This window comes from Rhizobium sp. WCS2018Hpa-16 (assembly GCF_031843705.1).
Classification (GTDB): domain Bacteria; phylum Pseudomonadota; class Alphaproteobacteria; order Rhizobiales; family Rhizobiaceae; genus Agrobacterium; species Agrobacterium tumefaciens_C.
Map to the genome: position 1 here is coordinate 1 of NZ_JAVTIX010000005.1, position 55,776 is coordinate 55,776.

The following is a 55,776-nucleotide window of genomic DNA, read 5'->3' on the forward strand; positions in this document are numbered from 1 at the left end:
TCGTCAGGCTCATAACCTGAAGGCCGCAGGTTCAAATCCTGCCCCCGCAACCAAATTTATTGGTAACCGCTTTCATTCAGAATATTTGCTCTTACGCTCCTCACCATACTGGTCGAGGAGCTTTCTGCGTTTGGCATCCGTGTCGATCTCGCCAGACGCAATCCGCAAAATCAGATCGTTCTGGGCAGCGGCCACGAACTGCCGCTGCATGACGTCTGTTACATCCATCGACGACATGATGTTGGCGATGTGCGTGGAATTGCAAAGATGCCGGCTTATTGTTAGGTGCTTGGTCGATGATGCCCGTCTGGGTGAGGTCGCGCAAGATTGGCATCAGACGCTGTTTGATGTGCTCATCGCTATTGTTGCTGGCGAGGTAGAAGAACTCGCGGTTAGCAATCTCGGTCTTGGCGGTGACCTTCGACCCACATTTTCCTTCTGATTAGGTAGAGAGACAGAAAGGTGGCGACACTCTCACATCTGATCTGAGTGTGTGACGTTCAACAGCCTTCAAGACCTAGGCTTTGTGGAGTTCCTTCTGGGGATAAGCGTCGCGTTGAGACGTAGGTGGCGGTTCGCCGTGGGTATTCTGCTTTGCAGAGTGTATCGTGAACGCACCAAGCAAGAACGATAGGCAAAGTGTCCTTGATGGGCTAGCGGCTCGTGATCCTCGTTGTGACGATAGAACAGTTGGAATTTGTCCGCGATGATGGTCTGCTTTTGAAACAGGTATTATTAGGTCAGTGTAATATTTGCTAATAGCTCTCACGGCTGCACTCACGCCGAACGTCATTGGCGATATGTCAACTGTTGAGGGCGGGTTCAAATCAGTGCCACGCCCTGCTGCTGGGAGGCTTGGTGTGGACCGGATCGGCTGCTGGAAACGGGACGCATGACCGACGTCTCCTATAGCTGCGCGATGGCGTAGAAGGAGAGATCGAGCGGCGTGGAGAGCTTTGTTCGGATCCGTCACGAGCTTTCGTTGGAGATGACACGCAGAAATCAGCCATTACCCGAGTGCTGAACAGCGTCGCTGACATATCACCCCGCCGGACGAAGCCGGAGGGGTGTACACCGCTTCAAGACAACTCGACAGTGAAACTTGCCGCAGTCTTCGACGTGATCTCGTCGAGCGATACTCCGTCGGCCAATTCAATCAGCATCAGTTTTGGTGTGCCATGGCGCGCGACGGAGAAGACACCCAGGTCGGTGATGACCAAATCGGCAACGCGGCGGCCTGTGAGTGGGAGGCTGCATTCCTTCATCAGTTTGGATTCACCCTTGGCCTCGTGCTCCATGACAACGACCACCCGCTTGACGCCGGCGACAAGATCCATCGCGCCACCCATCCCCTTCACCATCTTTCCGGGTATCATCCAGTTGGCGAGGTCGCCGCTCTCAGAAACCTGCATGGCGCCGAGGATGGAGAGGTCGATATGGCCTCCGCGAATCATCGCAAAGCTGTCTGCCGAGGAGAAATAACTCGTCTTCGGTAGCTGGGTGATCGTCTGTTTGCCGGCATTGATGAGATCGGCATCTTCTTCTCCCTCAAACGGGAATGCTCCCATTCCGAGCATGCCGTTTTCGCTCTGCAAGGTGACTTCCATGGTATCGGGAATGTAATTGGCAACAAGTGTCGGGATGCCGATACCCAGGTTGACATAGGAACCGTCCTGCAGTTCGCGCGCAGCCCGGGCTGCCATTTGTTCGCGTGTCCAAGCCATATCAGCCTACCTCTCCCGTCGTTCTCGTCCTGACCGTACGCTGCTCGATCCGCTTTTCATGATTGGGGACGTGCACGATCTTCGTCACAAAAATTCCAGGTGTGTGGACCATGTCCGGATCGATATCACCGACAGGCACAAGGTGCTCGACCTCGGCCACCGTCAGGCGTGCTGCGGTCGCCATCATCGGATTGAAGTTGCGCGCAGTCTTCCGGTAGACCAGATTGCCTTCCGTATCGCCTTTGAAGGCGTGGACGAGCGCAACATCGGCAAACAGGCCTGTCTCCATGACGTAGTCATCGTCTCCGAAGCGGCGGACTTCCTTGCCTCCGGCGATGATCGTCCCGACACCGGTTTTGGTGTAAAACGCTGGAATGCCTGCACCGCCAGCCCGGATGCGCTCGGCCAGCGTGCCCTGCGGATTGAATTCGATTTCGATGCTGCCGGACAGATACTGGGCCGCGAAAAGCTTGTTTTCACCCACATAGGACGAAATCATTTTTCGGACCTGCCGGGTTTCCAGCAATACGCCAAGGCCATAGCCGTCGACGCCCGCATTGTTCGAAATCACAGTCAGATCCTTAGCGCCAGACAGTCGAACGGCTTCGATCAGGCTTGTCGGAATTCCACAAAGGCCGAAGCCGCCTGACATGATGGTCATCCCATCGGTCAGTTCACCGGCCAGCGCCTCCGCTGCGGTTGACGTTATCTTTCTCATTCTGTCCTCCCTCATCTCGTCTCTGACGGTGCCAGAGGCGAAGCTGATGAAGAGATTATGCCTTGAAATGGGGGTTGAGTTAGCCGTATTTATACGGCATTTGGTCGCGAGGTTCTCATGAGGGCTAAACCTGCTACTCCACAGTTTGCACTGACGGAGATTCCCGTGCCTATGGTCTATGCTACGCATCGTATTATTCGGGATTGTAACGAGGAATTCGCTCGCCTGTTCGGCTATTCACGTTCCGAACTGATCGACGAGAGCTTTGCGCGTCTTTATCCCAAGCACGCGGATTTTGTCAGGGCAGGGCGAATGTGGAAGGCTCATCTGTCCGGTGAGAACGTCTATAACGACGAGCGAATCATGACGGCAAGCAATGGTCGGCGCTTCTGGTGCCGTGTTGATGGCCGCTCCCGCCATCCATCGGACCCGTTTGCGCAAGCCCTCTATTGTTTTCAACCTATTGCCCGTCCTGTGGCAAAGGAGCGGCTAAGCCTGACGGACCGCCAGAGGCAGATCATCGCGCTTGTGGCCCAAGGCAAGACAAATAAGATCATCGCTGACGAACTCGGTCTCTCGGCCAGAACTGTCGAGTCGCATCGCGCCCGTCTGATGAAAGCGACAGGACTGAGAAATGGAGCCGAACTGGCGGCCCGGTTTGTGAGCAGCTGAGCAGGAAGGTTGCTTCGCCAGCGCTCCGGTCGGAGAGACCCATTCGGCGTCGGACGCTCCTCGTACCGACGCCACTCAGGCGTGTCGCCTTGGGTATCGGCGTGGCATTGATGACATGCCACGCCTTTATGTTCCAACGTAACAGCGGCAGTCGGTACTTTCAGAGCATGGCGATCGCGCGACACCAGCCGGCCGAGCCGCCCTTGATCTTGACGGGCAGGCAGGAGACGGTGAAGCCATGGGTCGGAAGCTCGTCCAGACGTGTCAGCTTCTCCATATGCATGAAGATCCCTTCGCGTCCCGCCTTGTGGCCTTCCCAGATCAGCGCAGCATCGCCGGTTTCTGCGAAGCGCTTCGCCGTGACCGGGAACGGTGCGTCCCAGGACCATGCGTCGGTGCCGGCAATGTGCACGCCCTGGTCCATCAACCAATGGGTCGCGACACGGCCAATGCCACAACCACGACCGAGATAGTCCGGTCTGCCATAGGCCGCACCGGCTGCCGTGTTGATGAGGACGATATCGAAAGGCTGCAAAGTGTGCCCCGTTGCCTTGACCGCAGCCTTGATGTCCGCCTCGGTTGCGACATGACCATCCGGAAGATCGCGAAGGTCGAGCTTCACGCCCGGGCGGATGCACCAGTCCAGCGGGACTTCATCGATGGTCCAGGCCGGTTTCCCATTGTTCATGGTGGATGCAAAGTGCCATGGGGCATCGAGATGCGTACCGGCATGAGCTGTGAGCGCCAATTGCTCGACAGCCCAGCCTTCGCCACCTGGGACATCGGCGATATCAAGTCCGGGGAAAAAACGCAGGACTTCTTGCGAGCCTTCAGCATGATTGGTGTAGCTGATCTTCGGACCCAGACCGGGCGGATCGGCGGGGACATCATTCTCGATGGCAACCGATAGATCGATGATCTTCATATCTCATTCTCCTGAAAGTGCGGCTGCCGCCAGCTGTTCGAGAGTAGCATCCGCCCGAAAACCGAGGGCCTGGGCTGCCCCGGCATCAAGCGGCGGCATCGCGCCGAAGATGCGTTGCAGCTTCTCGTCATCGCCCCAACCAATGCGCGCCGGCTTTCCGACTGTCCGGGCAATGGCCTCCGACACGGCCTCAAGGCTTGCATGGAGAACGGGAGGTTGGACGACCATCGGAAAGGGGCCTTGCATCTGTGCGGCATGCAGCAGTGCAGTCGTTGCAGCCCGCCGCGACATCCACCAGCATGTGCTGGTCGATGGCACGGGGCAGTCATAGGCATCTCCGGCTGCAATGCGATGGAAAATCTGGCTCATGAAAGCCGATCCGTGTCCGCTCTCGCTTGGCGGTCTTGCAACGATGCCCGGAAAGCGCAAGCTCATGGCAGAAAGCGCACCGCGCCGTGTCATGTCCGAAAGCAGGATTTCCATCATCAGCTTGTGGGCGCCGTAGGTCAGGAGCGGCGCCGGGCGTGTCTCAGTCGTGACGACGCCATTACCTAGATCGCCGTAGACCGCAATGGACGATGCAAAAATGAAGCGTGCACCTGGACACTGCGCTGCTAGGCCACGCGCCAGTGCAACGGGGGCCAGAAGGTTGGCGCTGTGGCCCAAATCCTGCTCAGTCTCGGCCAGACTTCCTGGGACGCTTGCCAGGTGAAAGACGAGATCGAAACCCGGCGCCAGGAGGTCGGCAACGAAGTCCAGGTCGCAGAGGTCGCCGGCTATCGTCTCCGAGCCAACCGGCCCCGAACCGGAAAAGCTGCGATCTGTCAGAACCAGCCGCCGAGCCTGCGAAAATGATGTCGTCAGTTGGGCGAGCAGGCCTCGCCCGAGAAATCCATCGGCTCCCGTGACCAGAATACGCATCAGACCTGAACCACGCGCTGATCGATCACGCCAAAGGGGACGGATCCATCCGGCAGACGTGCCTCCATCCTCACCCGATCACCCCAGGTCAGGAAGGGGGTGCGTGCCGCGCCTTCGTCCAAGAGTTCGATCGTGCGAATTTCGGAAATGCAGGACGATCCGGCGGCCCGATCGGCATTCGACACTGTGCCGGAGCCGATCATCGTTCCGGCAGACAGGCGCCTTGTGCGTGCGCAATATGCGATCAGCTCACCAAACGAGAAATGCATCTCGCTGCCGTCTGCGCGGCCGACTTCGCGATCATTGATCGAGACATACAGAGGAAGCCCGACGCGACCATTAGCCCAGTGGGAGCCGAGTTCATCGGGTGTGACGGCCACGGGAGCGAAAGCCGTCGAGGGTTTCGCCTGCACAAATCCGAATCCTGCACGCATTTCACGCGGTCCGAAGGCACGCAGGGACCAGTCGTTGATCTGTACGATGAGGCGCACATGGTGTGCAGCGATCTCTGCCGTCGTCCCTATGGGCACGTCAGACAGCACCACACCAAACTCACCTTCAATATCGATGAGCATTGCCTCGTCCGGAAATTCGACATCGGCGAGTGGACCCCGAAAGTCATCGCTGGCCCCCTGATAGATCAGCGGGATCTGTTCGAAATCCGGATTGATTGGATTGTTGAACGCCTTGTCCATCAACCGTCCATGATTGAGGAAAGCCGAAGCATCGAGCCACTGCGGCGCGCGCGGAAGGGGGGCGAGGCAACGTTGTGGCTCAAAGCGGGTCGCAAATGACTCTTCGCCTGCATTCAGTCGCTGATAGAGCGCGTCGAGCCTTGGGGATACGATATCCCATTGCTCGATTGCCGAGAGCAATGATGTCGCGATGCCCGTTGCAGGCACGGCCGCTGTCAGGTCGCGGGAGACGACCCAGAGCTGCCCGTCGCGGCTGCCGTCATGATAGGTTGCAAATTTCATTTTGACCTCATACCAACCGTTGCCGGCCTCATGTTTTCTTGTTTGTCCTCACCGTCCAGAAAGGCTTGTTGCGATCTCCGGATCGTACGTCCCGGAGACGAGCACGAAGAGCATACGGCACATCTTGCCGGACCGGTTTGCCCAGGCATGGTTTGTCCCACGCTGGATGACCACGGAACCGGGCTTCAGGCAGACCTCGCCATCATCCACGACAAGGGTCATTTCGCCTTCGATGACAATGCCGTAGTCGATCGATTCCGTCCGGTGCATCAGAGGATGCGGGGAGTTTAGTTTGACCGTCGATGCGGCCTTGTCGCCGATCTGTTCGAAGGCTGCATCCATGCTCCCGGCGCCAGTTCTCAGGAAATCCTCCGTGTCCGGGGGAATGTCGACAAAGCGGATCCGTGTGCCACCGACAGGAGGAGGCAGCATCAATGGACCGAGCGTCGGATCGTCACCGTTTGCCACCCTCGCGGGGCTTTCGGCGGTTGACCAGACTTCATGGAAGACGGTTCCGGGTATCGCCGTCACTTCCACGACCTTGGGAAGCGGTCCGACCTCGCTGAGTATGGAGCGGCCGTCTTGGGCATGTCCTGTGACGATACGGGTGATGTTGGGAAAATTTGTCATGCGGTTTTTGCCTTGGTGAAGAAGCCTATGGAAATCACGCCCACGACGATGGCGGCGATGCCAAGCGCCGAATAACCGAAGTTCTGGCCAAGCGCTCCGCCGACAATCGGCCCAAAGGCTGCGCCGACCATCAACATTGCCGGCGTGGCGGCGACGGCACGGCCAGTCGGATCGAGTTTGGCCAATCGCCCGAACGCGAAGTTGTGGGTGAAAATCTGGATGGAAACGAAGACTGCGGCCGCCGGCGCCCAGACAGGGAGAGCTGTGGCCGAAGTGACGATGATAGCGAGAATGACCTGTACGGCAGGTCCGATTTGCGTGACCAGAGTTGCAGAAATACGAGCCTGAAGGAAGGCAGCGGATGGCGACGGGAAAATGAAATTGACGAAACCCAGTGCGATGAGAACCGCAAGCACGTTATCTGCAGAGAAGCCGCGGGACTTGCCTATGACCTCGACGAAGGAAAACACCATCGCCTGATTGAAGGTCATGAGACTGATGCCAAATATGGTGAACCATGTTGCCCGGTTGAAAGGCTGTCTCTGGTAGTTGAGATTTCTGTCCGGATTGCAAAACAACAATGCCGAGCTGACGGCAGCGACCGTCATGATCCCGCTAAAGACCTGGAAAAGGACTGGGCCGCCAAAGGAAACCAACAATTGTGGAATGACAGCCAGGAGAACGATGGCCAGCAGGCCGAGCGCAATGCCGGCCATGGCAAAAAGCCGATGGGGATTTGCGCTGAGGCCCATCGTGCCATGAACCATTGAAAGCGCGACGCCAATCGAAAGGCCCGCGACGAAATGCAGGATGGCGAGCGGAATGAAACCGCTTTGTGTCGAAGCCAGCAAGAACGCCACGGCAGCGACTCCAAAGCCGAGAGCCGCTGACAGCCTCTGGTTCATGTCGTTGAAGCGCGGAGCAACAATGGCGCTGGCTGCGACCGCCCCAATCAGGAAGAGGGTTGCCAGCGCGCCTGCCTGCTGCGGACTGAAGCCGAAACGCTCGACCAGTGCGCCCACCCAAACCGGCAATGCTATCAAATCGAGCATCCCCGAGAAGTGGCCGATGACAAGGGCTGCCACCCCGGCCGCTCCGAATTTCTGTCCCGACATGCATGTTCCTCCTGTGTTTTTTTAACCGCGGAGTCCGGTGTGCGATCTCCCAAACCGCATCACCACCGCGCCCTGTCTCAAATGGCTTCAGCCAGTGTTTTCATGGATGCCTGCATGATCGAGGCATGCTCTTGACGACTGCCACCATGGATCTCGATATCGGCCAATTTGCCGGAATTCTCGACCACCATCCGGCAGCGCTCCCAGCGTCTGGCTTCAAATGCGGCAAGTGCTGTGTCGACCTGATCGTTAGCCCCCATTTCGTCGGCCAGGACCATGGCATCCTCGATGCCGATGCAGGCACCAGCAGCCAGATGCGGCGTCGTCGCATGGACGGCATCGCCGATAAGGACCACACGGCCTTTGAACCACGGCCGTTGCAGCAACATCTGCTCGAGCGGGCGATAGATGATGTGGTTTTCGGCCGAGAGTTCGGTAGCAATCTTGCGGATGATGGGTGAGGAAAACCGCTCAAGCAATCCGCGCAGGCTCTCGACGAGGACCTCCGGCGCGACGAAATCGTTCGTGGGGCGATCTTCCGTCAGGAATAAATAGGCCTGGTCCTTGTTCACCCCGTTCATGCCGACTTTCAGCTTCGGCCCCATCCACATGGCGACGGTATCAATGCCTTTGGGCCGGGGCAGCACGGCACGCCAGACCGATTGGCCTATGAAACGAGGCTTGGGAGCGTCGGGAAAAACGCTGGCTCGGACGGAGGAATACAGTCCATCTGCTCCGACAACCAGATCATACGTGTCCGAACAGCCGTCGCTGAAGGTCACCTCAACGCCCGTCTGATGCTGAACGATCTGGGTGAATGTTACACCCAGCCGCACCTTTGTCGTCGACGCCCGCACAGCTTCCGACAGGATCTTTGCAAGTGCAGGGCGCATGATACCGCCGCCGCCGGGAATGCCGGGACCGGCAACGCGAGGCGTGGGCAGCGTCACAAACACGGAATCGTCTGGTCCCCGCATCTCAACGCCGTCACTGACAAACCCCTCTTCGAGAAATCGCCCGATGAGGCCGAGTTGTTCCAACACGCGCAGGGTCGAGCCATGCAGGCTGATCCCGGCACCATAGGACCGCCAGTTCGCATCGATCTCGACGAGATCCACCTCGAAGCCCTGGCGCGACATCTGCAACGCTGCGGTCATGCCCGCAAAGCCGCCGCCGACGATTAGCACCTTCTTGATGCCAGAATTCATGGTTTTTCCTCCTCTGCAGGTGATGCGATGAAAATCTCCCCTCCATCGCTCACGGTAAATTCGACAGGTGTTAGTCTTTGTCCAAGGCACGGGCCCAGGACGCATTCACCCGTTTCGATGTCGAAAAGGGCGCCATGCGAGTGGCAGGCAAGATGACTTTTGTCACCATTGAAATAGGCATCGGTCTTCCAGGACATTGGTGTGCCCGTGGAATAGTGCGGGCAGGCGTCGAGCCAGGCATGTAAAACGCCGTTGCGCTTGATCAGTATGATCTTGCGTTTCAATCCTCCCAAGGGCCCGAACCCCTTGGCATCTCCCTCCTTCACCTCATCGATATGGCAAACAAGGGTGTTTTGCGGACGAGGCGTTTCTGGGTTCCAGTGCCTAGACATGAGGGTTCTCGGTCCTGCTCAGCCCTTGGCACCTGGGGGTGGGCCGCCGGAAGGAGCCCACTTCTCGCGCATCTCGAACAACACAATCTGGGAGGATTCGGCACCCATCGGGGCTTCCCGGGCCACCCACGCGTCGTCGTGCTTGTCCATGTCGGCGTCGTATTCGAAGTGACAGCCGAGCGGGCTGTTGAAGTACCAGAACCAGTTCGATCCGAATTTGTGACGGCCCGGGCCCCAGAAGCTCTGATAGCCCTTCTTGACGAAACGGGTCCCTGCGACCATCAACTCGGTTGGGCCGCCCATGTGGAAGGCGAGATGCTCGCATCCTTTCATGTATTCGGGTGTGCGAATGAAGAAGAGCGTGTGATGGTCGTCATTTGCTTTTGGCCGCAGGAACGGACCGGCTCCCGACAGAATGTCCGTGATGACGAAGCCGAGGCGGTCGCAGTAGAAGCCTGTTGCAATGTCAATGTCTGGAACAAACAGCACGATATGGCTCAGCGAACGCGGCAGTGCTGGCATGTCTTCCCAGACGCCAATTTCGTTCGGTCCACGCTGCGCGGGTGCACCAGGAGCATTGATCTTTTCCGCCGGCATGCTCAGTTCGCGGCGGATTGTCACCTGGAACTTCAGCTCGAAACCGTGATCGTCCTTCAATTCGATGGACCCGTCGGACAGGCGCGTTACACGACGGTCGCTGGACAATTCCGCTTCTATGGCATCCAGGTCCTCCGCAGCGCGAACGCCGTAAACCTGCTGGCGCAACATGTTGGAGGTCGGAAGCGGAGGCGGTAGCGACGGATCCGCTTTGTGGCGAATGACAATGCCCGTGCCGTCAAGCGTTTCGAAGAGACCGCCTTTGTCCGTCACGTCGACCGGCTTGAGGCCGAATGCGGTAAGATATTCACTGCAGGCTGCGATGTCGTCAACGCCGAAGACGAGATAATCGGGACCGATGATATTCATGGGCAATCCTTTCTTGGGTCGGTTTCGCTCATCCGGCATGGAGAACAAATTCGCGGGCAATGGTCAGTGTGAAATTGGCGTGCTCGTTCGGTAGGCGTGCGTGGATCGCGTCGCGGCACGCCTCTGCGAATGCGATGCCCTCGGCTTCGCCCGGCCACCAGAATTCGTCGATCGCCTCGATCTGTGCGGGAACCGCGGGTGTATTGCGGCATTGCCCAAGAACGCCGTCGAGCGACGCACTGAGCGCGTCGGCCAAGGCCGCAACGGTGGGTTTGGTGCCATGCCAGGTCAGGAACACCTTGATGAGATGATCGCGTGAAGCGGGAGCTACAATGATCTCTTCCATAACCGGGAGACCGATCACAGTCGCCGTATCCACCATACGTGGCTCGTCGGGCTGCAGGCGCTCCAGATAAAACTGCGTTTCTCGTGAGGCTTTTAGCGTCGGCATATCGGGAAACCAGACTTCCGTCACGAAGTCCAAACCGAGGGCGAAGACTTTGACCTGTCCTTCGCCACCCGCATAAATGCCGTCAAATGCGTGATTCTGCACGTAGCGACGCGGCGCGTTGTCGGCGTCAGCTGCCATGTAGTCGAGTACGAGGCGGCCGTGGACATCTTTCATGTGGCTACGGTTTTCAGCCAGTGTCTGTCCTGGCCGCCTGCGGCCGAGCATCATTACCTTGATAGTCATGCAGCCGTCCTCCCGTTTGTATTTCCGCCCAGCACCTCTGCCACCCAATCCGCGATATAAGCGCCAGCATTGGCGGAATTGTCGAAGCTGGAATGCTGGACGCCGCCTGTGCGGGCATCAAATATCTTCAGCTCGCGCTTCGGACTGTTGAGCAACTGGTCATAGGTCGCTTGCGCCCAGCGCAGCGGGATCTGGCTGTCCTTCTCGCCGTGGGTCACGAGGAAGGGAACACGGATGCGGTCGAGGATGCCGTCCAGATGAACTTTCTCGGCAATGTCCATGAATTCATCCATGTCCTTGGCACCCCACACCCACATGACATGGCTCCAGTAGTGAGGAACAGGCAGATTGCCTTCGCGGGCGAGACGCTTCTTCTGGACGTCACGCCAATCATGATTGGCACCCCAGACCACGCCACAGGCGAAGCGAGGCTCGAAGGCAACGGCGCGCGGACAATAATAGCCACCAAGGGACACACCCTCCATGCCGATACGCGAGGGGTCGATCTCTGATTGTCCCTCCAGCCAATCGACCACGCGGCTTGCCCAATGTTCGCTATCAAAGCGCGCCGTCAGCCCCTGCAGGCGAAGCGCTTCGCCCGTACCTGGCTGGTCGACCAGCAGCGATGCGACGCCGCGCTTGGCAAGCCAGGCCGGGAGACCAACCAGAAATTTCATTTCCTTGGTGCTGTCGAGACCATTGACCTGGACGAGCAGGGGGGCCGGGCCGACAACGCCTTCCGCCGGAACATAGAGCGCAGAAAGATGCGTTCCCTCATAGGGAATCTCAACGCGACGGCAGGAGGAACCGGTGAGGGACAGCCCTTCTTCAAAGGCGGTGAGAAAGCGCCGGTAGAGAGCGACACGACCTTCCGAGCCATGGGCAAGCAAGCGCTCGGCTGTCAGCATATAATTGGCAGCACGGATCAGCTTGTCACCCGCAGAAATCCGCCGGTCCTTTTCCTTGTCCTCGTCGGCAAGAGATATAAGCTTGTCCGCCATCCGGATCCAGGTTTCACGGAAGGCTTGTGTGCCGGCCGCATCCGGCGCATTGGCTGCCTCCTGCAAAGGGGCACACATTTCCTCGATTTCCCCCATCCGAGCCCCCATCTCGATCGACAGATCGACGGACAGGTTCCAGACATAATTGGTCGGAAAGTACTTAAACATTTGAGCTCCTCGTCGCCGCCTCCAGCGATCTCCACAACGGCAGGCTCGTCACCGCGCGGCATTTGGCACGCGGTGACATCTCCTCCCAGATGAAGATTTAACGACAATCAGACCGTTTACAAAATTGCTTCGATGAATGATTTGTATTTACAGTATCAATATCTAGGAGGAGTTTGCGATGCGCTTCAAGAATCTCGATCTCAATCTGCTTGTCGCGCTGGACACCTTGATCCGGGTCCGCAATGTCAGCCGAGCGGCGGATGAAATGTTCATCACACAGTCTGCGATGAGCAACGCGCTAGGGCGGCTGAGGGACTACTTCAACGATCCCCTTCTGATCCAGGTCGGGCGATCGATGGAGTTGTCACCCTTGGCAGCATCAATTGAACTGCCGTTGCGTGATATCATTGTGCGTATCGAGGCTACTGTCGTGTCGACGCCATCGTTTGCTCCCGAGGATGCGTCCCGGAGTTTCAGCTTCATCGTGTCGGACTATACGGTTCTCACCATCATGCCCAACTTTTTGCAAAGGCTGGCGATCCGGGCACCCGGCATTCATATCCATCTCAAACCCCAGCAAAATCAGCCGCATCTTCTTCTGGAGCGTGGAGAGGCAGACTTCTTGATCGCGCCAACCATATTCTGTTCCACCAGTCACCCGACCGAGGTGCTGCTGGAGGATAAGATCTGTTGTATCGTCGACGCACAGGGACCCTTCGGCGAGGGCGAGATCTCGCAGGCGGATTTTCTGGCGGCGGGGCATATTGTCATGCAGCCGCCCAATGGCGGGGAGAGCTTCGCACAGCGCGCCTTCGATCAGGCCGGGATCAAGATCCGGGTGGAGGCAACAACCTATTTCTTTTCCTCGTTGCCACTGCTTGTTCGAGGAAGTCGAAGAATTGCGCTGGTTCAGCGAAGTCTGGCGGATGTCTTGTTGAACGTTGGTGGTATTCGGGTGGTCGAGCCGCCCTTTGCCTTCCCGACGTTGTGCCAATCGCTTCAATGGCACAGTTATCGAACACGTGACCCCGCGTTGGCGTGGATTCGCGAGCAGCTCCTCGAGTCGGTTCGACTTGCACGCAAAGATCAACCGGGCGAAACGATAGTTCAGACCGTCTGATCAATATTATCGGCCTGCGTATTCATTCAACGAATACGTCGTATTGCGATTGACCATTTTACATCCGTCAAGTGTCACCATAATTGCTGCTTCAGGCGACTTCCAGTTCCTTCGAATAGGACTTGAGGCGCTCGGGGCGAGGTGGACGCCAAGGGGGCGGGCTGCAGACAATTGTACGGCCAAACTCGCATGACGCGGGAATGATGTCGTGCGCCGATTTGTATCCGACTAGCCGCTCGCGCGGAGACCATCGTCATTGTTCATGTGAGGAGGGATGAATAATGAAATTGAAGACATGTTGGCTCGCTGCGGTCGTATCCGCGACGGCACTTTCTGCGCAGGCGGCCGAGAACGGAAACACACAGTATTCGCCGGGTTCGGCACAGTTCTTTGCCGGTGGGATGCCGCCATTTCCCGGCTTTTATTTCGTGTCGCAGATCAGCTACTACAGCGCTGACCGGACGAACGATTCAAACGGTGACAGGATACCGATCGACTTCAAGGTGAAGGCGTTGGCGGAGACCTCGCGCTTTCTCTATATCAGCGACATCAACATCGCCGGTGCCGACGTCTGGGGACAGCTTGTCGTGCCTGTCGTCCATCTCGACATGTCCTTGCCGTTTGGGCACGACAAATCCACTGCGCTGGCCGATATCATTGTTTCCGGTGGCCTTGCCTGGCATCCGGATCGCTACAACACGTTTGTCGCGGGTCTCGACATTGCTATGCCCACCGGCAGTTACGATGTATCGGAACTCGTCAATATCGGCACCAATCACTGGTCGGTTCAACCCACCGTCGCATATCATTACACCGACCCTGAGGGCTTCGAGTTTGGCGGTGTCGCCCGTGTGATCTTTAACACCGAGAACACGGATACAGATTATACTTCCGGCAACGAACTGGTCATCGATTATGCTCTCGGCTGGAATTTCGACAAGCTGCGCGTGGGCGCCGTCGGCTACTATTTGCAGCAGCTCACCGATGATAGCGGACCGACGGCCCCTGCCGATGGCAAAAGAGGCAAGGGCTTCGCGGTTGGTCCGTCCCTGACATACAGCTTCAATCCCGGCATGCAGCTCGGTGTCTCCTGGCAGCATGACGTGGTGGCGGAAAACCGGTCGCAGGGCGATATCTTCTGGGTCAATTTCGCCACGAAGTTCTGAACAGCGCGTCCATGCCCTTGGGGGGGACATTTTCGCAAAAGCCCGTCTGGTGTCATCGTCCGGCACCAGACGGATCGGAGCGATCATCGGACAAGGCCACGACTGCTAAAGACTGGGCAAAGCGGTCTAGTTCTCTTGGCAGCCGGGTGGGTCGTTTGATCCCTCAATCGGTTCATCGAAGGGCGCGGAAAGCCGGATACAATTCGGGCGGATAATGGGCTCTAGTACATCAGCGGCACACTTTTGGCATTAGCCAAGAAGCGGAACATCGCCATCGCCCATATCCAGCCGGGAAAGTCGGCGCAAAACGCCTACATCGAGCGCTTTGACAGCACGGTCAGGCATGAATGCCTGGGATGCTTCAAGTTTGATACTGTCAAGCAGGCGCAGGACTACGCCACACGATCGCGCTGGACATACAACCCTGATTTGCCCGATATGGCCACGGGCGTTATCACTCCGAGGCAAAAGCTGAAAATGGCAGCATGAATTCTACTGCCGATCCCGATTAAAAACGGGTAGATTACCAGATGAACAGGTGTGTGAATATAGGTGCTGTGATGACCACCATTGCTCTTCCGCTGTCCCGGATCAACATATCCATCAGGTATGCGTGGCCTGGCGGTGCGGCTGAGTTCACTTGCCATGGCTCTCTTTCTAATTCCATTGATGTCTCGATCTCCCCACTGATATTCCGCTACCGCTTCGGCATTTGAATCAACACTGCGATGTTGTCCGTGCTGAACGCGCCGCGGGCGTGGGTTGCCAGCAAGGTTGGGGTGATGCGCTTACCAAGACTTTGCACCCGGTTAAGATATCCCCCATTGCCGTATCGGAGATAGCTCAGCGCAAGTCTGCGTAACAATGTATTCGGGTCGTCAAGTCGGCCGAGTTCAGCAAACGCAATGTCACCCCGAACTCGATTGACATCCGCATTCAACGCTAACTCCGGCATCGTCTTGAGCACACCGATAGCGGCGTCCGCCAGTTTACTGGCTGTTTCAGGTGCACATTCGAATGACAGATTGCCGATGATCCGGTTTGAGTCAGGATCAAGTTCAAGGTCGAACTGCACGGAATAAACGCCGCCCAGTTCCAGCCTCAGTTTGTTCTTCAGCGCTTGCTGGGCTAATGGCGTCAGCGTCGAGACGATAAATGCACCCTCTGGTGTCCAGTTCATCGGTGAAAAAAACGACATTTTCACACGTGCCTTATCGGTATCAAATGTTTCGATGTTGGCCGTATGAACTCCATTGCGTTGAAGCGCTGGCATCTTGGATAGTGGCTTTGCGCGCGAAACCGCGCCAATCATCTCGGCAAAGGCCGTCTTGATGGTATCGTCCGGAGCGGCTCCGACTACAAACCATGTAACTGGTGCAGATAGGAAACCCTGAGCGGTAGTCGCCAGGCTCTCTGTCGTCACGGTGTTGATGTCGATGGCGGACAGCTCCTTAGCAGCGGTACCATACAATAGCTGCGTGTAGTCGTCGGGGTGCGCAAGGGGTGCTGACTGTTTAAGAAAAGTGTCCAATGCTTCGTCTCGAACCGTGCCGAACGCCACACTCGAAGCATATTGTTCGAGAAGAAAAGGCAATTGGTCCGTCTGAGCCGCAACTGCGATATCGAGCGATCCCTTTTTGAGAACCCAACTCCAGCTTTGCTTTTGTGATTGTTGCCAGCGATCAAATTCACTTTGTGACCAAAAGTGAAAGCCACTCTGCTGCCGTAACTGGATGGCGGTTTGTGAGAGGATGCTGCCGAATTCGGCGTTCATGTAACCTGGATGGGACTGCCCCGACACGTAGATCTTGCCATCTGGAGTTTGTCGCTCCAGCCATACGACTTTATCGCCATTTGAAAGGTGCCATTCAATGATAGATGGATCCTTGTTGTGGGTTTCAGAGGTAATTTTGCCGTTCCGTGGCAGTTGAGCCTCCTGTGGCCATTTTGGCGGCTCATCCGCTTTTGCCGCGTTCGGTGTCTCTACGATGGCTGGCAAATCTGGAAGTGAATCGAGTGTTCTCAACCGTGTGTTTGCGTCTGTGATCTCGTCAACGGTGGGCAGTACCCGCGTGACGTTACCTTGAACCTGATAAAATAGGACCTTATCAGGCGAAGACAGCATGTCCTGCATCCTTCGATTAAGGCCTTCAAGTGTTATGCGCTTTAACAAGGCGTTCGTTTTCGCGGTGCGCGCTTGCGGCTCTTCAAGGACGGAGCCGGTAAGTACAGCGGAGGCGATTTTATCCTCCCATTCGGCGAAAGTTCTTTTTCGCGCGGCATCAACATTGTTTGTGTTGATACGCCGCGCATTCGTCATCAATGAATTGAAGCCATCACCGGAAACCCCGTTTCGGCGCAACCGCTCGACCGTCTCTAGCAGGATTGGCCACGCTGTTTCGTGATCGTGCGTGCGGGCATTGAAAGCCAATATCAACCGTTCTTCGGTCGTCTCCTGCGCGACAAATGCTAGACCATCGACTGCATGACGGAAGTGAAGGCCTTGGCTTTGAACGGCGTCTCGGATGAGGCGTATCAGGAAATAGTTTTGTAGATACGCGAACTGGCCATCTTCACTTTTACGATCTGGCATGGGTATGCGCAGCGCATAGGTCACCTGGGACGAGGAGCCCTCTTCATCCTGGACCAGTCCCGTCGTTATACCATTCTTAAGCGGAAGCTTGACATAGGCGCGATCCGGGCGTGGCTGCTTTGGCGCGGAACCGAAAAGCCGCTTGATGGCGTTCACAGCAATCTGCCTGTCGATGCGACCGGACAGAATGAGCGTCATGTTGGCGGCTACGTAAAATCGCTTGTGAAATGCACGGATGTCGGCAATGGAAACCTTCTCTATGCCGTCACGCGTGCCGATTGTCGGGCGGTCGACATAACGTGATCCGGCGCGCAAGAGGGCTTTCTTCTGGCGACTTATGCGGTCAGCAACGCTATTTCCCTGGCGCAGCTCCTCGAGGATGACGGATCGTTCCTTTTCCCAGTCTGCTTCTAGCAATTTCGAGCCAAATGCGAGGTCAGACACAAGCGCTAGAGAGCCCTCGAGGTCGAGCGCATCGTTTGGGCGTGTGCGCAGCATGAATTGGGTTTCGGTCTCTCGGGTAACGGCATTGACCTGAACGCCTGTTCGCCAGCCGAGATGCTGGAAGTAACGGTGCAATGTTTCAGGATGCGCCACGCTCGACTGAAAAACCATGTGTTCTAGTATGTGCGCAACGCCGCTTGGCGTTTCCTCATCGACGGAACCCGCATGCACGATCAGCCGGATGTTGAAGGGATCTTCCGACTTTTCGCTATCATAGATGATGTAGGATAGTCCGTTTTCGAGCGTTCCCCGTGTCAGGCGGAGATCCCATGTTGGTTCATCTGCAAAAGTGGTCTGCGAAAAAATAAGAGTGAGGCTGATCGCTGTGATAACGAGACTAACAATTTTCATCATCAGAACGTCGCCTTGGCGCCGACCCAGACCGTACGACCGATTATCCAGGGCTTCGATTTCGAGCTAGTGGCGTTGCCTGTTTCATCGAACAGATTGTTGACTTTGACATTGAAGACGAGGCTGGCATCGTCCTTCTTATAGACGGTGTAGTCGGCTGACAGATCAACCGTTAATGCTGCGTCAAACTCGAAGTCTTCGTAAATGTCGTGAGACATTCCATCGACGATAATGGTTTTGTCGGTATTTTTGGCGCCGGTATAACGAAGATTGTAATTGCCAGAAACGTCTATGTGAAGGCTGTCATCCAACCAAGTGCTGGAAAGCCCGGTCTGGAGGCGGAGCGGAATATCCATGTTGCCGGTTACGACACTGAAACCGGCTTGGGTGTAAGACTTGCCTTTGTACCAGATATGATCGTCTTCGAAATCGTCTTCGAAGTAGCTGTCATTGGAAACCTCGCTCTTGGACCAGGTTACCGATGCGTTGAAGCGGAGTTGCTCGAGACTGTTAATAGAGCTGACTTCAATATCCTTGGAGTATTCGGCCGTCGCAGACTGATACGCGTCGTGGGCGTTGTTGGTCAGAATGCGGCCTAGCCCGCTGGTCTCTGAAGCGAATTGGTCCTTGGCTCGGCGATCAAGGAAACGCAGCCGCCAATCGCCATCAAAAATTGGATCCTTGCCGGATAGACCAAAAGTGATCTCGTCCGTGTATGGCGTTTTTAGATCGGAAGCGCTGTTGCTATAATTTCCGGTGATCGCAGTAGATGTCCAGCTATCGCCGACAACTCCGCCCGTATGAACACGTCTGTATGACTGTGCTCGTGGCTGCTGATCGCGAATTGCGAAAGCGAGGCTTTGCGCATTGTAGTACCGGTTGACACCTGCGGAGACCGAAAAGTCATCCCAGGGCGTCACGGTTGCGACCAGACGAGGTGAAATGTCGAGATTTTTCATATAATCGTCGTATGAAAGTCTTGCTCCAGCCCGTACGTTCAGCCAATCCCAGGTTTGCTCAATCTCTGCATAACTGTTGAACGCGTTCAGTTCGGCTCTGATATCAAATGCCTTATAAATCGTTTTATTGCTCGCAAATTGCTCGCTGCTGCACTCTTCGGTCGTGTTGCAAGTAAACCCGGGGATCGTGCTAGAAACGTCGCCAAGTGAGGTGTATACGCCATAGTATAGAGCGTCCTCTGGGCGCCTGCGATAAGCTTTCGTATGGGTGTATTCGGTGCCAACGGAAAACGTACCATTCCAGATATCACCCGTCAGGTTTTCGGACCATCCGAGTTGCTCCTGGCCTTGCTCTTTGTCTCCGATTGCGCCGTCGTAGCAGCGGGTAGTCGTTTTGGTGGGATCTGTCTGGCACCAGTCGGATAGCTCAGATGAGGTGAAAATACCGCCACCAAGTTTGGAGTCTCGCGTAGTCTGTTGTACAAAGGCTCTGGCAACATTGCCGTTCATATCGTTTAGTGTGTTTGACTTTCCATATGTTAGCTTTGAGGCCAGCTTGACATTGGAGAAAGGAATACCGCCAGGGTTGACGTCCCCGAATTCGTATTGATGTTCTAACTTGCTTGTGAGGCTGCGGGTCTCGGTATTCAAAATCAGGTTGCGCCATGTCGCGCTTTCCCAAGCTTGATCATAATCCGTATAGGCACCCTCCAGAGTGAAATCTCCGAAGTCCGTGTCGGCCTTTATTTGCGCTCTGTAAAAATCATTCTGAGAGTCTTCATCGACGCGGTCAGTCTCTTTGTATCGATATTCCTTGTCCTTGTGTGTGGAGGCGCTCGATCTACTGTACTGGCCCAGGATGGCAATATTGTCTGTCACCGGACCACTGGCCGAAATCGATGATCGCCGCTTGATAAATTCATTGCGGGCGACGCTGTTTGGATTCAGGCCGTCCTTAGTCGCAAGGTTGAAACTCGTCCAATCACTTGAGGTGTAATCGATGCTCGCACTCCGTATCCAACGGTCCTTCTGCGCATCCATTAACTTGTACGAAACAACACCGCCCTGGAAATTCCCGTATTTGGCAGACGCATTGCTATCGATGACGGTTGCCTCTTCGATAAAGTCTGTTGGTACAAATATTGTCTGAGAATGCAGTCCATAAATACGGTCTGCATTTGGCGGCGATTCAGTTGTTGCAAATTCCTCACTGCCATAGCGCTCCTGACTACCCGTGACGTCGTTGATCTCCATACCGTTTATGATGAAGTTGTTCTCATAAACACGTGCGCCCGAGATCGATACCTCACGAGGTTTCAAGTCTATGACGCTCTGGTCTGTAATGCCGGCGTCGTCGTCAACATCGTTCTGGTACTGGACGTTTGGAAGGTTGCGAAGGATACCATTGGCATCGTTGCCTTCCGCGCGCGCAGTAATCTGGCCGCCGTAAAGCGTGCTGGTACCTGTGTCAGCAACGCTCCCGGTACCAAGGCCCACGCCACTGCGCGCGCCTTTGACCACAATCGTTTCAAGTACAGTCGAACCTTCAGAAGCCTGCTCGGTAGTTGATGCCCCAGCAAGCATTACCGCGTTGGGGCCGGTCAAACGGATCGTGACGTTTGAGCCTGATAACATTGCCTCAAGAGCTTTGAGTGGCGCCATCCTGCCCGAAATTGGGCTTGATCGCTTGCCGCTGATAACAGCTGCCGCATAACCAACCTGCCAGCCGCTCTGCCGGATGAATGTGTTGAGGGCTGCGTTCAGTGGCTGCGCCTCTATGGCGAACACCACTGTATTTTCTGTAATGATGTCCTGGGCATGAGAGTTTGTGGGGATCAGTTGGGTAGATATAACCGCTGTCGTAACCAGTAACGCCGCGAAACTCTTTCCGCGCTTTAAACCTCTATTCACTGTCGTCCCCATGTCCAGGGCGCTAGGCACGCGCCCTTATAAATCCACATGCGCGCCGCTGATCACGACGCCTCAATGGGATTGACGAAAGAGGAGAATGAATCTCACAAAAAAAGTTGAGTATTTAACGAATGATTGTGATGCCGCCTGGCAGGAAGGTGACTTTACCACCGACAGCACTGACAATGCCGTTGAGAGCATCCTTCGCGCTTTCAACCCTGTAGTTCCCACTAACAGGTATATCCAGGATTGATCTGTTCAAAACGAAGACCTGCGAATTCCAGTAGCGGGAGATTTCGTCCAAGGCCTCACGAAGAGGCTTTTCAGTGAAGACGATTCTGCCTTCGCGCCATGCCATCGTCTCATCATCGCCGGTGGGCAGTGCGGCCGATATACCTTGCTCCGTTGCCCGTGCCGTTTGCCCGGGTAAAAGATGGACGGGGCGGATCTCTTCGCGGTTATGGGTTAGATATACCGAGCCACGTTCGAGTTTGACGGTATCGTTATTCGTGCCGACCCGCACATCAAATGCCGTGCCGGTAACCGTTGTCGTGGAGAATTGTCCGTTCACGCGAAATGGCGCAGTTTCGTTGTGGACGACATCGAACCAAGCTTCGCCCTGAATGATCCGGACGCCACGCTTTGTCGCGGAAAAGTCCAGCGCAACGGCACTGTCTGAATTGAGTTGCATGGTCGTTCCATCGGGAAGCTGGACGGTGCTGATTTCCCCGACTTGTGTCGTGAAGTCGGCTGTCGGCAACCGGAGAAACGCCAGCATCATCTGGCTTGTCCCAGCGATCAGCAGGATCGAAGCTGCAGCGGCAAATGCATGCCGACGTCGAACGCCTGCATGATTGGTCGGCTCTTTAGGGCTGCCAGTCGTTGATCCAACCGTGTCGTACTCGTCCTGAAGTCTTTTTGAAGCAACAAGTGTTTCAGGACAGCTCCAAAGATTTTTCACCCGTTCGAAACTATCTGCATGGCTGGGGCAGGCCGCCAACCAAACCTGGAACGTCTCCAGCTCGGCAGCCGTCGGCTCACCGCCGACTTTGATGGTGATAAACCACTCCAACGCCTGATCCGTGACGGGGTCGGCATGTCTGTAGTCACCGTGATCCGAGAGGTTGTCATTCATCGAAACCATCTATGCCTTCCGAACCGGATGTTCCCACATCTACCTAGACGTTTCATAACTGGCGATCTCACAAAAAACACACGGAAAGGTTTGGTGCCGACTTCAAGGAGGATCGATCCGTGATTTGAGATCAAGTAACACGCCCATCGCCAATTTGATGTCGTTGAATACAGTGTTCTGTGAAACGCCAAGCTGCTTTGCGATTTCCGGATAGGAAATGCCATCGACCCGACTTAATATCCAGACCTGCTGGGTGCGCTGCGGAAGTTTCAGCAGGGCCTTGGAAAATGCGCTGAGCAAATCTCGTTGAATGACAATAGCTTCGGGAGACGGCTCTGTGGAAGCAACACTGTGTAGCGCATTTTCATCAAGATTCCGGGCTTCGTAAATCGACCTGACCTTGGCCTTACGCCAATGATCAATGGCCAGGTTTTTCGCTGTCTGCCACAAAAATGCTTCTGCGTTTTCCAGCGGGTGTAGGACTGAGGCGGTCCGAGCGCGCAGGTAGGCGTTCTGAACGATCTCTTCAGCCAGAGCGTGCTCGTGGACGATGCGAAGGATGCGATGACGAAGTATGTCTTGAATTCTGAGGAATGCCGTATCGAGCTGATTGGTGTTATTGCCCATTCTAGTTCGATCTTTCGGCCCTGCAAGTTTATGAAGGAATAACAATCTATACAAAATTTGTCATGTTATTAATTGGAGCCGAAAGAGATTTCAAGAATAATGTGCGAACCGGTGAAAGCAGTCCGATGCGGGCTCGCATTCATTTAGGCACAGATAAGGATCAACACAGAGTGGTCACTCGGCGTCTGAAGACGCTAGGCCGCCGCACTTCGTGAGACAAAGAGAATATTAGCTTTCAAAATCGGCTCGATGCCCATCGCCATTGGCTATCATCAGGTCAGATTGTGGAGATCGGTGGTTATTGCCGGACCGATCGAAAACTCCGAGAAGCTTATAGACAGGCCGCTCCGTTCCGGCGTGCAGGCGGTCGGCCCAACTTGATAGCGTTCCGCGATCGGGAATGGCGCCAGCCGCAGCAGGGGCCAGAATTTGCCGTCTCTGGAGGCCTGAATACGCATTGCACCGTTGTTGACGGTGACGCGGATGTAGAAATCCTCAATTTCCTTGAATGGCTGCGAAATCGACCAGTCCGACTTGCCATTGGTTACGACTGTTGAGAGGAAAAGCTCGCCATCCGTAAACTCAACCCCGGTCTTTACCCACTTCGTGTCATCGATGCGAACCATCAGGCCAGCCTGATCGTAAAGAGTGCAAAACTCGCCGCGAATACGGATAACGGCGGTAAAGCTGCTGCCAGTGTCAAAGCCTAGAAAATGGCCGCTGTCGCGGGTGAAGCCGTAATAGGTTTCGCGCCAGAAATCAGTCTTGGCGTCCGTCACGATGGTCAAGCCATCGTCGTCCGCCTTCCAGCTCTGTGGCTCGTTTAGCCACATACCGTTGTTGAAATCGATGCTCATGAAAATCTCCCCGTTCCATATTCCGCGGCGGCGTTGAGGTGGCAAAATTGCTCTACAATGCTGGCGGTCAGTTTAAGCTATTGAGACGAAATCCATGAGCTATCTCTTCGATAGTGCTCGTTACCGGTTAGTCATCCTCGGAGCAAATAAAGACAGACACTACGCCTGGAAATCAAGAACCTTTGACGAATTCGCCGCCCTTTAAGATGAATGGCATATGCTGGCCTTGTCCGGTCAACAAAGAAAGGTCTTCAAGCGGGTTGCCATCGACAACGATAAGGTCTGCAAATGCGCCAGCCGCGACGGTTCCAAGCTTGCCCTCGTAACCCAGGGCCTTTGCGGCATCGAGTGTAGCTGAGCGAATGACATCTGCAGCGGGAAGGTGCTGACCCCGCAGGACAAATTCCTCTGACTGATGTTCATGCATCTCTCCCAGAAGGTCGGTGCCATAAACCATCGTTACACCTGCTTCATGCAGAACCTTGAGTGCGTTGAAGCCCGCGCTTCGCACGTCTTCAATCTTTGCGACAGAAACGGGTGGAAGCCCCAGTGAGGCGCCATCCTTGGCAAGCCGATCATAAACGATGTTGGTCGGCACGACGAATGCTCCACGTTCGCGCGCCAGTTCCGCCGTTTCAGGCGTAATCAGATTGCCATGCTCGATGGATTTGACACCGCATTCGATAGCACGGCGAATGGCAGCATCTGTGTAGAGGTGAGCGGCGACGTAGGTCTGGGCATTCTCCGCCTCTTCGACAGCAGCAAGCATTTCATCTCGCGAAAAGCCTAGGTTGGCGATAGGATCGGTCGGGGATGAGACGCCACCATTTGCCATGAGCTTGATGAACTGCGCCCCCCCTTTGATTTCCTCACGACAGGCTAGACGAACCGCATCGACACCATCGCAAATACGCCCCAAAGCTCCCAGTTGATCTGGATAGTGCTCAACCGAACGACGATTGAACCGGCCTCTGTAGTCGGTATGACCACCAGTCTGGGACAGTGCCTTGCCGCAAATGATCAATCGTGGACCGACGATTGTTTTTTCTTCCAGTGCTTCGACCAGACCATGATCGGCACCACCAAGGTCACGGACCGTGGTAAAGCCACGCATCAACATGTCCTTCATGATTTTGGCCGATCGCAATGCGACCAATGAATTGGGCAAATCTGCGTTCGCACCCAGATCAAGCTTCGTAGCAATGACATGGACATGCCCATCGATCAGGCCTGGCATGACGGTCTTGCCTGCAAGATCGATTATCCTGTCTGCTGGCTCTGTTATAGTGTTGCCTACGTCAACGATGAGATCGTTCCGGATAAAGATATCGACCGGAGCAGTTGGCTTGCTCTGTGAGCCGTCAACGATGCAGGCATTTTTTAGAAGAATCGTCGTCATCAGTCTTTGCTTTCATTCGAGCCGCTGTAAATACGGCATGTTTTTTTAAAATTACCGCGCGGCTTGCAGAAAATAGGGGACGAGCCAAGGCGCGAAGGCTTCTGCACGAGCAAGATGGCTCTCGTTGTAGTGACCTGCCCTGTGGGTAAGATTGATGGTCCCGACGCATTTGCCATTGAACACGACGGGTACGTTGATCTGTGTGCCACCGCCGAGGCTCGCGATCAGTTCGTGATCGAAAAAAGCCCATTTCAAGTCATCCATGTCTTTGGCGAGAAAGCTCTTCTGTTCGCCAATCACATGACGCCCCCATGGCGTATCGGTCATGGGTTTGCGCCCGGATACGGGATAATGGTCAACATCGGACGAATAGATGCGCACAACTTCACCGCCATCCACCGCCAGAAGCGTGAAGAGAATATGCCCTACCTGCTGCTGCAGAAGCGCGTCCAGCGCCTGAAAGAAGGGCTGAGGCTGATTGCTCTTTCTCATTGCCTCGTACAGCGAGATGTCATTTTCCATGTCTGTTCCTTTCCCAAGCTGGGAGCGACATCCGTCGCTCCCGATGACACGGCGTGTTATTTGGAGCTTCCACTGAACTCTTCAGCTTCAATTTCTTCCAGCGAGCGGTCTTTCGTCGGAATTCCCAGGATCAAAACTGACGCAGCGCCGATCACCAGGATGACTGTCGTCATGCCGAACACGCCCACAAAACCACCGATAGGGTAAACTGCGCCCACGAGGATTGGTGCTGCGATGCCGCCAATTCGCCCAATTGCCGATGCGGTACCAACACCCGTCGCGCGGATACGGGTCGGAAACACTTCCGGTGTGTAGGCATATTCCCCAGCCGCAACGCCGTTGATAAAGAAGGAAAGCGTCATCGCGAGCGCGATAACCTGAGTGTCACCGTTGGCGAAAGCAAGCGATAGAGCAGATACAGCGGCCAACGCCATGTAAAGAACGATGGTGTAGGGGCGACCGATCTTTTCGCAAAACCATGCTGCGGAAAAATAGCCTGGAATTTGCGCCGCATAAATGAGGATCGAAAAGGAGAAGCTCTTCGTCATCGTCATGCCACGTTCCACCAACAGGCTCGGAATCCACGTCATGAACGCATAGATGCTGAAGGTGACCGATACCCACAAAAGCCAGGTCATGATGGTGATCCGTAAGAAACGCGGTGACAGAAGTGTCTTGAAATTGGCGAAGAGGGACGTATTCGGTGTTGCTGCAACCTGTGGCACGGAAGCGGCTGCGGGCAGGGAGACACCCCGTTTGCGGTAGTCATCTTCAATCGCTGTAACGATTTCGTTGGCTTCGTCATGCCGGCCCTGGCTTTCAAGCCAGCGTGGCGATTCTGTCAGACTGCGGCGCCACCATAAAACGATGATGACTGGCATGGCCGTGACAATCAGGGCATACCGCCATCCATCTTCGGACGTCGGTACCAGCAAATAGCCGAGCACCGCCGAAATGACGAAGCCGAATGAGAAGAAGGCTGCGAGCGAAGCGGTAAACCTGCCGCGATATTTGGCGCCAACGAATTCCGAAAGGAACGGCGCTATGATCGCGGCTTCCGCACCCATGCCGATACCGCCGATGACACGAATTGCGAAAAACTGATGCCAATCGTTAACCGCAGCACCTGCAAGACTAGCAAGGCAAAACAGCACCAGAGCCCAGAGCATGACATTTTTGCGGCCATACCGATCACCAATCGCTCCGGCGATCAAAGCACCGATGAGAAATCCGACATAGGTACTGCTCGCCAGATAACCGACCTGAAGGCTCGTCAACTGCCACTGCGCACGCAACGCAGGAAGCAGGAACGCGATAATACCCGCGTCCCATGCCTCGAACATGTAGCCAAGGCCGCCCATCATCAACAGTTTGTATTGGAAGCGGCCAACAGGCAGCCTCTCCAGTCTTGCAGCAGTGTTATACATTTCCAGTTCCCATTATATAGTGCGATTGCTTGCCGCGCTTATGCAGATTGCGTGCGCAATGTTTTGCCACGCAATATTTTTTGCACAGGATAGTTTAAAAATGCAATATGCAAAAAACGCTGCAGACGAATTTGTGCAGTCACTGGAAGACTGGCTTCGCAACCTCGATGAAAAGCATGAGCTTACGCCAGCCGCGCACCAAGTTGTTCAAGCGGTGATCAACGATCCCAGACATGCGTCTTTTGCATCTGCAGCAGAGCTTGCACTAAAAGCCAACGTCAACGTAGCGACCATTACGCGAACAGCTCAAAGCCTTGGTTTCTCTGGATGGCCGGACTTGAGACAGGAAATCCGTGTCCGCTTTATGAGCAAGCTGTCGGCCCCAGAAGTGAGTGTTGTGCATCAACAGGAAACCGGTTCCGAGCGGCCCTTCGATGCTGCATTGAACCGTCAGATCGAGCAATTGACAGCCTTGCGCAGGCGCACGGACAGACAGTCTGTTCGCGATGTTGCAAAAACTGTTGCAGACGCCAAGAGACGCATTGTGGTTGGGTCCGGCAGCTTTGCATCCATAGCCAACATCCTCGCTCACCACGCCACGCTTTGCGGTTATCGTATGGAATTGGCCACGGATGGCGTGATGATCGCTAACGCACTGGGCGATGTGAAAGAAGGTGATGTCGTTGTTATCATCACCTTCTGGAGGCTTTATAACTCCGCCATTCGGGCAGCTCGAAAAGCTAAAGAGCGCGGTGCGACGACGTGTATAATCACGGATGCTGCCGTCGATGCCCTGAGGGAAAATGCTGACTATCTCCTTCTAGCCCCAGCAGAAAGCACTTCGTTCTATACCACGATTTTACCCGGTATCAGCCTTGTGGAGGCGATCTCAGCAGAGCTCGGTGCCCTTGATCCAGAGATGAGCGCTAGGTCTATCGCAAATTTCGAGGAGCAGTGGCAAAGTCAGGATTTGCTCTTCACAAAGACAGCGCCCATGGCGGGAAAACCCTTTGATAAATTATGAACATCCGTGCCTACTTGCGGGTCTCATACTTGAACAGCGATTGCAACGAAACGACTGGCCCTAATGTCGGCCAGTTGCGGATCTTGAGAGTTCACGAGCGAGTTCCAGAAACGCTCTCACGCCCGCCGACAGGTTTCGGCGGCCGGGATAGTAAAGGCAGAGCCCCGGGTACGGTGGCGTCCAATCTTCCAGAACACGGATGACGCGTCCCGCTTCGATATCTGGAAGAACATCCTGCTCGAAAAGGTAGCCCAGACCGGCACCTTCGATGACAGCGGTTCGCGTAAGGCTGGCTTCATCGAGCGAAATCGCGCCCCGCACATCGATCTGCACCTGCTCGCCGTCTTTTTCAAAACGCCATCTAAACAACGAGCCGTCCGGCAACCGAACACGAATGCATTTGTGACCCAGAAGATCAGGAGGAACGATGGGCTTGCCATGCTGATCGAAATATTCAGGAGAACCGACCACGGCGTGTCGTTGAGGGTGGCCGAGCGAAACGGCAATCATGTCGCTGGGAACGAGACCTGCAACCCTGACGCCCAGATCAAAACCGTCTCTGACGATATCGACCATTTTTCCTTCGGTGACGATATCGATGTTCATATCGGGATAGCGTCGCAGGAACTCAAGAACGAGTGGTGAGATGATGGCGCGTGCCGCAAAGGGTGCAGCATTGATCCTGATCGTTCCGGAGGGTGTCTCTCGTTGCGAGCGAACCAGATCCAATGCGGCATGGAGATCCTGAAGCGATGGCGCGACCTGCTGCACAAACAGCCTGCCGGCATCCGTTAGCGACACGCTGCGTGTGGTGCGGTTGAACAGTCGCACACCCAGCCCTGCCTCGAGCCTGCCGATTGTGTGGCTCAGTGCGGTCGTCGATATGCCCAGATCAATGGCTGCTGCGCGGAATGTTCCGCGACGGGCAATCGCAATGGCTGCTTCAAGTTCCTTCAGACTGGCGTGATCCATTGTCCCGATCCGTTCAATACCGCATGCCGCTTTATCCCACTTATCCAAATACTGGTCGAGGGCTAAGTTAGGGGTCGTTGAGCAGGAGAAAAACGATGGATATGCCCCAAATTGTGAAGAACTATTTCGGCGCCGACAGCCGCAGCGATATCGATGCACTCCTCAAAACTTTTGTGGTCGACGCGGTGGTCGAGGACGAGAATGCGCGCCACCAGGGAGATGTGGCAATCCGCCAGTGGTGGCTGGCCGCCAAGAAAGCGACCCAATACCTTGCAGAGCCAGTGGAATCCAAGGTTGAGGGCGACAAGGCACTGGTTCGGGCCAGGGTGAGTGGTCAATTTGCGGGCAGCCCGGTGATGCTCACCCACGCTTTCACGGTAAGGGATGACAAGATCGTCAGACTGGAGATTCACTCATGACCGACTTTCTCGATCTGAGAGGCAAGCGCGCGCTCATCACCGCCGGAACCAAAGGCACAGGTGCTGCAACCGTCAGCCTTTTTCGCGAACTTGGTGCGCGGGTTCTGACGACAGCGCGGGCGCATCCTGAATACCTGCCGGAAGAGCTGTTCGTTGAAGCGGACCTGACCACCGAAGCGGGATGTGCAATGGTCGCGGATGCTACGCGCAAGCGCCTTGGCGGCGTCGATGTCATTGTTCATATGTTGGGTGGATCTTCAGCGGCCGGTGGTGGCTTTTCGGCCCTGTCGGATGATGACTGGCACAAGGAGCTGTCGCTTAATCTCTTTCCGGCTGTTCGACTGGATCGGCTGCTCGTTCCGGACATGGTCGCGCAAGGAAGTGGCGTCGTCGTGCATGTCACATCGATCCAAAGGGTATTGCCGCTTCCGGAATCGACAACCGCCTATGCTGCGGCCAAGGCAGCACTTTCAACCTATAGCAAAGCCATTTCCAAGGAGGTGGCGCCAAAGGGTGTGCGGGTCGTTCGGGTGTCGCCGGGCTGGATCGAAACGGAAGCCTCGGTCCACCTGGCAGAGCGCCTGGCGAAACAGGCCGGGACAGATATTGAGGGTGGCAAGAAGATCATCATGGACGGGCTAGGCGGTATTCCGCTGGGGCGTCCGGCAAAACCGGAAGAGGTCGCGAACCTGATCGCCTTCCTCGCCTCAGACCGCGCGGCCTCTATCACCGGGACCGAGTACACAATCGATGGAGGAACGGTGCCGACGGCATGAAGGCGATTAGCACCTGGATCAGGCGGGTGCGCTCCATCCGCCTGACTAAGCTCCGTCACACCTTGGCGCTCGATAAACCTCACCGTGGATGAGAGCGCCTTCACATCCGTTTCAGCTTGAATGCTAATATGCTTATGCGATACGTGGCGGGTCGAAATGGCTAGGGTAAGGTGCTTGGACAGGAATAACAGCAAGTCAACTGAGGTTGGCGATAACCGAGGCCGTATGGCGGCAACGCCTGGTGAAATCACATCTCTCGGTTATCGGGACGTGTTCTGGCGCGTCTTCGCAGGATTTACGGAAGATCGCGTTACGTTGGTTGCAGCTGGCGCCACCTATTACCTTTTGCTGGCTCTGTTTCCTGCTTTGGCTGCACTGGTTTCGCTCTACGGGGTCTTTTCCGACCCTTTGACCATCGCGAAGCATATTGCATTTCTATCCACGACGCTGCCTCCAGGTGGCTTTGACATCATCGTTTCCCAGCTCGATGCATTGTCACAACAGAAGAACTCCACTCTGAGCTTTGGTGTGATTACCGGCTTCATGGTTGCTCTATGGAGTGCGAATAACGGCATCAAGGCACTCTTTGAAGCCATGAATGTTGCCTATGGTGAGAAAGAGAAGCGCGGGATCATCCGGCTCAATCTGAATTCGTTGGGCTTTACCTTTGGCGCTTTGCTCGTTGCCATAGCGTTGATTATAGCCGTTGGTGTCGTGCCAGCCGTTCTCGGTTACCTTTGGCTGGACCAGTGGACCGAATTTCTAGCTAAGATAGCCCGTTGGCCTTTTCTGCTTCTGATTGTCGGCTGTGGCATTACAATGATGTACCGCTACGGGCCGAGCCGGGAAGCTGCCAAGCTTCGCTGGATCACATGGGGTGCGACCTTTTCGACCTTTCTCTGGCTGGCGGCCTCGGTCCTTTTTTCACTCTATCTTGAAAACTTTGCCGACTACAACGCGACCTATGGGACGCTTGGTGCTCTGATCGGTTTAATGGTCTGGACCTGGATATCGGTGATCATCCTGATCTTGGGCGCAGAGCTCAATGCCGAACTCGAACATCAGACAACCATCGATTCTACCACTGGCAAGCCAGTGCCAATGGGGGAACGGGGAGCCCATGTCGCGGACACCATTGGTGAGCAGTCTAACTAACCTGCCTCTCATGATGTCCTTCAGCCCGGATTAAAGCCCGGCCATCTTGGATTGTCGCGCCATCATTGACCGGCTGGTATTGAGAGATGGGCAACGGGGCCATGTTCATCGAACACTCGGGTCAACCCGTTTTGATGGCGAATGATGTTGACCAGGGATCGCAGGCCCGGGTGGCCGTGGCGGCGACTGTCGTAATAGACATGGAATGGTTCGCCCGGAGAGGCATGGTCAGCCAAAACAACCTTCAACGCGCCGTCCCTGATCTCATCTGCAATTCGCGCCTCCAACAAATATGCCAATCCGAGGCCAGCCTTTGCTGCCTTTATTGTCGTGGCCGTGTCATTGATGGTTATCGAACCTGGTACTCGCAGCCTTAAATTCCTGGTGCCCTCAGACAGCTCCCACTTATATGCAGAGTTATCTCCAAGGAGCAGTTGGAGGCAATTATGTTGGGCCAGGTCGTTGATAGAACTTGGCGTCCCGTTGGCCTCTAGATATGCCGGTGATCCCGCGACCACCCAGCGTTGTGGGCCTGATAGGGCCAAGGCAACCATGTCCTCTGGTACGTTATGGCCATAGCGAAAGCCCGCATCATAACCCTCAGCGACAATATCGATCGGACGATCCTCCACAACGACTGTAATCCTGACATCGGGGCATATGCGTGCGAACTCTGGTAGTGCAGGAGCGATCAGCAAATGGGCGGCATCAGCGAAGGCGTTGATGCGAAGCTCGCCAAACCGCGCAGCACCGGGCACGCGGAGCGAGTGCAGTGCTGCGCCGATGACATCAAATCCTTCAGTAAGCCTGGAAGCCAGTTCCACGCCCAGATCCGTCGGGGCCACGGCCCGGCTTGTTCTGTTGAGAAGTTTTGCGCCAAGACGACTTTCCAACCGCCGCATCGCATGGCTAGCGGCCGAAGGGGTTATCCCAAGCTCGATGGCTGCGGATTTGAAGCTCTGCCGGCGCACGATGGTCGTGAAAAGTCTCAAATCCGCAAGATCGACGCGCTCGAAGAAATCCATGATGCTTCTCTTTCATCGTAAGAGTGAACCAAGTTCATCATAAAGCATGAGGCTTTGAAGCGGGCAATTGCTATGACAATGCCTGAGGACTTTGAGGAGGAAGTAGAATGTTCGACGGGTTTGTTTTTAGCGACCTCAAGGGCAAGCGTGTCCTTGTAACGGGAGGCTCGACGGGAATTGGCGCTGCGGTGGTATCGGCATTCGCGAAGCAAGGTGCTCGGGTTGCCATTCACTTTAACGAAAGCCACGATGCCGCCGCCGCGCTTCAGGGCAAGCATTCCGAAAACACGGTGCTGGTTCATGGGGACCTTGGCGCGCCGGGTGTCGGCGCACGGGTGGTGGACGAAGCATCACGTCTTCTCGGGGGACTCGACGGCATCATCAACAATGCAGGTGGCATGTTGGGCAGAGTACCGACCACGGAAGTCAGCGCCGAACATTTCGACCGTGTTTTGGACCTCAATGCGAAGTCACTCTGGGAAGCAAGCGTCGCAGCTCATCGCCATCTCGTGGCGTCCGGGGGTGGGTTCATTATCAACACGACGTCAATCGCGGCCAGAAATGGTGGCGGTGGTGGCGCCGTCCTCTATGCAGCTGCAAAGGCTTTCGTCAGCAGTCTGACCCGAGGCCAGGCCAAGGAATTCGTCAAGGACAGAATACGCGTGAATGCGGTGGCCCCCGGCCTGATCCAGACACCATTTCACGATCGGTATACGTCGGCGGAGATCATGGCCGCCCAGCGAATGACCATTCCCATGGGACGGGAGGGGACGCCGGAGGAGTGCGTTGGAGCATTCCTCTTCCTCGCCTCGGAGGCTATGTCCGGATACATCACCGGGCAGGTCATTGAGGTCAACGGCGGACAATTGATGCCATAAGGAGATGATGCATGAACTATAGAGAGTTTGGTAGAACGGGACGGTCTGTCTCGGAAATCGGATTTGGTGCCTGGGCGATTGGCGGCTCCTGGGGCGATGTGTCAGAGGCGGATGCTCAAGCGGCGCTGAACGCTGCCTTGGATGCAGGCACGACATTCATCGACACCGCCGATGTTTATGGCGATGGCCGATCCGAGAAGATCATCGCTGATGTGTTGAAGGCACGGGGTGGTGAACGGCCGTTCGTCGCCACCAAGGCAGGCCGTCGCCTGTCGCCGCACATATCCGAGGGTTACAACAAAGACAACCTGACCATGTTCGTCGAGAGGTCGCTCAAAAACCTCGCAACGGATTGCCTGGACCTTGTTCAGCTGCACTGCCCGCCAACGGAGGTGTATTATCGCCCAGACGTTTTCGAGGCGATGGAATCGCTGATCAAGGCGGGGAAGATCAGAAACTACGGTGTTTCCGTCGAGAAGGTCGAAGAGGGCCTGAAAGCGATCGAATATCCGGGCGTAGCCTCTGTCCAGATTATCTACAACATCTTCAGGCAGCGCCCCGCCGATCTTTTCTTTGGTGAAGCCAAGCGCAAGGGCGTGGCGGTCATCGTTCGTGTTCCGCTTGCATCCGGCTTGTTAACCGGAAAGATGAATGCTCAGACGACCTTTGCAGCAGACGATCACAGGGCATTTAATCGCAATGGGGAGGCGTTCGACAAGGGTGAGACATTCTCCGGCGTTCCTTATGAGGTTGCGCTCCAGGTTATCGAGGATATCCGCAGGCTTGTTCCCGGTGACGTGACAATGGCCCAGTTCGCTTTGCGCTGGATCCTCATGAGTGAGGCTGTCAGCACGGTCATTCCAGGGGCAAAGAACGCCGATCAGGCCAATGGCAATGCTTCGGCAAGCGGTATCGCGGAAATCTCGCCGTCGACGATGGAGCAGCTGAAAGCTATCTACGAAAACCGCATTGCTCCTCACGTCCATCACCTTTGGTGAGCGATCGCTCGTTGCACTAGCGTCATACCGAGAAGGTATGAACGAAGCTCTTTCTATGCGCCAGTCCCGGCGCATAGATCAGCCGCTCATCCACTCGTGGTTCAGACGACCCTTAGCAAAAGCGCGCAAGCGTGTCGGCCAGTGGAAGACGCGCGCGCATGTTGGTCAGTAGCAATGCCATGCCGCCGATCTTGCGTTGAATAAGCAGCGTATCAGCAGGAGGCAGGTGCCAGCTTGCACGATCGGCCATCATCGGCGTTGCACGTTCACGGATCATCGCAATGACATCGCGGTCGGCAAAATCGAAAAGACCATTTCGGCTCGTCTCGATCCGGGAAACCGCAAGGCCAATCATGGCATCCAGTGTCGTACCGTGTCGCAGCACCTGGACTGGGGAGATGAAACCCATCTTCACGAGTGCATCACGGATCGCAGGGACATCGCCCGTTAACCCGATGCGCAGCAAAATGCGATATTGCTCAGCAATCTCAGGCGCTACCGCACGTGTGGCACCAAAGTCCAGAAGCACGATTCGACCAGCGTCGCGCTGCCAGCGATAATTCGCGAAATTAGGATCTGTCTGCATCAGGCCGAATTGGAATAGTTCCTTTAGGAGCAGTTCGAGCAGTGCTTGCGATGCCCGGTTGCGATCTGCTTCCGGTGCCGCGGCCAGTGTTTCTAAGGGGGCGCCCGGAATGTAGTCCATCGGCAGAACAGTCCTATGGAGAAGATCGGTGACAGGCTCAGGCACAACGAAACGCGGGTCATCTGCAAGAAGCCTGCGGTAGCGGCGCATCTGCTCTGCCTCCCGCAGGTAGTCCGCCTCTTCATGCAACTGCCTTTTGGCCTCAGTCAGATAAGGTGCCAGATCAAGTCCTGATGGTAGCAAGCCCGTGATCCGCAAAAGCGCTGCAACATTGTCAATGTCGGCATCGATGCTGGCCGAAATCCCGGGATATTGGACTTTGATCGCCAATTCGCGCCCTGATGAAAGAACGGCGCGATGAACCTGCCCAATTGAGGCCGCTGCTATCGGTGTCATATCAAATCGAGAGAAATGCCTTTGCCAGTCTGGGCCCCAAGCTGCAGTCAGCGTTTGCTGGAGTTGGCGATCCGGCATGAAATGCGCGCTCTCTCGCAAATCGGCAAGGATCACCGCGAGTTCGGGTGGCAGAAGGTCGCCCGCATCGAGTGACAGCATCTGTCCAAGCTTCATGGCGGCACCTCTCAGGCGCGACAACTGCTCTTTAGCCCTAAGCGCATTGGATGGTGTCAGGAGCAGATCGGAAAGATGCGGGCGTTCTCCCTGCGCCATCCTGCGCAAGCCTTCACCGACCATCCCCGTTGCGACGCCGCCGGCAAGCTGGCCTAACGCCGCAAGCCGACCGAGACGGCTTTTGGGGACGGGGCGAAACCGGTCCTTCATCGGAAAAGCCTCTGCAGCCGGGGACGAATGCGCAGGAAGCCACGATAGGCCGCTTCGAACAAGGGTGTGACTGGGGGCCAGCCAGCGATCTTTCCCAGTGGGCGCAAGATCGGAATGGCGCGCCACATGGCCGCAAATGCCGCCGCACCCGAGAGCAACCTGTCGCCCTCCTGCGCATGGAAGCGGGCCAGAATGTCTGCGCGATCAATGGGGCAGACCGTCAAAGGATCGCAAGCATCGATAAATAAGATCGCCCCGCGCCGATCGAGCCGTTTCATCAATGCGATTTCTCTCTGACACAACGGGCAATTGCTGTCGAACCAGACTGTCACTTGCTCAGCCATGACGATGGTCTCCAGTTCTGATGAGTGCTGGAATCTTGTTGGACACGCGTGGGCCAAGCGAGTTTCCTGAATGATGTCTTAGACATATTACGGCGACACGCTGTATTCAGATCAGGCGAGTAATGTTGGATTCGGCTTTTCTTTCGGTAGGCCCCACGCTTCCTCAACTCTACTGTTCTGAAAGCGGTAGTTTTAAATGGGCGCCTTGAATATTGCGGGCGAATTGCGGCAACAGCTGCACCCTGCATGACACGAGTGTCACCCAGAAGGGGTAGCTTGGCGACCCCACGGCATTTATGATCTGACGGCACCAGATTCGGTCGAGAATCCAAACATCATGGGCATGCAATAGGCCGGAGCATGCTTGGACTGTTATCGGGTGGCTTTAAACGTTGAGGGTTGTCTCACGCAGAACCCTCCTCAGCCAAGAGCGGGCAGGATCCCGTTCGGTTCGTTTGTGCCAGGCCATTTTGTAGATGATATCATGCGTGACGAAGGGCAAGGGCGATACGGTCAGGTCTTGTCCGTTCCGGTAACTCTCAACGAAACTCAGCGGTACTGCAGCGGCGAGATCCGAGCGCCGCACGATCTCGATGGCCTCTTCCGCCTTGTTGACGACAAGTGAGATATCGCGTGCCCCACCGGTTTGCTCAAGCCATTTATCAACGATACCCATCTGCCCTGTTGCCTGCTTTACCAGGACATGCCTCGCGCCAAGAAACGCCTCTTTTGATACGGGGGCGACGAGGTCTGGATGGTCGTGGCGGAAAATACAGACATATTGATCCGTAAAAAGTGGCTCCACAGCCAACTCGGCATCCAAGGTTGGAAACATGCCGACCGCACAGTCCAATACGCCGCGTTCTAGACCATTGATCGAGCTGGGGTTGGAGTGGACATGGAAATGCAGTTTCGCCTGTGGCGCTTCTTTCAGAAAACGGGCTGTGAAATCGGGCAAAATGCGTGAGATCAGCGTCTCTGTCAGCGCAACGTTGAACGTCAGGCTGGTTTGGGCCGGAGAAAAAGCCTGAGGCACTGCAATTTCGCGAATCTTGTCCATTGCGGCCTGCAAGTCCGGCCAGATCTCAAGGGCCTTGGCTGTTGGCTCGATGCCGCCGGGGACCTTGATGAACAGTTCGTCCTGCATGATATGCCGAAGCCGCCCGAGCGCATTGGATACCGCCGGCTGGGTGAGCGAAAGCCGGTTTGCCGCGCGTGTCACACTGCCTTCGGCAAGGACAGCGTAAAGGACATTCATCAGGTTCAGGTCGATCCGTTTTTCCTGCATAGCCCTATCCTTAAATGTGACATGCAAGCCGCACGCTTGCGGCGGTCGCCCTCAAGCCTTCGGTTTGCGTCGCATGACATCGCGGATCGGCGCACCGTTGCTAATGGCCTTTTGACGCATTTCTTCGCTCTCGGCAATGTCTTGCGCATGTTTGAGGACTTGTTCGATTTTATCAAATGGAACGAAGCACACACCGACTTCATCTGCCAGGACGAGATCGCCCGGGCTGACGGTCACACCGCAGATTGTAACAGGTATGTTGATAGCGACAGTGCGTACCCGCCACTTGCCTGTGATGGGGCTGACGCTCCGGGACCAGATCGGATAACCGATATCGCGCGAATGACCGATATCGCGGACTGCGCCATCCACAATGGCTCCGAGCTCACCCTGCCGTTTGGCGATGCTGGCCAGCAGCCCTCCCATATTGGAGATTTTGTCTACGCCCTCCAGAACAAGCACATCACCGGGTTCGGCGAGGTTATGTGCCTCGACGTCGGCCAGCTCCGGATTGCCCGTTTTAAACACGTCGATGGGGCTCATATCATCGCGCAACACATTCTTCACCGTCAGTGCCCGGCCAACGACACGGGCGGATGCGTCGGTCGGCCGCAGCATTCCACCGGGAACGGCACCGGCAATGCCCAGTTCGTCCATTGCATCTGATGTCATTCCGGTAAGGTCCGGCAAAGCGCGAAAGCCCGCAAGGCTGTCGGGGTCGATTTTGGGCAATGTGAAGATGCCGAATGCCTCGAGCGGAAGCCGTCCCAGCGTTTCAATCTGCGGGTTGTTCTGGTCCATTGGGGTGCTTTCTTGAAACCCGCTCTCTATGGCTTAGAGCTTGGTAAAGGTGGTCGGTTTGAGGATCTTGTTTTCCTGAGCGACAAAGCTGCCGGCGTTTAGCGTCAGAAACGCCTGCCATTCGGGATCTGCGGCCATATTGGCACGGCGTGTTTCCCGGTCAGTTATGTCTTCGTAGGCCCAGATATGCACGACCTGGTTTTGCGGCCCGATATCGGACACGAAGGAGCCGATGAATTTGCCGAGATGACGCAACTGGATCGGCAGCGCGACCCGCTCGAACTGCTCAAGATATTGCTTCATGTGACCGTGTCTGACGGTATAGGTGCGATGATCGATTATCATGGTGTGCCTGCCTGACGATGATGACGAAAGATATTGGATGGAAATTCAGCCCTCATATTCTGGCTCCGCCAAGCCTTTGATGCCGATATCGAAGGCAAATACATCTCCAGCCAATGGCTGCGCCGCGAGGTCGTCTGGGCCCAGCCGTTGATGTGCCGATGTGACAAAAAGAGTGGCCAGGTCTGGGCCACCGAAGGCGCAACTCGTCGGCTGGGTGACGGGTAGATCGACAACCCTGTTGATACGGCCATCTGGCGCGTAGCGCACGACACGACCGCCACCGTATTCCGCGTTCCAGAGGTATCCATCGGCATCGACTGTCGAGCCGTCCGGCCTGCCTGGACGATCCGATGTATCCGCAAACAGCCGTTCGTCATGAATTGTGCCCGCATCAGCGTCGAAACGATAGGCCATGATCCGATCCCGGTAGGTATCCGCGAAATACATGACCCGGCTGTCGGGGCTCCAGCAGATGCTGTTGGGAACGATCACATCGCCGCGCAGGCAAGAAACCGTTCGATCCGCGTCAAGCCGGTAGAGCGATCCGGTTGGGTCGCGTCTGACGTCGCTCATCGTGCCCGACCAGAACCGGCCTTGCCGATCGGTGCGTCCGTCGTTGAAGCGGTTGTCAGGGAGGTCTTTTTCGGGATCAGCAATCGGCTCGCAATGCTTCGAATTGAAATTCACGAAATGCAAACCAGTTTGCATGGCAACAACAAGCTCGCCCGGCCCACCACTGCGCAATCCTATGCTGCCGATAATATCTGGCATTGCAAGGCTTTCGACGTTGCGGGACACCGGATCGAAGCGATAGATCGTCGGGCCGCGGCTATCCACCCAATATAGCTTTTGCTCCCGCTCGCTCCAGACCGGGCTTTCGCCGAGCTTGTTTTTGACATCAATCGTATAAATTGGAGATATGGCGGGCATGTCGGTTTCCTACAGCCTGTCGTGTGACAGATCGATTGAGTGTTCTGGGCGCGTAGGTGGACAGACGCTGGATATGTCCATCGAAAGTACAGATGCAGCGGCAACCGCCGCCAGTTTTGCAAATATCATGATGTCCTCCCAAATTGACTTGTCATTGCCCCCTCCATCCTCATGCGGGACAAGCCTCCCTGCATGCCGCTGAAGAACGTCGGCCACAAACAATTCCTACACCGCTTTCGGTTTGCGCCGGGACTGAGGCTAAGAAGCTGAACGTCTCAGAGGTAGTCATTATTCGTGATGGGTCGCATCACCCGTAGTTTTGAAAGGAAGATGAAATCCGCGCCGACGCCAGAACGATCAACTCACGCGGTTCCCCAGAGACCAACCCATGGTGTAGGGGCCTTCAAGCGGAATGATGCGAGCGTGCCTCTTCAAAATCTGCCTCCTGCAGAAAGATGGGCAGGCCGTGCGGTGTTCGTTCGGCTGCGTGTTCCCATGCATGTTTATAAAGATGCTGCTCATCGCCCGTCGCCAAAGATCGTATCGAGGCGATTTCTTCCAGAGCATTCAGCCAGTCGTCGTAATAGGTATCGACCGTGTCGGGCATGCCGTTCCTGGCACTCGCCTTGCGATGTTTTGAAAACACCCCGGCCCATTCGCTCCATTCGAACTGTCCGGCCTCGTTTAACGCAACCGTCATGGCAAAAATCTGCGCCTGCCACGGTTCGCCAAAGAGCATGCCAGTCTCTTCATCCCAGATGCGCGGGTCTGTACCGCAGGTTTGAGCGAGATCGATATCAGTATGCGCCTGTGTCATGCTGTTTGCCTCATGCCGTTACGCTGGGCCGCTCTGAGGCAGCGGTTGCGATCCGCGTACCAATCATGGAATCGCGGTTTGCGAGTTCTGCCAGTTCCTCTTCCGACCATCCCTCTGTTCCTTCGGGGCGCATCGGAATAACGATGTAACGCATCTCGGACGTGGAATCCCAGACACGCACGCGCGTCGTTTCAGGAAGGACAAGGCCGAATTCCGCAAGGACAGCGCGCGGTTCGATGACGACGCGTGAGCGGTAGGCTGAGGACTTGTACCATGCAGGGGGCAAGCCAAGCACAGGCCATGGATAGCAGGAGCACAGCGTGCAGACGACGACGTTATGGACCTCGGGCGTATTGATGAGCGCCACGATATGTTCACCCTGACGGCCTGTATATCCCAGAGAAGCGATGGCAGCGCTGCTGTCGGTCTTCAGCCATTCCAGATAGGCTGGATCGCTCCACGCCCGGGCCACCACCCGCGCGCCATTGCGAGGGCCGATCTTGGTCTCGTAAGTCTCCAGAATCGTTTCCAGCGTTTTCGGATCGACATAGCCTTTCTGCGTGAACAGAGTTTCCAAGGCCCGGACGCGCAACTCCGTGTCAGTCAGATGAGAATGATCGTGATCATGGTCGTGGTCATGGTTGCCGGACATGGCAAACTCCAAGGCTTGAAAGGTTTAGGCAGCTGCTAAAGGCAGTAGATGCTTCAGGCAGGATCGAGATAAGGTTCAAAGGCATCGACAACGACTTCGCAGCCAGGTTCGCAACCCTCGCCCCAGAGGTCCCGGCCATCGAACTGCACGGCATAAAGCCACTGCGGATCTTCGTTACCAAGGGCGCTATGGTCGGGATAGACGTGCACGCCATGAACCATCGTCACCACGCCGGGATGGCCCCGGACGTAGCGAGGCAGCCGAGTATGGGTGGACGGGTTAAGCTTGCGTGCAACCACCCTGTCCCCGATGTTAAAACGATGGGCCGTCTTCGCTTGGCGCATCGAAGAGTTGCCCTTTTCGGCCATGATCGGAATACGCTCGGGGGGCAGGGCGGTAAGGCCACTCCGCGCCGGATGAAGAGCCGCGCCGGCGCTGATCTCACTCGCATCGGCCAGCGAATGTTTGATGGCCAACCGCTCAAGCCGAAGGACAAACCTGCGAAAGTAGTCATCGCCGCGCAGATATTCGTCAGGCGGCAGGGATTCCATTTCGGAGCGAACCTGATCGATCGACCAGAGCCCAAGCCCACCAACCGCAAAATTCACCGCAAAGATGCGGCGCTCCCATTCATGGTGAAACGGTTCTTCGTTCTCGATATCTGGAATCGGGCCGAAGCCGTGCATTCCGCCCATGTCATGAATACCATTCATCGTCCACTTTCCTCATTGCGGCAGCGTCGTCCAGTTGGTTACCGAGCGTAGTCAGGCAGTGATATGTCTGTCCACCCACTCAGGCTTTCGACGGCATGAGCGACCGTGAGCAGGGTTTTTTCGTCGAAGAGCCTGCCGACCAGTTGCACGGACAAAGGCAGACCGCTGTCGTTAAGCCCAACTGGAACGCTGATGGCGGGATTGCCTGTCACGTTGAACGGGTTTGTCATGGAAGGCCCGGCAGGATCGAATGGATTTGGTACTGGTGTGTAGCGGGGTGCGGCATTCGCCGTCGTGGCGCAGAGTAGAACATCGCAGCCAGTCAGCGCAGCCGACAGCTGTTCAGCCAGAATGCGCCGTGCTTTCAGGCAAGCAAGGTAATCTGTCGCGGTATAGGCGGCACCCAGCGCCAGCCGGCGCGCTGAAAGTGGGCCGAAATCGCCTATCCGTGAACGCAGGTTGGCTTCGTGAATGTGGTGCCCTTCGATGAGAAGCAAAGCGCGGATGACGGTTCCGAACAAGGCAAGCGGTGGTGTTTCCACATCGAACACTTCCGCGCCTTCGGCACGAAGCAGATCCGCGACCCGCTCGATTCCGGCCAGAACCGGCCCAGATGCCGTGACCAGCAGCGACCTTGCGATCCCGACCTTCATACCTTTGACGGAATGTCCGAGACCTGCGGTGAAATCCTCTGTGGGCACATTGGCGCAGTCATTGTCGAGTGGATCATAACCAGCCAGCACGTTGAGTGCGACGGCTGCATCCTCCACATTCCGCGCAAGCGGGCCGCAGTGATCGAGGGACCATGACAGCGGAAAGCAGCCACGGCGCGAAACACGCCCGAAGGTCGGCTTCAGGCCGACCGTTCCGCACCAGGATGACGGCGACCGGATCGAGCCACCGGTATCTGTGCCGAGCGCCATGCGCAGAATGCCGCCAGCAATGGAGGATGCCGAGCCGCTCGAAGAACCACCGGTGATGTGATCGAGGTTCCACGGATTGCGGGCAGGCGGAAAGGGAAGTTCAGCATCCGGCCCATAAAGGGCATATTCGTGTGTCGCCATCTTGCCGACGAGCACCGCGCCACCGAGAGAAAGCTTTTCGACGATGGCCGCGTCGCCAGACGCAACGGTATCAAGCCCGATGCGCGAATGGCAGGTTGTCGGAAGACCGGCGACATCAAACAAGTCCTTGGCGCCATAAGGAATGCCCTGCATCGGGCCGCGATCCACGCCAGCGGCAAAATCCCGGTCAGCACGCTCCGCCGCAGCCAGCGCCTGCTCGGGAAGAATGCTGATGAAGGCGTTCAACGTGTCATTGGCGGCTGTCGCCTTGTCCAGCGTCCAGCGGGTGAGTTCTGTGGACGAAAAGGCACGCTCACGCAGTTTTTGGCCAAGCGAGCGAAGGGAGAGATCTGTGAATGTCACTTTTCGACCCTCCCACAGGTAATCACCTGGCGCAGATTCACCGGACCGCTCGCACGATTGGCAAAGGCGTGAATGGTATCGAGTTCCTCACGCATCTGCGCAAATTCGACAAGCATCTGTTCGTGCCAGCCCTCATCAAGATCGAGCTTGGCGCGCTGCATAAGGAAACTGAATTCACCAGCCAGCGATTCGGGCGTATAGGTCATTCTCATCACCATCCGTAAAAATAGAGACCCTGGTCAGACCGAGGGCATGAACCGGTCCTTTGCCCGCAAGGGCAAACTGGCATGTCAGGCATTGTTTGTGGAAGTGATGGGCGCGATCGCCCCCATCACCTTCAATGCGTTCTTATGTCCAGGGCGTAAGTGCTTTGTCGGCTGTCAGGCCGGTTTTCAAAAGTCCCTGATCACGCATAACGGTGAACACGTAGTCGAGATTTGTAGGCTCAACCCTCGGCGAGAGATTGGGGACGGCCATTTTCTTGACCAGTGATATGTCCATCTTCGTCCACTTCGCGATGGATTCATAGGCCAGATCATGATCTGCCATGGCCAGTTCGGAACCCTGCACCAGAGAGGCACGGAACTTTGCAACAACCTCGGGATTCTTGGCTGTCCATCCGGCGTTGGCCTGATATCCACCGACGACAACGCCATCAGGTGCGTTCTCGAAGAAGTTTACGAAGGGCACTGCGACGCCTTCCTCTTTCATGAGGAAGAAAAATGGGTCGAAGTTGAGTGCGGCATCGATCTCGCCGCGCTACATCATATCGCTGTAGTTGACTGGCGGCACTTCAATCCACTTGAGCTTCTTGGGATCAAGGCCCTTCTGCTTGAACCAGTAATTGAACATGTACAACATGATGTTGTTCAAAGCTGGTGTCGCAAGCCGGCGACCATAGAGATCAGCTGGTTCCTTCAGGCCTGCGCCTGCACGCGCCATCAGCCCGATATTGCCGGTGGCTGGAAGTCGTTGCCCTCCGGCAATCATGGAAATCGGAAGCCCTGCATCGATGGACTGAAGCGTCGGGATCATATTGAGCGTGCCGATGTCCATGGAATTGGTCACCAGCGCCGGTACGATTGCGGTCGCTGACATTGGCGTCAGTTGAAAGTCGATTCCATTCTTTTCAAAGATTCCCTTGTCTTTCGCAAGGAAGGCTCCGACAAAGTCGACAGCAGGATAGAAGCCAAAGCGGATGGGCTTGAGGTCCTGTGCGCGCAACAGTGACGGGGCCGCCAGCGAGCCAAGCGCAAGGCCTGACAGTGCAAGTGCGGAACGGCGTGTTATTTTCGATGTCATTTTAGTTCCCCTAACTTAACGTTGAGTTTTTCTTGTTGTTACATCGCTGAAGAGGCGGCGTTCATTGTTGTGAACTTCGCCACCGCAGGATTTTTCGCTCGGCAAAACCGAGAAGGAGCGCAGACCCCATGCCGATCATCGACAGCATCACAAGGCCTGCGAACATATCGGCTGACCGGTAGGATCGACCCGCCGCAAGCATGAACTGGCCTATTCCGTCGACACCCACCAGCATTTCCCCGGCGACCGCCATCCCCAGTGAGGCGGTCAAGCTGATACGGGCTCCAGAAAGGATATCGGGCATGGCACTTGGCAGCGCGATCTTGAAGGCGAACTCGGTCCGAGACATGCGAAACACCCGCGCGACCTCAAAAAGGCGGGGCTCGACCATCCGGAAACCATGAATGGTGGACAGAAGCATTGGCCACAATGCGCAAAAGGCGACAACGCTCAAAACCATCAGATCGCTGAGGCCAAACAATGCCATGGCAACCGGAATGATCGCCGAGGCTGGCAAAGGGCGCAACGCCTCGAGAGAAGGCCCGAGATAGCTCTGCGCGACTTTCGAGCTTCCAACCAGAGCCCCGATTGCTATCCCCGCGATGGACGCCAGTACCCAGCCATAAAACATGCGCATCACGGTCGCGAAAAACTTGTGGCGGATGTCCTCGTCAAAAAAACCAGCCCAGAGGCTTGCGAATGTATCGCCTGGCGATGGCAGGAAAACGGGCGTGATAAGATTTGCGTCCGTGACCAGCTTCCAGAGGCCGATAAGGACAAGGAACATGCAGCCGCTGGCCAGAACCCATGCGAGACGGTTGATGTTCATTCTTCCTGCTCCTTTGTGTAGAACCGGCCGAAGAAGGTTTTCTGGACCGAGGCCATTGCGATATTCAGCAGGAGGCCGAGAAGCCCGATCCAGACGAGTGTTGCCAGCATCAGCGCCGGGTTCATCGCTTCGCGTGCCAGCATGATGGCTGAGCCAAGGCCTTGCGGGTTGCCAACAATTTCGATGGTGACACCGACGACGAGTGAAAAGCCAAGCGTTACACGCAGGGCGACAAATATACCCGGCAGCGCCGCTGGCAGCACGATTTTCCAGATCTGTTGAAGTCTGGACAATCCCAGAACCATTGCCACTTCATTGAGGCGCGGCGTAATGCCCTGAACTGCAGACCTCGCCATGATCAGATTTGGCCAGATCGTAGTAAAGGCGATCACGGCAATTTCCATCTTGAAGCCAAGGCCGTAGATGATCATCCAGACGGGAAGCAGCGCGATGGAAGGCATGGCGCGAATGAACTCGACAGGCACCTCGAACAACCGGTCGAGCTTGTTCAACAGGCCGAGGAAAATACCGGCGGGAATGCCGACCGCAGCCCCGATCAGGAAGCCGAGAACAACAGATACCAGTGTTTCCCATGTCGATTTGAAGAGCGAGCCATCGATGATAGCACCCGCGCCTGCAACCAGAATTTGGCTAGGGGGCGCCAGCGTGTAGCTTTGCATGTGGGTCAATCGCGCCCAGCTTTCTGCAATCACCACCGCTGCGATAGGCAGTGCGGCAGCGCGCAGCGCGTTGATCGTGGGCGCGCCCATCAACCTTGCTTCTCCGCAATGGTAATAAACCGTGTCAGTTCTCGCCGCAGACGGACAAACTCCTCGGTTTCGCGTGTTTCAAGCTGATTGCGGGGGCGCGGCAGACGCACGTCAAACACTTCAGCGATCCGACCCGGGTGCGGCAGAAGGCCGATCACGCGATCTGAGAGATAGATTGCTTCTTCCAGGTCATGTGTCACGAAAAATGCAGTGGCTTTGTTCACGGCCAGAATGGCAAGCAATTCGTCCTGCAGGTTTTGCCGGGTCATTGCATCGAGTGCACCGAAGGGCTCATCCATCAGCAAGAGCTTGGGTTCCTGCGCCAGCGCACGGGCTATCTGCAAGCGCTGCTGCATGCCGCCCGACATCTGGCCGGGAAATTTATGGCTGTGCTGACCAAGCCCGGTTTTTTCCAGCAGGTTCTGAATGATCAGAGCGCGTTTCTTATGGGGAATACGCGCAGCCTCCAGTGCCAGCGACACGTTTTCTGCAGCCGTCCGCCAGGGTAGCAAAGCCTTGGCATAATCCTGGAAGACGACGGAAATCTCGCGGGTGGGGCCACGAAGTTCCTTGCCTTCATAAAGAATACGCCCGTCCGTCGGAGCAAACAGTCCCGCAATCAGCCGCAACATCGTCGTCTTTCCACAGCCCGACGGACCAACGACGCTGACAAATTCGCCTGGCTTCAAAGCCAGTTCGATGTTGCGCAAGATCTCATGCCCGCCAAGGGTAAGGCACGTGGAATGAAGCTTCACCAACGGAATAGCTCGCTGTGTGTCTTCAGGGCCGCCTCGGCTTGGCGTTGTGATTGTTGATTGCTGCGTCATATGCTCAGTCACCGATCCGATATTTGCGAGAGATACGTCAGAGTTCCATTTGGAAACCAATCAAATACTGACCTCACTCATTGCCATGAGAACATGGATGCGCACCTGTTCCGAACAGGGATCTGTCACAAGTGAGCGCTCCAGAAAGTCTCTTTCGGACATGAAAGCTGCGAAGCGAGAATTCGCTGGAGCGACCTGCGCAAAGTGGTCAGCGTGTTCAGGTTTGTTTTTCCCGTGCGGAAACACACTGAAGATATTCAGGGAATCCTGAGCGCGATGAACTCATCTTCACGAACAACGACGGTTCGGGCACGTCCGATAAATTTGGCACCGTCGGCGAGAAGGCGCTGACCTTCTGGTGAAACGCGCGCTTCGCGCATTGCCTCTTCGCTCTCGTACCAGACCTCTGCGACACCGTCGATTGCGATGTCCATTTCCACGATATCCTGGCGCACAATGTTGTCGAGACATTCGGACTGCACGTAACGGAGAATATTCTTCACATCAATTGCCAGCGGACCATGAACTTCGCGCCAGTATTTGAGGAATTCTTCGCGGGTCCAATCATCGCGTTTTGCCAATAGGGTTACAGTCTTGATCATTGTCCCTCCGAAATCTTTTTTTCAGACCTGTTAAAAATGGTAATGTTCCAAAACCATTCCGCCCAAATGGATAGTTTAAGATCGGGGCGGATGACACAAATTTCCTCTCGTAATGCGCCACATCATGTTCGTGAATAAAGAGCAAAGCTTCATTAATGCTGGTAATGAGCCGTATTTCGAACTTCAATTACAAGGTGCGCCTTGATTGGACGTAAGTTGAAGATGCCTTTCGTGATGACGGGCTTTTTCAAAATTACCCAAACCTTTGAGGCCCTTACATGATCAAACTCATTTCGTTGCTCGTTCGACCGTCGGAAATGACGAAGGCCGACTTTCTTTATGCCTGGCGCGTTGAGCATGCTGAAATGGCGCTCTCTGTCCCCGGTATCCGCAAGTTCGTGTTGAATATCATCCTGAAAGAGCCAAGCCGTGCCGATGTGCCGGACTACCCCTTCACATGCGACGGAATTGCCGAGATTTGGTTCGATGACGAAGAACAGATGAAGGAAGTTCTGGCTTCGGAAGCGCTCAAGCGTTTTCGTGCACATGGTGCAACCTTCATCGGCAGCATCAAGGCTTTTCTGGTCGAAGAGCAGATCGTCATCTCTGGCGAAGAAAGTCGCCTCCCATTGCCCACAGCATAGGTTTTGCCATGTGAGGTGACAGGACCTCTTCGTTATGCATGCGACGCAGCGATTATGTGGATGATCCGACCTGAGGACATCAGGTCAGATAGCTCATTTAAACGTTGCGTCGCCCCCAGTGGTGGGAGTTGTCCCGACGAACATCGAACGTGTGAAGGTTTTGCAACAAAACTGAAAAACCACTGAAAGAAACTGTAGCCATACTGACATCATCAGTGACTAAACACGGCGGCAACACAATGCGGGTCGTGCTTGAAGGCATTCTCCGGACAATGTGAGTTACCGGAGTTGCACCTTGAAAATCATCCAGATCACAGACACCCATCTGAGCCCCACCAAGCCGCATTTCAATGGCAATTGGGAGCCGCTGGTTCGCTGGATCGAAAGTGAGAAGCCTGATCTGGTCGTCCATACCGGTGATCTCAGCATCGACGGTGCCGATTTCGAGGACGACCTCGCTTTTGCGATGGGCATGATGCGGCAATTGTCCATGCCGGTGCTGATTGTTCCTGGCAATCACGATGTTGGACATTTCCATGGGTCGGCACAGCCGGTCAATGCCGAGCGCCTGGACCGCTGGCATCGCCTCGTCGGCCCCGACTACTGGGTCGAAGATACGGATCGTTGGCGCATCATCGGGCTCAACAGTCTCCTGATCGGGCTTGGTGGCGCAGATGAAGAAGCGCAGGAACGCTGGCTGGAACAAACCCTTGAGAGCCGCGACGGCCGTCAGGTCGCAATCTTTACGCACAAACCGCTTTTTGTCGATGACGCCGACGAACCGGAAGCGGGATACTGGAGCGCACCGTTTGAGCCGCGCATGCGCCTGCTGGAGCTTATCGCCAATCATGATGTTGCGCTTGTCGGTTCCGGGCATCTGCACTGGAGCTGGATCGGCCGTCATGACAACACCACCCTCGTCTGGGCGCCACCATCCTCCTTCATTCTGGGAGATATGGAGCGCGAAATGCCGGGATCGCGTCTGCTTGGTGCAGCAGTTCACCATCTGGGAGAAACGGTGGAAAGCCAGCTCGTTTCCGTGGAAGGGCTGAAGCCTTATTATCTCGATGACGTGGTGGCAGAGGTCTACCCATCCGCTCTCAAGAAGAAGGAAGCGGCGGAATGAGCGTGCTGTCTCTCTCCAACATCACAAAGTCTTTCGGCTCCAACGATATTCTCAAAGGAGTAAGCCTTGAGGCTGAGCCTGGCGAATTCATCGCGCTGGTCGGCCCTTCCGGCTGCGGCAAGAGTACGCTTCTTCGCATCGTCGCGGGTCTGGACCATGCCGATAAAGGTGAGATCAGCCTTGGCGGAAAGACACTGTCGAACCTGACAGCCGCTGATCGTAACATTGCAATGGTGTTCCAATCCTATGCGCTCTATCCGCATCTGACGGCTGGCCAGAACATCGCAGTGCCACTTGCCATGCGTCGCCTCACTGCCACGCAGCGCCTGCCGATCATCGGCAATCTTTTGCCCGGTCAGAAAGCCATCCGCCAAGGCATTCTCAAAGAAGTCGAGGCGATGGCTGCCTCCTTGAAGATCGGCCATCTGCTGGATCGCAAGCCCGGCCAGATGTCCGGCGGTCAGCGCCAGCGTGTAGCTCTTGCCCGCGCCATGGTTCGCCATCCAGCCTTGTTCCTGATGGATGAGCCTCTGTCCAACCTGGATGCCAACCTGCGTGTCCATGCGCGTGGCGAAATCGTCGAGTTGCACCGCAAGTCAGGCGTTCCGGCACTTTATGTTACGCACGACCAGTCGGAAGCACTGTCCATGGCAAGCCGTGTGGCCGTTATGATTGGTGGCAGACTTCTTCAACTCGCTACGCCACAGACGATTTATGAAGACCCCTCCCATATCGAGGTTGCCCGGTTCATCGGCCAGCCTCGGATCAACCTGCTGCCGACAAAGGCGACTGCCAATGGCATGGTGCAATTCGGTGGCATCACCATCGCGGCGTCGAGCCTGTCGCATGGCGACGACATCACCGTCGGCATTCGCCCGGAGTTTGTGAGGCTTGCACCGCAATCCAGAGACACGATGGCTGCAACGGTGGAACGTCTTGAGTTCCTCGGCTCGGAAGTCATCCTCTTTGCACGCCTTGACGGTATGGGCGAAACTGTCGTCGTCAAGCTCACGCCGTCCGACGCCGCGAATCTAGGCCCCGGCAAGCCGGTTCATCTGGCAATCCAGCCGGACAAGGCGTTGCTCTTCGGTGCGGATGGTGAACGCATCACAACGCAGGTTTCCACCGTTGGTGCGCCGGAGTTGCTCCATGGTTGAATTGACCGCATCCGTTTTCGCCGCTCCGACACCGACGCAGGCAGAGATTGCCGCAAGGCGCGAAAGCCGCACCGCTTGGCTGCTTGCGGGACCGGCCGTCGTCCTCATGATGCTGTTCATCATCGCCCCGACGGTCGCCGTCGTCGTGCTGGGCTTTACCGATTTCGAACTTGGCTATTCCAATTTCCGCTTTGTCGGATTTGAGAACTATGTCGAGCTCTTCAGTGACCGCACGTTCCGCAAGTCGCTGTGGAACACTGTTTTCTACACGGCCATTGTCACGCCCTTCTCAATCTTCCTCGGCCTTGGCATTGCGATGCTTATCGAAGCTGAGCCGCGGGCGAAGGCGTTTTTCCGCACGGTCTACTTCCTGCCGGTTGCCTCCCTGCTGGTGGCCATGGCAACGGTCTGGCAATATATGCTGCACCCAAGTATCGGCCCTGTGAACATGATGCTGGGCGTCTTCGGCATTGCCGGTCCCAACTGGCTCGGTTCGTCCAGCACGGTTTTGCCAAGCCTTGCCATTATCGGTATCTGGCAGTCGGTCGGCTTCGACATGGTTCTGTTTCTGGCAGGCCTGACGGCCATCCCGCGTGATCTTTACGCAGCAGCGGAAATGGATGGCGTCCGCTCCAGTTTCGAGCGTTTCCGCCTTGTCACATGGCCGATGCTGGCGCCGACCACGCTGTTTGTGGTGACGATCAGCATCATCAATTCGGTCAAGGTTTTCGAGACCGTAAAAGCCTTGACCGAAGGCGGGCCGAACAAAGCGTCTGAAGTGCTGCTCTTCACGATCTATCAGGAAGGGTTTGTCTATCTGCGCGTCGGCTATGCGTCAGCCATGACTGTGATCTTCCTCGCCATTCTGGTGGTGCTGATGTTCCTCCAGTACCGCGTTCTTGACCGCAAGGTGCATTACTCATGACGCAGTCCGCCACTCTCCCACCAACGATGACATTGGGCCGCGTGATCCGCCTGTCCATTCTGGCAATTGGCGCGCTCATCTTCCTGTCGCCCTACATCTTCATGATTTCGACGGCTGGCAAGGCGCAAAGCGAGATATTTTCCTCGTCTCTGTCGCTCATTCCGCAGACATGGAGCTACATGGCCAACTTCACCAAGGCCATGACGCGGGTTTCCATGCCGCATCTTCTGTTGAACGGTGCCATCGTCTGCGCGCTGATCCTGTTCATTCAGGTTATCGTCGCAGTTCCCTGCGCCTACGCCATGGCGAAGCTGAAATTCAAGGCGGCGCGGGCATTGATGATTATGGTCATGCTGGGCTTGCTGGTGCCGATCCACGCCACCGCCTTGCCGCTTTATGTCGCCTTCGACCGCATGTCGGTGCTCAACAGCTATATGGCGCTGGTCGCACCTTTCTCGATCTCTGTGTTCGCGATCTTCCTGTTCCTGCAGTTCTTTCGGGCCATGCCGGACGATCTTATCCACGCAGCCCGGCTGGATGGTATGAGCGAAGCTGGCATCGTCACCCGTGTCATTTTGCCCAATGCCTGGCCAGCGGTTACGGCCTTTGCGATCTTCTCGGTCGTCGCCCACTGGAACGATCTGTTCTGGCCGCTGATCGTCGTGACGAACCAGACCTATGCAACACCGCCGCTTGGCCTTCTTTACTTCCGTGCTGCGGAAGCGGGAGACGACTACGGCGCGCTGATGGCGGCAACTCTCATCATCACTCTTCCCCTCGTTCTTGTGTTTCTGGCTGCCCAGAAGAGCTTTATCGAAGGCATCACCATGACCGGCCTCAAAGGTTGAGCCGGACAGCATAGACACTACCCTCACCATTTAACGGAGAACGTGCCATGAATCTTATCAGACACGCATTGACGGCGCTTGCCGTCTCGGTTGCCTTTGCTGCCATGCCCGCAAAGGCAGAGACAGTGCTGACCGTGCATTATCCAATGCCGGGCTTCTTCAAGGATGTGATGGACAACATTTCGAAGAAGTTCATGGAAGAGAACCCGGAGATCAAAATCCAGTTCGCCAATCCTTCCGCAACCTACGAGGAAGGCATCCAGACCATCATGCGCCAGGCAGGAACGGCCGAAATGCCTGATCTGACCTTCATCGGCCTTAACCGTCTGCGCATGGTCAACGAGCGTGACATTCCTGTTGATCTTGGGCCGCTCGTCAAAGCCGATGGCAACATGGCTGCGCAAGGCTTTTCGGACAATATTCTGAAGCTTGCCCAGGTGGACGGCAAGCAGGTTGGCCTCGCCTTCGCAACCTCGAACCCGATCATGTATTACAACGCTGATCTGGTTCGCAAAGCCGGTGGCAACCCGGATGTTCCGCCAAAGACGTGGGATGAGGTAATCGCGCTTGGTGGGAAGATCAAGGCGCTTGGCGATGGCAATGAAGGCATAGATTTCCGCTGGCAGGGTGATGACTGGATGTTCTCCGCGCTGTTGTTCGGCGCAGGCGGCACCATGCTGAATGCAGACGAGACAAAGTTGACATTTAATGGTGAGGCAGGCCAGAAGGCCGCTGCCGTTCTCGACAAGATGGTCAAGGAAGGCGGTCTTCCGGTTCTGACCAAGCAAGCTGGCGAACAGGCCTTTGCAGCCGGCAAGATCGGCTTTGCGTTTCAGACAACGGGCGCCCTTCGCAACACCATCAAGAATGTCGGTGACAAGTTCGATCTGCGCACAGCACAAATTCCGCTGATCGACGCAGAAAATGGCAAGCTGCCAACAGGCGGCAATGCTGTGGTTATTCTGACAAAGGATGCCGAAAAGCAAAAGGCTGCATGGACCTTCGCGAAGTTCGCAGCCGGTCCTTACGGTGCTTCCGTTGTCGTGCCGGGCACGGGTTATGTTCCAAACAACGAGTTGGCTGCAAAGTCGCCGGAATATCTCGGCAATTTCTACAAGGAAAACCCGCTGTTCCAAGCTGGTCTTTCACAGATGTCGCGCATGATTCCTTGGTACGCTTTCCCGGGCACAAACGGTGTGAAGGTTACTCAGACCATCGTTGAAAACCTGTCACGCATCGTCGAGCAGAATGCCAAGCCTGACGAAGCCTTGAATGACGCTGCCGATGAAGTGAAAAAACTTCTGCCGCGGAGGTCTTGAAGACACCAAGCACGACGTTGAGGAGGTGGCTTTGTCACCTCCTTTTTTGATTTTTTAGATAGTTAGGATGGAGCGGGCCTTTGGCGTCAGGCTGTCATGCTAGGCGACTGTTGCGCCGGGGAACAATTGGTATCCAACTCGCAGATGCCTTGGTGGTGCTGCGTTCTGCGCAACATCCAGCAACATGGCTGCTGCTGCGGTGCCCATGTCTGCATCCGGCATCCGTATTGTGGTCAACGGCCGCTCAAGCATCCGCCCGATGGAAATGCCGTCGAAACCGCAAACCGAAATATGCCCCGGAACCGAAATCCCATGTCGTCTCAGAGCGCTGATCACACCAAGCGCCAGAAGATCATTGGAGGCGATGATGGCACTTGGCCTGATATTCTCTACAACATCCAACAGATCAAGGTTTTCGTATCCGTCGAGAAAGCCGATCTGTAGCGCTTCGAGCGATCTGAGCCCACTGTCGGCCAGCGCCTTACAGTGCCCCTCATAACGCAGCCGTGCCCTGTCAGAAGAGGTGAAATACCCGGATACGAACAGGATATGGTGATGACCCTTATCCATCAAGAAACGGGTAAGCTCGTAGCTTGCCTGAAAATTATCCACGGTGACCGCCGCTTGAAACCGCGGCATTGGCAAATTGTTCAGCAGAACGGTGGGTGGCAATGCTGCCGAAAGTACATCGCTGCAACGCGGATCGCAAAGCGTCAGGATCAACCCGGTCGGGTGTTCTTCAAGGAGGGATGCGACAGCCGAAGCCTCGCTGGACGGATCATAATTGGACTGTGCAATCAACACGCTTTGCCCTGCGGCCTGCAGGCGACGCTGAATGCCCGCAAGAGATGCGGCAAACACCGGATTGGAAATGCTCGGAACCAGAACGCCAACGACAGCGCGTGATCGACGGCTATCGCCAGCTTTGTTTGCGATATGCCTGTAACCCATTTCCGCCGCCGCACGGCGCACCTTACGCACCATCTCGGCGCTAACTGGCCCAGTGCGGTTCAGCACACGGCTTGCAGTGCTGATGGAGCATCCTGCGCGGAAAGCGACCTGCTCAAGTGTGATCATTGAGGTGGTTTTTAATAATCAACATAACAGCCTGTCTTGTCAGCAGCGTAAGTCATCAATTTCCGGTCCACGACTTCGGATCGAGCTACCATATCGTATTCTAAGCAGCGCTACGAGGCTATAGTAAGCGATATCTACTACAGCTGCCATCCAGCGCATTGTAGGATTTGTAAACGGTTCCCCAAGACCATTAGGTTTGTCTGGAGTTGACTGTAGCGCAAGCCTTTTATGCCCAAAGCTACCGAGATCCCACCACAGAGAACAACGCTCTTATTTAAGAGAATTTACAGACCACCAACGTACTATAGAAAAAATTTAAGTTTTTTAATTGGTCCATTCTGGGAAAGGCGCCCTCCCAATGTGGAAATATCGAGGTCAACATATTGGAACTCTCTACCACCCTGTTACTGCATAAATCTTCTTTGCTCGTTGGGGCGGGCTGTTTCCTCTATGTGAGATGGCAATCTGGAAAGAGCCTGGGTCTAAGGCTTATGGCCATCTCTTTCATCATACTCGCCATCGGCTCAACAATCGCGGGCGCTGGGGAGCGAGGAGAACTCCCCGTTTATGCCTGGACACTTTTAAGTTTCACGGCTGGACCCCTTGCTTACGCACTGTTCTGGATTGGAATTAGACGTCTCATCCATGAGCGCGTCTGTCACCGTGACTGGATCGTGCTTGCAATAGCGCCTGCGCTGTTTGCCATTGCTGTTGCGACCGATTTCCATTTGGAAAACTCTTATAGAGCAACCATTTTTTTGACTGTGATGGCATCCTTCATGGTGTCCTGCGCCTTTATCGTTCTTCGCGGCACCCGTGGAGCCATTGTCCGTGCTCGTTTTCCATTGGCGCTGTCATTCGCCGCCAAGGCGGTGTTAGCGCTGATTGCGATTGCAAGCATTACGATCCCTGAACACGTGTCAGTTTCCGTCAGTGAAACTTTCTTTATGCTGATCCTATGCCAGTTCCTAATAGCAATGTTCGTGCAGATATTTGCCAAGGAACGCGCGGAAATGCGGTTGATCCAGCTCCTTGAAACCGATCCGCTCACCCAGATCCACAACCGCCACTGGTTCTTTTCAAATCTGCCTGCCAATCCCTCGCCAGGGGATATTTTTGTGACGATCGATATCGATCACTTCAAGAAGGTCAACGATGAATTCGGTCACGCGATTGGCGATCATGTTCTCGTTGCGACGGCAAAAACAATGGCTGAAAGCCTATCAGGAGACTATATGCTCGCCCGGGTCGGCGGCGAAGAGTTCGGTCTTTACATCAAATCTTCTTCACTGGATGAAGCCGAACGACAAGCGGAGCGCCTGAGGAGCGCCGTTGAGGCAATCGATTTGCGTTTTGAGGGCAGGCGTGTCCCAGTCACGATCAGTCTTGGTCTCGCCACCGCGACAAGTGGGATGAAAATGCAAACCTTGATGAGGAACGCAGATCAAGCGCTCTATGCCGCAAAGGCTGCGGGACGGAATCGAAAAGAGATTTTCAGTCCTGACCTCGAGGGGCCGCATTTCAACGATCTTTCCAGTGACAATTCTCACAGTGTCACTCGCCTTGGCGAAATGGCGAATGCGCCCGGTCACATCCAGTGATCGCCTGAGGCGGGTCAAGCGCGATAGCCGTGGACCTTGCCACTTCGGGGCAGATGTTGTCCTGCCTCGTAACAGTA

58 protein-coding genes and 1 pseudogene are annotated in these 55,776 nt (G+C 55.8%); 18 read left to right on the top strand and 41 right to left on the bottom strand.

Annotation, left to right across the window (positions count from 1 at the left end; genetic code table 11):
* Positions 1–72: 72 nt before the first annotated feature.
* Positions 73–237 carry a hypothetical protein gene (locus RQI55_RS15630; RefSeq protein ID WP_311276916.1) on the bottom strand — a complete coding sequence of 55 codons (165 nt, stop codon included), beginning with the start codon at positions 235–237 and terminating at the stop codon, positions 73–75.
* 52 nt (positions 238–289) lie between these two features.
* Here RQI55_RS15630 and RQI55_RS15635 point away from each other — a divergent pair, with 52 nt between their 5' ends.
* Positions 290–442, top strand: a complete 153-nt coding sequence (locus tag RQI55_RS15635; RefSeq protein WP_311273218.1) for a hypothetical protein — start codon at positions 290–292, stop codon at positions 440–442.
* Positions 443–1,079: 637 nt separating this feature from the next.
* On the opposite strand, the gene RQI55_RS15640 is transcribed toward RQI55_RS15635, so the two are convergent.
* Positions 1,080–1,724: a 3-oxoacid CoA-transferase subunit B gene (locus tag RQI55_RS15640; RefSeq protein WP_311273217.1), complete on the bottom strand. Its 645-nt coding sequence runs from the start codon at positions 1,722–1,724 to the stop codon at positions 1,080–1,082.
* A 1-nt stretch (position 1,725) separates the two neighbouring features.
* On the bottom strand, positions 1,726–2,442 hold the full coding sequence (locus RQI55_RS15645; RefSeq protein ID WP_311273216.1) for a CoA transferase subunit A: 717 nt from the start codon (positions 2,440–2,442) through the stop codon (positions 1,726–1,728).
* 165 nt (positions 2,443–2,607) lie between these two features.
* Between RQI55_RS15645 and RQI55_RS15650 the strand changes: the two genes are divergently transcribed.
* Positions 2,608–3,114: a PAS and helix-turn-helix domain-containing protein gene (locus RQI55_RS15650; protein ID WP_347568977.1), complete on the top strand. Its 507-nt coding sequence runs from the start codon at positions 2,608–2,610 to the stop codon at positions 3,112–3,114.
* 160 nt (positions 3,115–3,274) lie between these two features.
* Here RQI55_RS15650 and RQI55_RS15655 read toward each other — a convergent pair whose 3' ends face one another.
* The 10 genes from RQI55_RS15655 to RQI55_RS15700 all read right to left on the bottom strand — a co-directional run bounded on the left by RQI55_RS15655 (position 3,275) and on the right by RQI55_RS15700 (position 12,111).
* The gene (locus RQI55_RS15655) at positions 3,275–4,039 is read right to left on the bottom strand and encodes a cyclase family protein (RefSeq protein ID WP_311273214.1); all 765 of its coding nucleotides are present in this window, start codon (positions 4,037–4,039) and stop codon (positions 3,275–3,277) included.
* Between the two features lie 3 nt (positions 4,040–4,042).
* Positions 4,043–4,960: an NAD-dependent epimerase/dehydratase family protein gene (locus RQI55_RS15660; protein ID WP_311273213.1), complete on the bottom strand. Its 918-nt coding sequence runs from the start codon at positions 4,958–4,960 to the stop codon at positions 4,043–4,045.
* On the bottom strand, positions 4,960–5,937 hold the full coding sequence (locus RQI55_RS15665) for a fumarylacetoacetate hydrolase family protein (RefSeq protein ID WP_311273212.1): 978 nt from the start codon (positions 5,935–5,937) through the stop codon (positions 4,960–4,962). The genes RQI55_RS15660 and RQI55_RS15665 overlap by 1 nt, the downstream gene beginning before the upstream one ends.
* A gap of 48 nt (positions 5,938–5,985) precedes the next feature.
* Positions 5,986–6,567, bottom strand: a complete 582-nt coding sequence (locus RQI55_RS15670; RefSeq protein ID WP_311273211.1) for a cupin domain-containing protein — start codon at positions 6,565–6,567, stop codon at positions 5,986–5,988.
* Positions 6,564–7,682 carry an MFS transporter gene (locus RQI55_RS15675; RefSeq protein ID WP_311273210.1) on the bottom strand — a complete coding sequence of 373 codons (1,119 nt, stop codon included), beginning with the start codon at positions 7,680–7,682 and terminating at the stop codon, positions 6,564–6,566. Before RQI55_RS15675 ends, RQI55_RS15670 begins: the two co-directional genes overlap by 4 nt.
* 77 nt (positions 7,683–7,759) lie before the next feature.
* Positions 7,760–8,890 carry an FAD-dependent oxidoreductase gene (locus tag RQI55_RS15680; protein WP_311273209.1) on the bottom strand — a complete coding sequence of 377 codons (1,131 nt, stop codon included), beginning with the start codon at positions 8,888–8,890 and terminating at the stop codon, positions 7,760–7,762.
* Positions 8,887–9,282 carry a Rieske 2Fe-2S domain-containing protein gene (locus tag RQI55_RS15685; RefSeq protein WP_192065897.1) on the bottom strand — a complete coding sequence of 132 codons (396 nt, stop codon included), beginning with the start codon at positions 9,280–9,282 and terminating at the stop codon, positions 8,887–8,889. The genes RQI55_RS15680 and RQI55_RS15685 overlap by 4 nt, the downstream gene beginning before the upstream one ends.
* Positions 9,283–9,300: 18 nt before the next feature.
* On the bottom strand, positions 9,301–10,248 hold the full coding sequence (locus RQI55_RS15690; RefSeq protein WP_311273208.1) for a VOC family protein: 948 nt from the start codon (positions 10,246–10,248) through the stop codon (positions 9,301–9,303).
* Between the two features lie 28 nt (positions 10,249–10,276).
* The gene (locus RQI55_RS15695) at positions 10,277–10,942 is read right to left on the bottom strand and encodes an EthD domain-containing protein (RefSeq protein ID WP_311273207.1); all 666 of its coding nucleotides are present in this window, start codon (positions 10,940–10,942) and stop codon (positions 10,277–10,279) included.
* Positions 10,939–12,111, bottom strand: a complete 1,173-nt coding sequence (locus tag RQI55_RS15700) for a prolyl oligopeptidase family serine peptidase (protein WP_311273206.1) — start codon at positions 12,109–12,111, stop codon at positions 10,939–10,941. The genes RQI55_RS15695 and RQI55_RS15700 overlap by 4 nt, the downstream gene beginning before the upstream one ends.
* Positions 12,112–12,289: 178 nt before the next feature.
* Between RQI55_RS15700 and RQI55_RS15705 the strand changes: the two genes are divergently transcribed.
* The 3 genes and pseudogenes from RQI55_RS15705 to RQI55_RS15715 form a co-directional block, all read left to right on the top strand.
* Positions 12,290–13,231 (top strand): LysR substrate-binding domain-containing protein, encoded by a 942-nt coding sequence (locus RQI55_RS15705; protein ID WP_243258360.1) that lies wholly within the window; start codon positions 12,290–12,292, stop codon positions 13,229–13,231.
* 281 nt (positions 13,232–13,512) lie between these two features.
* Entirely contained in the window at positions 13,513–14,397 is an 885-nt protein-coding gene (locus RQI55_RS15710) for a transporter (protein ID WP_311273205.1), read from the top strand.
* A 159-nt stretch (positions 14,398–14,556) separates the two neighbouring features.
* Positions 14,557–14,886 (top strand): annotated as a pseudogene (locus RQI55_RS15715) (integrase core domain-containing protein); the annotation flags it as partial.
* A 208-nt stretch (positions 14,887–15,094) separates the two neighbouring features.
* On the opposite strand, the gene RQI55_RS15720 reads toward RQI55_RS15715, so the two are convergent.
* From RQI55_RS15720 to RQI55_RS15755, 8 genes are all read right to left on the bottom strand, one after another.
* Positions 15,095–17,848 (bottom strand): pitrilysin family protein, encoded by a 2,754-nt coding sequence (locus RQI55_RS15720; protein WP_311273204.1) that lies wholly within the window; start codon positions 17,846–17,848, stop codon positions 15,095–15,097.
* Positions 17,848–20,715 carry a TonB-dependent receptor plug domain-containing protein gene (locus RQI55_RS15725; protein WP_311273203.1) on the bottom strand — a complete coding sequence of 956 codons (2,868 nt, stop codon included), beginning with the start codon at positions 20,713–20,715 and terminating at the stop codon, positions 17,848–17,850. Before RQI55_RS15725 ends, RQI55_RS15720 begins: the two co-directional genes overlap by 1 nt.
* 124 nt (positions 20,716–20,839) lie before the next feature.
* Positions 20,840–21,859: a FecR domain-containing protein gene (locus RQI55_RS15730; RefSeq protein WP_311273202.1), complete on the bottom strand. Its 1,020-nt coding sequence runs from the start codon at positions 21,857–21,859 to the stop codon at positions 20,840–20,842.
* 93 nt (positions 21,860–21,952) lie between these two features.
* Complete coding sequence (locus RQI55_RS15735; protein ID WP_311273201.1) at positions 21,953–22,477, bottom strand: RNA polymerase sigma factor; 525 nt, start codon at positions 22,475–22,477, stop codon at positions 21,953–21,955.
* A gap of 272 nt (positions 22,478–22,749) precedes the next feature.
* The gene (locus RQI55_RS15740; RefSeq protein WP_311273200.1) at positions 22,750–23,334 is read right to left on the bottom strand and encodes a DUF1349 domain-containing protein; all 585 of its coding nucleotides are present in this window, start codon (positions 23,332–23,334) and stop codon (positions 22,750–22,752) included.
* 172 nt (positions 23,335–23,506) lie between these two features.
* Positions 23,507–24,733 carry an amidohydrolase family protein gene (locus tag RQI55_RS15745; protein ID WP_042617170.1) on the bottom strand — a complete coding sequence of 409 codons (1,227 nt, stop codon included), beginning with the start codon at positions 24,731–24,733 and terminating at the stop codon, positions 23,507–23,509.
* A gap of 51 nt (positions 24,734–24,784) precedes the next feature.
* Positions 24,785–25,255, bottom strand: coding sequence for a GAF domain-containing protein (locus tag RQI55_RS15750; protein ID WP_311273199.1), 471 nt, complete (start codon positions 25,253–25,255; stop codon positions 24,785–24,787).
* Between the two features lie 56 nt (positions 25,256–25,311).
* The gene (locus RQI55_RS15755) at positions 25,312–26,682 is read right to left on the bottom strand and encodes an MFS transporter (protein ID WP_042617168.1); all 1,371 of its coding nucleotides are present in this window, start codon (positions 26,680–26,682) and stop codon (positions 25,312–25,314) included.
* A 100-nt stretch (positions 26,683–26,782) separates the two neighbouring features.
* Between RQI55_RS15755 and RQI55_RS15760 the strand changes: the two genes are divergently transcribed.
* The gene (locus tag RQI55_RS15760) at positions 26,783–27,706 is read left to right on the top strand and encodes a MurR/RpiR family transcriptional regulator (RefSeq protein ID WP_042617167.1); all 924 of its coding nucleotides are present in this window, start codon (positions 26,783–26,785) and stop codon (positions 27,704–27,706) included.
* Between the two features lie 60 nt (positions 27,707–27,766).
* Here RQI55_RS15760 and RQI55_RS15765 read toward each other — a convergent pair whose 3' ends face one another.
* Positions 27,767–28,678: a LysR family transcriptional regulator gene (locus RQI55_RS15765; RefSeq protein ID WP_192065870.1), complete on the bottom strand. Its 912-nt coding sequence runs from the start codon at positions 28,676–28,678 to the stop codon at positions 27,767–27,769.
* A 95-nt stretch (positions 28,679–28,773) separates the two neighbouring features.
* On the opposite strand from RQI55_RS15765, the gene RQI55_RS15770 reads away from it, so the two are divergent.
* The 3 genes from RQI55_RS15770 (at position 28,774) to RQI55_RS15780 (ending at position 31,028) form a co-directional block, all read left to right on the top strand.
* Positions 28,774–29,097 carry a nuclear transport factor 2 family protein gene (locus RQI55_RS15770; RefSeq protein ID WP_192065869.1) on the top strand — a complete coding sequence of 108 codons (324 nt, stop codon included), beginning with the start codon at positions 28,774–28,776 and terminating at the stop codon, positions 29,095–29,097.
* Complete coding sequence (locus RQI55_RS15775; RefSeq protein WP_243258347.1) at positions 29,094–29,873, top strand: SDR family oxidoreductase; 780 nt, start codon at positions 29,094–29,096, stop codon at positions 29,871–29,873. Before RQI55_RS15770 ends, RQI55_RS15775 begins: the two co-directional genes overlap by 4 nt.
* Before the next feature lie 225 nt (positions 29,874–30,098).
* On the top strand, positions 30,099–31,028 hold the full coding sequence (locus RQI55_RS15780; RefSeq protein WP_243258346.1) for a YihY/virulence factor BrkB family protein: 930 nt from the start codon (positions 30,099–30,101) through the stop codon (positions 31,026–31,028).
* Positions 31,029–31,090: 62 nt separating this feature from the next.
* Here the strand turns inward: RQI55_RS15780 and RQI55_RS15785 are convergent, their stop codons facing one another.
* Complete coding sequence (locus tag RQI55_RS15785) at positions 31,091–32,053, bottom strand: LysR family transcriptional regulator (RefSeq protein ID WP_192065864.1); 963 nt, start codon at positions 32,051–32,053, stop codon at positions 31,091–31,093.
* A gap of 107 nt (positions 32,054–32,160) precedes the next feature.
* Between RQI55_RS15785 and RQI55_RS15790 the strand changes: the two genes are divergently transcribed.
* Positions 32,161–32,931: an SDR family NAD(P)-dependent oxidoreductase gene (locus RQI55_RS15790; protein ID WP_311273198.1), complete on the top strand. Its 771-nt coding sequence runs from the start codon at positions 32,161–32,163 to the stop codon at positions 32,929–32,931.
* Between the two features lie 11 nt (positions 32,932–32,942).
* A complete protein-coding gene (locus RQI55_RS15795) occupies positions 32,943–33,929 on the top strand; it encodes an aldo/keto reductase (RefSeq protein ID WP_311273197.1) in 987 nt (328 codons plus the stop codon).
* A 112-nt stretch (positions 33,930–34,041) separates the two neighbouring features.
* Here the strand turns inward: RQI55_RS15795 and RQI55_RS15800 are convergent, their stop codons facing one another.
* The 17 genes from RQI55_RS15800 to RQI55_RS15880 all read right to left on the bottom strand — a co-directional run bounded on the left by RQI55_RS15800 (position 34,042) and on the right by RQI55_RS15880 (position 47,002).
* Complete coding sequence (locus RQI55_RS15800) at positions 34,042–35,355, bottom strand: AarF/ABC1/UbiB kinase family protein (protein WP_243258342.1); 1,314 nt, start codon at positions 35,353–35,355, stop codon at positions 34,042–34,044.
* Positions 35,352–35,699 carry a DUF393 domain-containing protein gene (locus RQI55_RS15805; RefSeq protein WP_243258341.1) on the bottom strand — a complete coding sequence of 116 codons (348 nt, stop codon included), beginning with the start codon at positions 35,697–35,699 and terminating at the stop codon, positions 35,352–35,354. Before RQI55_RS15805 ends, RQI55_RS15800 begins: the two co-directional genes overlap by 4 nt.
* Positions 35,700–36,084: 385 nt before the next feature.
* Positions 36,085–36,987, bottom strand: coding sequence for a LysR family transcriptional regulator (locus tag RQI55_RS15810; RefSeq protein WP_243258340.1), 903 nt, complete (start codon positions 36,985–36,987; stop codon positions 36,085–36,087).
* A 51-nt stretch (positions 36,988–37,038) separates the two neighbouring features.
* A complete protein-coding gene (locus RQI55_RS15815) occupies positions 37,039–37,788 on the bottom strand; it encodes an RraA family protein (protein WP_243258339.1) in 750 nt (249 codons plus the stop codon).
* A gap of 33 nt (positions 37,789–37,821) precedes the next feature.
* The gene (locus RQI55_RS15820) at positions 37,822–38,133 is read right to left on the bottom strand and encodes an NIPSNAP family protein (protein WP_192065851.1); all 312 of its coding nucleotides are present in this window, start codon (positions 38,131–38,133) and stop codon (positions 37,822–37,824) included.
* A gap of 45 nt (positions 38,134–38,178) precedes the next feature.
* Positions 38,179–39,063, bottom strand: coding sequence for an SMP-30/gluconolactonase/LRE family protein (locus RQI55_RS15825; RefSeq protein WP_311273196.1), 885 nt, complete (start codon positions 39,061–39,063; stop codon positions 38,179–38,181).
* 403 nt (positions 39,064–39,466) lie between these two features.
* On the bottom strand, positions 39,467–39,880 hold the full coding sequence (locus tag RQI55_RS15830; protein WP_243258337.1) for a nitrile hydratase accessory protein: 414 nt from the start codon (positions 39,878–39,880) through the stop codon (positions 39,467–39,469).
* Positions 39,881–39,890: 10 nt separating this feature from the next.
* Entirely contained in the window at positions 39,891–40,532 is a 642-nt protein-coding gene (gene nthA / locus RQI55_RS15835; RefSeq protein WP_311273195.1) for a nitrile hydratase subunit alpha, read from the bottom strand.
* Positions 40,533–40,585: 53 nt separating this feature from the next.
* Positions 40,586–41,245, bottom strand: a complete 660-nt coding sequence (gene nthB, locus RQI55_RS15840) for a nitrile hydratase subunit beta (protein ID WP_243258335.1) — start codon at positions 41,243–41,245, stop codon at positions 40,586–40,588.
* 38 nt (positions 41,246–41,283) lie between these two features.
* Positions 41,284–42,672, bottom strand: coding sequence for an amidase (locus RQI55_RS15845; protein WP_243258334.1), 1,389 nt, complete (start codon positions 42,670–42,672; stop codon positions 41,284–41,286).
* Positions 42,669–42,878, bottom strand: a complete 210-nt coding sequence (locus RQI55_RS15850) for a hypothetical protein (protein ID WP_243258333.1) — start codon at positions 42,876–42,878, stop codon at positions 42,669–42,671. The genes RQI55_RS15845 and RQI55_RS15850 overlap by 4 nt, the downstream gene beginning before the upstream one ends.
* 142 nt (positions 42,879–43,020) lie before the next feature.
* Positions 43,021–43,362: a hypothetical protein gene (locus RQI55_RS15855; RefSeq protein ID WP_311273194.1), complete on the bottom strand. Its 342-nt coding sequence runs from the start codon at positions 43,360–43,362 to the stop codon at positions 43,021–43,023.
* Positions 43,363–43,431: 69 nt separating this feature from the next.
* Positions 43,432–43,974: an ABC transporter substrate-binding protein gene (locus RQI55_RS15860; protein ID WP_311273193.1), complete on the bottom strand. Its 543-nt coding sequence runs from the start codon at positions 43,972–43,974 to the stop codon at positions 43,432–43,434.
* Positions 43,975–44,035: 61 nt separating this feature from the next.
* On the bottom strand, positions 44,036–44,803 hold the full coding sequence (locus tag RQI55_RS15865; RefSeq protein WP_243258331.1) for an ABC transporter permease: 768 nt from the start codon (positions 44,801–44,803) through the stop codon (positions 44,036–44,038).
* Positions 44,800–45,573 carry an ABC transporter permease subunit gene (locus RQI55_RS15870; protein ID WP_311273192.1) on the bottom strand — a complete coding sequence of 258 codons (774 nt, stop codon included), beginning with the start codon at positions 45,571–45,573 and terminating at the stop codon, positions 44,800–44,802. Before RQI55_RS15870 ends, RQI55_RS15865 begins: the two co-directional genes overlap by 4 nt.
* Positions 45,573–46,400, bottom strand: coding sequence for an ABC transporter ATP-binding protein (locus RQI55_RS15875; protein ID WP_243258329.1), 828 nt, complete (start codon positions 46,398–46,400; stop codon positions 45,573–45,575). Before RQI55_RS15875 ends, RQI55_RS15870 begins: the two co-directional genes overlap by 1 nt.
* A gap of 257 nt (positions 46,401–46,657) precedes the next feature.
* On the bottom strand, positions 46,658–47,002 hold the full coding sequence (locus RQI55_RS15880; protein ID WP_042617148.1) for an EthD domain-containing protein: 345 nt from the start codon (positions 47,000–47,002) through the stop codon (positions 46,658–46,660).
* 278 nt (positions 47,003–47,280) lie between these two features.
* On the opposite strand from RQI55_RS15880, the gene RQI55_RS15885 reads away from it, so the two are divergent.
* The 6 genes from RQI55_RS15885 to RQI55_RS15910 all read left to right on the top strand — a co-directional run bounded on the left by RQI55_RS15885 (position 47,281) and on the right by RQI55_RS15910 (position 53,021).
* The gene (locus RQI55_RS15885; RefSeq protein WP_243258328.1) at positions 47,281–47,646 is read left to right on the top strand and encodes an EthD family reductase; all 366 of its coding nucleotides are present in this window, start codon (positions 47,281–47,283) and stop codon (positions 47,644–47,646) included.
* Positions 47,647–47,941: 295 nt separating this feature from the next.
* Entirely contained in the window at positions 47,942–48,772 is an 831-nt protein-coding gene (locus RQI55_RS15890) for a metallophosphoesterase (protein ID WP_243258327.1), read from the top strand.
* Positions 48,769–49,929 (top strand): ABC transporter ATP-binding protein, encoded by a 1,161-nt coding sequence (locus tag RQI55_RS15895; RefSeq protein WP_042617146.1) that lies wholly within the window; start codon positions 48,769–48,771, stop codon positions 49,927–49,929. Before RQI55_RS15890 ends, RQI55_RS15895 begins: the two co-directional genes overlap by 4 nt.
* Complete coding sequence (locus RQI55_RS15900; protein WP_243258326.1) at positions 49,922–50,854, top strand: carbohydrate ABC transporter permease; 933 nt, start codon at positions 49,922–49,924, stop codon at positions 50,852–50,854. The genes RQI55_RS15895 and RQI55_RS15900 overlap by 8 nt, the downstream gene beginning before the upstream one ends.
* A complete protein-coding gene (locus RQI55_RS15905) occupies positions 50,851–51,702 on the top strand; it encodes a carbohydrate ABC transporter permease (RefSeq protein WP_243258325.1) in 852 nt (283 codons plus the stop codon). The genes RQI55_RS15900 and RQI55_RS15905 overlap by 4 nt, the downstream gene beginning before the upstream one ends.
* A gap of 47 nt (positions 51,703–51,749) precedes the next feature.
* Positions 51,750–53,021 carry an ABC transporter substrate-binding protein gene (locus RQI55_RS15910; protein ID WP_042617143.1) on the top strand — a complete coding sequence of 424 codons (1,272 nt, stop codon included), beginning with the start codon at positions 51,750–51,752 and terminating at the stop codon, positions 53,019–53,021.
* Positions 53,022–53,120: 99 nt separating this feature from the next.
* Here RQI55_RS15910 and RQI55_RS15915 read toward each other — a convergent pair whose 3' ends face one another.
* On the bottom strand, positions 53,121–54,098 hold the full coding sequence (locus RQI55_RS15915; RefSeq protein ID WP_243258324.1) for a LacI family DNA-binding transcriptional regulator: 978 nt from the start codon (positions 54,096–54,098) through the stop codon (positions 53,121–53,123).
* Between the two features lie 491 nt (positions 54,099–54,589).
* Here RQI55_RS15915 and RQI55_RS15920 point away from each other — a divergent pair, with 491 nt between their 5' ends.
* A complete protein-coding gene (locus RQI55_RS15920) occupies positions 54,590–55,699 on the top strand; it encodes a GGDEF domain-containing protein (protein ID WP_311276917.1) in 1,110 nt (369 codons plus the stop codon).
* Positions 55,700–55,776 lie beyond the last annotated feature (77 nt).

Excerpts from the sequence above, each read along its gene's own strand:
- RQI55_RS15630 (WP_311276916.1), bottom strand. The coding sequence starts at position 237 with ATGTCGTCGATGGATGTAACAGACGTCATGCAGCGGCAGTTCGTGGCC.
- RQI55_RS15640 (WP_311273217.1), bottom strand. The coding sequence starts at position 1,724 with ATGGCTTGGACACGCGAACAAATGGCAGCCCGGGCTGCGCGCGAACTG.
- RQI55_RS15645 (WP_311273216.1), bottom strand. The coding sequence starts at position 2,442 with ATGAGAAAGATAACGTCAACCGCAGCGGAGGCGCTGGCCGGTGAACTG.
- RQI55_RS15655 (WP_311273214.1), bottom strand. The coding sequence starts at position 4,039 with ATGAAGATCATCGATCTATCGGTTGCCATCGAGAATGATGTCCCCGCC.
- RQI55_RS15660 (WP_311273213.1), bottom strand. The coding sequence starts at position 4,960 with ATGCGTATTCTGGTCACGGGAGCCGATGGATTTCTCGGGCGAGGCCTG.
- RQI55_RS15665 (WP_311273212.1), bottom strand. The coding sequence starts at position 5,937 with ATGAAATTTGCAACCTATCATGACGGCAGCCGCGACGGGCAGCTCTGG.
- RQI55_RS15670 (WP_311273211.1), bottom strand. The coding sequence starts at position 6,567 with ATGACAAATTTTCCCAACATCACCCGTATCGTCACAGGACATGCCCAA.
- RQI55_RS15675 (WP_311273210.1), bottom strand. The coding sequence starts at position 7,682 with ATGTCGGGACAGAAATTCGGAGCGGCCGGGGTGGCAGCCCTTGTCATC.
- RQI55_RS15680 (WP_311273209.1), bottom strand. The coding sequence starts at position 8,890 with ATGAATTCTGGCATCAAGAAGGTGCTAATCGTCGGCGGCGGCTTTGCG.
- RQI55_RS15685 (WP_192065897.1), bottom strand. The coding sequence starts at position 9,282 with ATGTCTAGGCACTGGAACCCAGAAACGCCTCGTCCGCAAAACACCCTT.
- RQI55_RS15690 (WP_311273208.1), bottom strand. The coding sequence starts at position 10,248 with ATGAATATCATCGGTCCCGATTATCTCGTCTTCGGCGTTGACGACATC.
- RQI55_RS15695 (WP_311273207.1), bottom strand. The coding sequence starts at position 10,942 with ATGACTATCAAGGTAATGATGCTCGGCCGCAGGCGGCCAGGACAGACA.
- RQI55_RS15700 (WP_311273206.1), bottom strand. The coding sequence starts at position 12,111 with ATGTTTAAGTACTTTCCGACCAATTATGTCTGGAACCTGTCCGTCGAT.
- RQI55_RS15705 (WP_243258360.1), top strand. The coding sequence starts at position 12,290 with ATGCGCTTCAAGAATCTCGATCTCAATCTGCTTGTCGCGCTGGACACC.
- RQI55_RS15710 (WP_311273205.1), top strand. The coding sequence starts at position 13,513 with ATGAAATTGAAGACATGTTGGCTCGCTGCGGTCGTATCCGCGACGGCA.
- RQI55_RS15720 (WP_311273204.1), bottom strand. The coding sequence starts at position 17,848 with ATGATGAAAATTGTTAGTCTCGTTATCACAGCGATCAGCCTCACTCTT.
- RQI55_RS15730 (WP_311273202.1), bottom strand. The coding sequence starts at position 21,859 with ATGGTTTCGATGAATGACAACCTCTCGGATCACGGTGACTACAGACAT.
- RQI55_RS15735 (WP_311273201.1), bottom strand. The coding sequence starts at position 22,477 with ATGGGCAATAACACCAATCAGCTCGATACGGCATTCCTCAGAATTCAA.
- RQI55_RS15740 (WP_311273200.1), bottom strand. The coding sequence starts at position 23,334 with ATGAGCATCGATTTCAACAACGGTATGTGGCTAAACGAGCCACAGAGC.
- RQI55_RS15745 (WP_042617170.1), bottom strand. The coding sequence starts at position 24,733 with ATGACGACGATTCTTCTAAAAAATGCCTGCATCGTTGACGGCTCACAG.
- RQI55_RS15750 (WP_311273199.1), bottom strand. The coding sequence starts at position 25,255 with ATGGAAAATGACATCTCGCTGTACGAGGCAATGAGAAAGAGCAATCAG.
- RQI55_RS15755 (WP_042617168.1), bottom strand. The coding sequence starts at position 26,682 with ATGTATAACACTGCTGCAAGACTGGAGAGGCTGCCTGTTGGCCGCTTC.
- RQI55_RS15760 (WP_042617167.1), top strand. The coding sequence starts at position 26,783 with ATGCAATATGCAAAAAACGCTGCAGACGAATTTGTGCAGTCACTGGAA.
- RQI55_RS15765 (WP_192065870.1), bottom strand. The coding sequence starts at position 28,678 with ATGGATCACGCCAGTCTGAAGGAACTTGAAGCAGCCATTGCGATTGCC.
- RQI55_RS15770 (WP_192065869.1), top strand. The coding sequence starts at position 28,774 with ATGGATATGCCCCAAATTGTGAAGAACTATTTCGGCGCCGACAGCCGC.
- RQI55_RS15775 (WP_243258347.1), top strand. The coding sequence starts at position 29,094 with ATGACCGACTTTCTCGATCTGAGAGGCAAGCGCGCGCTCATCACCGCC.
- RQI55_RS15780 (WP_243258346.1), top strand. The coding sequence starts at position 30,099 with ATGGCGGCAACGCCTGGTGAAATCACATCTCTCGGTTATCGGGACGTG.
- RQI55_RS15785 (WP_192065864.1), bottom strand. The coding sequence starts at position 32,053 with ATGGATTTCTTCGAGCGCGTCGATCTTGCGGATTTGAGACTTTTCACG.
- RQI55_RS15790 (WP_311273198.1), top strand. The coding sequence starts at position 32,161 with ATGTTCGACGGGTTTGTTTTTAGCGACCTCAAGGGCAAGCGTGTCCTT.
- RQI55_RS15795 (WP_311273197.1), top strand. The coding sequence starts at position 32,943 with ATGAACTATAGAGAGTTTGGTAGAACGGGACGGTCTGTCTCGGAAATC.
- RQI55_RS15800 (WP_243258342.1), bottom strand. The coding sequence starts at position 35,355 with ATGAAGGACCGGTTTCGCCCCGTCCCCAAAAGCCGTCTCGGTCGGCTT.
- RQI55_RS15805 (WP_243258341.1), bottom strand. The coding sequence starts at position 35,699 with ATGGCTGAGCAAGTGACAGTCTGGTTCGACAGCAATTGCCCGTTGTGT.
- RQI55_RS15810 (WP_243258340.1), bottom strand. The coding sequence starts at position 36,987 with ATGCAGGAAAAACGGATCGACCTGAACCTGATGAATGTCCTTTACGCT.
- RQI55_RS15815 (WP_243258339.1), bottom strand. The coding sequence starts at position 37,788 with ATGGACCAGAACAACCCGCAGATTGAAACGCTGGGACGGCTTCCGCTC.
- RQI55_RS15820 (WP_192065851.1), bottom strand. The coding sequence starts at position 38,133 with ATGATAATCGATCATCGCACCTATACCGTCAGACACGGTCACATGAAG.
- RQI55_RS15825 (WP_311273196.1), bottom strand. The coding sequence starts at position 39,063 with ATGCCCGCCATATCTCCAATTTATACGATTGATGTCAAAAACAAGCTC.
- RQI55_RS15830 (WP_243258337.1), bottom strand. The coding sequence starts at position 39,880 with ATGACACAGGCGCATACTGATATCGATCTCGCTCAAACCTGCGGTACA.
- nthA (WP_311273195.1), bottom strand. The coding sequence starts at position 40,532 with ATGTCCGGCAACCATGACCACGACCATGATCACGATCATTCTCATCTG.
- nthB (WP_243258335.1), bottom strand. The coding sequence starts at position 41,245 with ATGAATGGTATTCATGACATGGGCGGAATGCACGGCTTCGGCCCGATT.
- RQI55_RS15850 (WP_243258333.1), bottom strand. The coding sequence starts at position 42,878 with ATGACCTATACGCCCGAATCGCTGGCTGGTGAATTCAGTTTCCTTATG.
- RQI55_RS15860 (WP_311273193.1), bottom strand. The coding sequence starts at position 43,974 with ATGACATCGAAAATAACACGCCGTTCCGCACTTGCACTGTCAGGCCTT.
- RQI55_RS15865 (WP_243258331.1), bottom strand. The coding sequence starts at position 44,803 with ATGAACATCAACCGTCTCGCATGGGTTCTGGCCAGCGGCTGCATGTTC.
- RQI55_RS15870 (WP_311273192.1), bottom strand. The coding sequence starts at position 45,573 with ATGGGCGCGCCCACGATCAACGCGCTGCGCGCTGCCGCACTGCCTATC.
- RQI55_RS15875 (WP_243258329.1), bottom strand. The coding sequence starts at position 46,400 with ATGACGCAGCAATCAACAATCACAACGCCAAGCCGAGGCGGCCCTGAA.
- RQI55_RS15880 (WP_042617148.1), bottom strand. The coding sequence starts at position 47,002 with ATGATCAAGACTGTAACCCTATTGGCAAAACGCGATGATTGGACCCGC.
- RQI55_RS15885 (WP_243258328.1), top strand. The coding sequence starts at position 47,281 with ATGATCAAACTCATTTCGTTGCTCGTTCGACCGTCGGAAATGACGAAG.
- RQI55_RS15895 (WP_042617146.1), top strand. The coding sequence starts at position 48,769 with ATGAGCGTGCTGTCTCTCTCCAACATCACAAAGTCTTTCGGCTCCAAC.
- RQI55_RS15900 (WP_243258326.1), top strand. The coding sequence starts at position 49,922 with ATGGTTGAATTGACCGCATCCGTTTTCGCCGCTCCGACACCGACGCAG.
- RQI55_RS15905 (WP_243258325.1), top strand. The coding sequence starts at position 50,851 with ATGACGCAGTCCGCCACTCTCCCACCAACGATGACATTGGGCCGCGTG.
- RQI55_RS15910 (WP_042617143.1), top strand. The coding sequence starts at position 51,750 with ATGAATCTTATCAGACACGCATTGACGGCGCTTGCCGTCTCGGTTGCC.
- RQI55_RS15915 (WP_243258324.1), bottom strand. The coding sequence starts at position 54,098 with ATGATCACACTTGAGCAGGTCGCTTTCCGCGCAGGATGCTCCATCAGC.
- RQI55_RS15920 (WP_311276917.1), top strand. The coding sequence starts at position 54,590 with ATGGCCATCTCTTTCATCATACTCGCCATCGGCTCAACAATCGCGGGC.